The following is a 48,573-nucleotide window of genomic DNA, read 5'->3' on the forward strand; positions in this document are numbered from 1 at the left end:
ATAAAATAGATATATACTCAGGAAATGATGATCAAATTATTCCTATTTTATCCTTAGGTGGTATAGGTGTAATATCTGTATTAGCTAATATAATTCCAAAAGAAGTCCATGACATGACTTATGCTTATCTAAATGGAGATCTTAAAGCTTCTTTGAAACTCCAATTAAAAAATATAGATTTAATTAATAAATTATTTATAGAAACTAATCCTATCCCAGTAAAAACAGCTTTAAATCTAATGGGAAAAGAAGTTGGTAATTTTAGATTACCACTTTGTGAAATGGATAGTAATAATCTAAATTTATTAATAGAATCTTTAAGAAATTATAATTTATTATAAGGAGAATTATATGATAAAAGTTTTATTAAATGGTTGTTCAGGAAAAATGGGTGAGGTAGTAGTTAATGCTTCAAAGAATTTTCCAAACATTGAAATAGTTGCTGGAATAGATAAATTTCCTACAGAAAAATATAACTTTAAAGTTTTTAAAAATACTAGTGATGTAGATATATATTATGATGTGTTAATTGATTTTTCAAGGCCTGAAGCCTTAGTGGACTTATTAAACTTTTCTGTTAAAAATAATAAACCAATTATATTATGCTCTACAGGATATAGTGATGAGGATTTAAAATTAATAAAAGAAAAAAGTAATATTATTCCTATATTTAAATCTGCCAATATGTCTTTAGGAATTAATTTAATAAATTCATTATTAAAGAAGATTGTTCCAAATTTATATGAAAATTATGATATAGAAATAATAGAAAAGCACCATAATCAAAAAGTAGATTCGCCAAGTGGTACTGCTATTTTATTAGCTGATACTATTAAAAACTCATTACCTATTGAATCTAAGTATGTTTTTGGTAGAGATGGCTTTTCTAAAAGAGAAAAAAATGAAATTGGTATTCATGCAGTAAGAGGTGGCTCAATAGTTGGAGAGCATGATATAATTTTTGCAGGTTCTGGAGAAATCATAGAACTTTCACACACTGCATTATCCAGAGAAGTTTTTGCAGTTGGAGCTTTAAAAGCTGCTGAATATATGGCAGATATGTTCTATCCTCGAATTTATAATATGGAAGATTTACTAGGTATATAAATTTTATTACATTAAATTAAAAACAAAATAGCTTATATAATATTAGTATGGCTGTCTTTATGACAGCCATTTTTTAGTTTTCATTTAATGAAAGCTATTCACCATGTTTTTCTAGTTTATTTATAAATCTATGTGGAATAATAAAATATAACAATTATTAAGGAGGAATACTATGCCTAAAGATAGTCAACCTGATAACAAAAAAGCAAGAATGGAAAAATGTAATTATCAAACTCCAATAACTGAAGAAGGACATAATCATAATCCTAACGCAAAACATAAATCAATTAAAAGAGAAGGTTTTTCTAGCCAACACTTCAATAGAGCTGGAAATTAAAAGAAGGCTGTTAAAAACAGCCTTCTCTTTAATAATTTTATTATTCTTCTATATAAGCTCCATCAAAGAATACATGTCCTAAAGTAGAAACTCTAACCCCCTTAACTTCAGGTTTAGCTCCCTTAACTTTAGTGTAGTAATATAATGGGATTATTGGCATATCATTCATTACTATGTCTTCAGCTTGCTTCATGATTTCCCATCTCTTATCTGCATCTGCTTCTTGCTTAGCTTCAGCAACTAGCTTATCATATTCAGGATTTGAGTATCCAGCATCATTGTTTCCACCACCAGTTACCCATAAATCTAAGAATGTCATTGGATCAACATAGTCTCCTGACCAACCATGTCTAGCTATTTCATAACCACCTTCTTGTCTAGTATTTAAGAATACTTTCCATTCTTGGTTAGTTAATTCAACATTAACACCTATCTTAGCCCAGTCTTGTTGTATAGCTTGAGCTATTAACTTATGATCTCCTTCAGTGTTATACATAAACTCTAAAGTTGGAAGACCCTCTCCATTTGGATATCCAGCTTCTGCTAATAACTTCTTAGCTTCTTCTATATTAGCTTGATTTGCATCATAGTATTCTCTATCTGCAAAATCTTCTCCATCTTCATTTAATATTCCTTGTGGAACAAAGCTATATGCAGGAATTTGTCCTGATTTAGTAACATTATCAGTAATTGCTTTTCTATCTATAGCAATTGATAAAGCTCTTCTTACTTTTTCATTACTTAAAGCTTTTTTAACATCTTCAGGTAATGTTGATTGCTTACCAACATTTATTACTAGCATATATGTTGCAAGGTTTGGATAAATTGTAACTAAACCTTCTTCTTGTCCAGATGCAATTTCTGCTGGTGGAACAGTATCAACCATATCAAATTCACCTGATTTTAAAGATGCATATGCAGTATTTTGATCAGTAACTAATTTATAAACTACGCCTGGAAGTTTTATTGATTCAACATTCCAATATTCTTCATTTCTTTCAAATACTAATTGATCTTTCATATCCCATTGTACTAATTTGAAAGGTCCATTAGAAATATATGTTTCTGGTTCAGTTGCCCATCCTTCTGGATCAGCTGATACTATATCTTCTCTAAGCGGCATATAAGTTGTAAATGCTGTAAGTTCTAAGAAATAAGCTGTTGGAGCCTCTAAAGTTACCTTTAAAGTATAATCATCTACAACTTCAATTCCTAGTTCTTCTCTAGTTGCTTCTCCATTATAGAATTTTTCTCCATTCTTTATGTAGAATAATTGATAGCTATATTCAGCAGCAGTTTCTTTAGTTAAAGCTCTTACCCATGAATATTCAAAATCTTTTGCAGTAACAGGCTCTCCATCTGACCACTTAGCATTTTCTCTTAAATGGAAAGTATATACTAGTTGATCATCTGAAACTTCATAACTTTCAGCTACACCTGGTTTTGCTTTTTCATTTTCATCTAGTCTCATTAATCCTTCAAAAGCATTATCAATTATTGAACCTGCTCCTGATGAAGTATTTAATGTAGGATCAATTGTATCTGGATCTTCTCCTAGATTATAAATTAATTTTCTTCCACCTTCTCCTGAATCACTATTTCCACATCCTGCAAAAATAGACATTCCAAGAGCAAGTGTTAGTGCTACTGCACAAATTTTTCTAAGCTTATTGCTCTTCATTGTGTTTCCCCCTTAATATAATTAAATTTAAACTTTAGTTTTTTTATACTAATTGCTATTATGCAATTTGTATCTACTTGTTAAATAAGTGACATGCTACAAAATGTTCTGGTTCAACTTCCTTAAGTTCAGGATCTTTTTCCCCACATATAGGCATAGCATACTTACATCTTCCTTTAAATCTACATCCCGGTGGCGGATCTATTGGAGAAGGAATATCTCCTTCTAAAACTATTCTCTTATTAGATTTAGCTTCTCTTGGATCTGGAATAGGAACTGCTGAAAGTAAAGCTTGAGTATATGGATGCTTTGGTTTTAAATAAACATCATCAGCTGGACCTTTCTCTACCATTTTACCTAAGTACATAACTCCAATATGAGTTGATATATGTTTAACCATTGATAAATCATGTGCTATAAAAAGATATGTTAATCCAAATTCTTCTTGTAACTCTTCAAGCATATTAATAACTTGAGCTTGAATAGATACATCAAGAGCTGAAATAGGTTCATCACATACTATAAAGTCTGGTTGAACTGCAAGAGCTCTTGCAATCCCTATTCTTTGTCTTTGTCCACCTGAGAATTCATGAGCATATCTATTTATATGACTTCCATTAAGTCCTACTCTATCTAAAAGATATCTAATTCTCTTAGTTCTTTCTTCTCCCTTATATAATCCATGAATATCTATTGCTTCTCCTATGATATCGCCAACAGTCATTCTAGGATTTAAAGAAGCATATGGATCTTGGAATATCATTTGCATATTCTTTCTTAAAGAAACCATTTTCTTTTCACTAAAGTTAGTTATGTCTTCCCCATTAAATATAATTTGACCAGAAGTTGGTTCATATAATTTTAATATAGTTCTTCCGGTTGTAGTTTTACCACAACCTGATTCTCCTACTAGTCCTAATGTTTCCCCTCTTTTTATTGTAAAAGAAACATCATCTACAGCTTTAACAAAGCTTGGCTTAGCAAAAAGACCTTTATTTACAGGGAAGTATTTACAAAGATTCTTAACTTCTAATATTACATCATTTTTCTTATCCATTAGTCTTCCCTCCTAATTGGTGATTCTACTTTTGGCGCATTTTCATGGCATAACCAGCATGCCGCTTTATGACCTTCTGAAATTTCAAATAAAGGTGGCTGTTTCTCTAAACAAACCTTCATTGCATATTTACATCTTGCTGCAAAAGGGCATCCAACTGGTGGTTTTAATAAATCAGGTGGTTGTCCTTCAATTGGAACTAACTTTTCTTTTAGTTCACTTTTAGGATTTGGAACACTATTTAAAAGTCCCCATGTATATGGATGTCTAGCATTGTAGAATATATCTTCATCTGTTCCTTCTTCAACTATTAATCCACCATACATAACATTTATTCTTGTACAAAGATCTGCAACTACACCTAAATCATGTGTTATTAATATAATAGATGTATTTACCTTTTCTTTTAAATCCTTCATCAAGTCTAATATTTGAGCTTGAATTGTAACATCTAAAGCTGTAGTTGGTTCATCTGCTATAATAAGCTTAGGTTCACAAATTAAACTCATAGCAATCATAACTCTTTGTCTCATACCACCTGAAAATTCATGTGGATATTGAGAAAGTCTTTTTTCAGGACTTGGTATTCCAACCATATCAAGCATTTTTATTGCCATTTCTCTAGCTTCCTTTTTAGAAACTTTTTTATGCTTTATTAAATGCTCTGTTAATTGATCTCCAACAGTAAATAATGGATTTAATGATGTCATAGGATCTTGGAAGATCATAGCCATATCATTTCCTCTTATTTCTTGCATTTCTCTTTCTGTTGGATTTGTTATATCTTTTCCATCAAAAAGTATAGCATCTGCTTCAATAGATGCATTATCAGCTAATAATCTCATTAAAGACATCATAGTTACAGATTTTCCACAACCCGATTCTCCAACTATTCCTAAAGCTTCTCCTTTATCTAAATGTAAGGATACTCCCCTTACCGATTTTACATCACCTATATGAGTTCTAAAGGAGGTTTTTAAATTTTTCACTTCTAATAATTTACTCATTTGTCATCCTCCTACTTCTTATTTTTAGGATCTAAAGCTTCTGTTAATCCATCACCAAATAAGTTAAATGCTAATATAATTATACAAATTGCTCCTGCTGGGAATAATAATTGATAAGCAGCAGTACTTAATAATCCACTTGCATCATTTGCTAAAGTTCCAAGTGATGCTAATGGAGCATTTATACCTAATCCTATAAAGCTTAAGAAAGCTTCTGTAAATATTGCTTGCGGTACAAATAAAGTTAAAGTTACTAATATAGATCCCATACAGTTTGGAATTAAGTGTATAAATAATATTCTTGTCTTTGAAGCTCCAAGAGCTTTAGCTGCAAGAACAAATTCTCTTTGCTTTAATTCAAGAATTTCTCCTCTAACTATTCTAGCCATACCAACCCAATAAGAAATTGCCATTGCTAAAATAATAGTAGTTAAACCAGTAGACCCTTCTTTCTTAAAAGCAGCCATTAATATAATTACATATATTTGAGTCGGAATAGAATATAAAACATCAACTATTCTCATCATTATATTATCTACTTTACCACCAAAGAATCCAGCAACTCCACCATATAATACACCTATTACTAAGTTAATTGCTGCTGCAGAAACTGCAATAATAAGTGAATATCTAGCACCATACATAACTCTTACGAATAAATCTCTACCTAAATTATCTGTTCCAAACCAATGTTTTGCACTTGGTCTTAAATCTGTTGCTTGTAAATTTGTATCATAATATGTATAACCAAGCATCTTTTCCATTAATACTGGTCCAATAAATGCTAAAAGCACAACTAATATAATCATTATTAAAGAAAATAATGCTACTTTATTGCTTTTTAATCTTCTCCAAGCATCTGCCCAATATCCAACACTTGGTCTAACTATCTCTTCAAACTTTTTTTCCTCTTCACTTAAAGGAGTAAATAATTCTTTATCAATATCTAAGTCAACTTTTAAATTTTCCATTTTTACTCCCCCTATTAACCTTCTAATTTAATTCTTGGATCTATTAATACATATACAATATCAACTAAAAGATTGCATATTACTATTAGCGTACAATAAAATGCTGTTACCCCTAATAATGAAGTATAATCTCTGTTAGTTATTGATAAAGTAAATTCATTTCCAAGTCCAGGTATTGCAAATATTTTTTCTACTACAAAAGATCCTGTTAGTACTCCAGCAACTAAAGGTCCTAAATAAGTTACAACTGGTATCAATGAATTTCTTAATGCATGTTTAAAAATTATTGATTTTCCACTTAACCCCTTAGCTTTTGCTGTTCTTATGTAATCTGATTTAAGTACATCAATTAATTTACTTCTTGTTAATCTTGTTATAAATGCCATTGAGCTTCCTGATAATGCTATAACAGGCATTATATAATTTTTAGGTTTACTTAATCCTGTAGCAGGTAAAAAACCTTTCATCTGTACTGTAAATATATATATAAGGAAAGTCCCCATTACAAAACTTGGTATTGTTATACCTAAGGTTGCTAATATCATACACAATCTATCTGGCCACTTATCAGCCTTCAATGCAGCTATTATACCAAGTGCAACTCCAACAACTACAGAAAATATTATAGATACAGTTCCTACTTTAGCTGAGTTAGGAAAGCTTTTCTTTATAGTTGTTAAAACTTCTCTTCCTTTATATTTCATAGACTTACCAAAGTCACCTTTTAAAAGGTTTTTCATATAAAGTGTGTATTGTTCTCCAACCGGCTTGTCCAATCCATACTTTTCATTTAATTGAGCTTTCATTTCAGGCGTAATTTTTTCTCCATCAAATGGACCGCCCGGCATCATTCTTACTAGAAAGAAAACTATAGTAATTACTGCCCAAACTGTAATTATACTAGTTAAAAGTCTCTTTCCTATATACTTTACCATTTGTTTTCAACCCCCATTCATTATTCTACGATTATTCCAAAATGTAGATATTAATAATTATATTATATTATTCAAATTTGTCAATTAACATTTTAAATATACAAGGGGTATTTTGATAATGTATTAATAATATCCTCTTTTTTTTCATAATTACTAAAAGATATACCTCTCCTCTAGAAAACGCTTACAGGTGCATTTTTCCTATAGTTCTGCAAGTATATTTATTAATCCTTCATTTTTCTAATTTTTATTAATCTATCAATTTTTTATATTATTGAATTTATATAAAAATAGAAATATACGGACATTTCTTTATATTTGTACGTTTAATGTGTACAATATCTATGTTAATACACTCTTCTAATATATTTATTGCTATCATATCTAGCTTCTATTTTATAGTTTAAGTCACATTCCTATAATATTTCTAAGTTTAAACATAAATTTAAAAATTATAAAAAGCTTATCAAATAAATTAATCATTTGATAAGCTTTTTTGATTTTCACTTATTCTATTTACAAACTTTCCAATTCTATCGAAAGCCTCTCTAAGCTCTTCTATAGAATAGCAATAAGAAATCCTAATATAGCCTTCTCCACCTTTTCCAAAAGCACTGCCTGGTACACAAGCAACTTTTTCTTCATATAATAACCTTTCACAAAACTCTTCTGAAGTCATTTTATACTTTTTTATAGATGGAAATATATAAAATGCTCCTTTAGGCGATGTAAAATCTATATCTAATTCATTTAATCCTTGTTCTACATATATTTTTCTTTTTCTAAATTCATTTTTCATCTTATCTACATAATGAAGTCCATATTTTAATCCTTCTATAACTCCATATTGCCCTATAGAATTTGTACAAGATACATTGTATTGATGAACCTTAGCTATTTCATTAAAAACATCTCCTTTAGCAGCTATAAACCCAACTCTAATTCCGGTCATAGAGAACATTTTTGAAAAGCCGCCAATATAAATTATATTATTTATAATATTTTCATCCATAGAAACACTATAATAATCTTCATAGCAAAAAGATTCGTAAATTTCATCACTAATTACATATAAATCATTTTCTTTTATTAAATTTATAAGTAATTGAAATTCTTCTTTACTTAGTATAGCGCCTGTTGGATTCGATGGATATGATAAAATCATATATTTTATCTTTTCTTTTTTTATTATTTTTTCTAAATTTAATATATCAAGAGAAAAGTCATCCTTTAAATAATAATTTATGACTTTTCCTCCTAATATCTTAACTATATTTTCATATGCTGGATATGCTGGAGTCGGAATTAATACTTTATCTCCTTTATTAATCAAAGCAGCTAATGAAGAAAATAAAGCTTCACTTCCTCCAACTGTTACACATATATCCTCATAAGAGTAATTAACTCCTTTAACATTCAAATACTTAGATATTTCTTTTCTTAAATCTATAACACCAAAATTATCTGTATAAATAGTTTTATCTTCTTCAACAGCTTTTATAATTCCATATTTAATTTCTACTGGTGTTTTAAAATCTGGTTGCCCCAATGTTAATGAAATTGCTCCAGTTACATCTTTAACCTTATTAAAAAACCTTCTTATTCCTGACATTTCTATATCATTTAAATTTTTATTCACAAATTAGCCCCCTCAATGATATTATTTTAGTATTCTATTCCTTCTCTTGCAGGAACTCCTTCACTAAAATAATGTTTAATACATTTCATTTCCGTAACCAAATTGCTTTTTTCTAATATCTCTTTTGGAACATTTCTTCCTGTTAATATAAGTTCCATAGTTTCTGGCTTATTATCAATAATATATGTTACCTCTTCTACAGATAAAAATTTATTTGATAATACAGCCATTACCTCATCTATAATTAATACATCACACTTATTTTCTTTAATTACATCTAATATGAAATTATATCCTTCTCTAATTTCTAATCTTAATTCTTCCTTTTCTTCATCTGTTAAATTCCAAGTAAAATCTTTTGGTTTTTCAAATCTAAAAATTTTAAAATTATCTCCTAATTCATCTATTGTTTTTAACTCGCCTGTTTTTCCTCCTTTTAAAAATTGTAGCATATATACTTTAAGCCCATTACCATAAGCTCTTATACCTTGCCCTATAGCAGCAGTCGTTTTTCCTTTTCCTTCACCTGTATATATTTGAACTAATCCTTTTTCTAATTTCAAACTTATCATCTCCTTTTAATAAATTTTACATTAAGTACAACTTATTTGTAAATAATAACATTCTTTCTTGCAATAAACCTCCTTACTATTGATATACTTCCAATATATTGATATAATTTTTTCAACTTATTTATTATAGGAGGATTTTTAATGGATTATAACGACTTAACCGATCCTTATGAAATAGCAAAATTCATAAAAAACACAAAAAAAACTACACCAGTAAAAGCATACATAAATGGTGATTTGAGCTCTACCGATATTAAAGATTTGGAATTCTATGGAAACAACGATTTTTATATTATATTTGGAGAATACCATTTGATAAAAGAATTTATTAATAAGAATATTTCTCTTATTAATAACTACAGAATTGAAAATGACAGAAAAAACTCTGCTATTCCTATGTTAAATTTATTAAATATAAATGCTAGAATTGAACCAGGTGCTATAATAAGAGATAAAGTTAAAATAGATAAAAATGCTATTATTATGATGGGAGCAGTAATAAACATAGGTTCAGAAATTGGAGAAGATACAATGATAGATATGAATGCTGTGATAGGTGCTAGAGCAAAAATCGGGAAAAGATCTCATATAGGTGCTGGTGCTGTAGTTGCTGGAGTTCTAGAACCCCCTAGTAAAACACCTTGTGAAATTGGTGATGATGTATTAGTTGGTGCAAATGCTGTTATTTTAGAAGGTGTAAAAATCGGAAACAGAAGTGTAATAGCTGCAGGTTCTGTTGTAACTAAAGATGTTCCTTCTGATGTTGTTGTTGCTGGAAGCCCTGCTAAAATAATTAAATCCGTTGATGAAAAAACTAAAGATAAGACTAAACTTTTAGATGATTTAAGAAAGTAAATTAATAAAGGGTGAAAAGTATAACTTTTCACCCTAATTTATTTTCTACATTACTTCTTGTTCATCAATTTCAATTATTGGTTCAGATTCATCATTTTGAACTTTTTCCATTTTAGAAACAGATACTTCATAAGCAATTTTCTTTATTACCTCTGTATCATTTACTTTCTTTTGATATTCTCTACTTTGTAATCTTCCCCAAACTCTAATATTATCTCCTACTTCTAAGCTTTGACAAAATCTTGAATTTCTTCCCCAAGCTATTGTAGGAATATAATCTGATTTATTATAAGCTCTATTTACAGCTAATAACACATCAGCAATTTCTCTTCCAAACGGCGTTGTTCTATAAACAGGTTCCTTGCAAATATATCCATCTAAGAAAATCTCATTTGGATTTTTACTTCTTTCTATACAAGGTTCTATGTTTCTAGCAAAAACAGTTAATATAAGCTTGTTTGATCCATCTACAAACTTATTATATGATCTTAATTGACCATCTACTATAATATCTTTACCTATAGATAAATCCATATTAGCTATAAGTCTTTCAGAAACCGTTATATTTAAAATATCTACGGAATCGCTAAGTCTCATAACCTCCATTGAAAATGTATAAAACCCTTCCCCATACATTTCATGACTAAATTCTAATTCTGATAATACCTTACCCTCTAAATAAATTTTGTTGTTTAACATCAAGTTGTCCAATACTAACCCCTCTCTCCCTTAGTAATATTTTTTATTCCTTTGCTTTTTAACCCCATTGGATATATTTCCATTATAATACATTATATCATCATTTTTCAATATTTTTTAATTAATTTTTTATTTGCTCACCTTTTTCATCAATTATATAGTCATTATAGTAAATCATTTCACCAACTTTAACAAAACTATACCCTTCTTCTTGAAGTTCTTTAATTATTCTATCTAAATTTCCTGGAGTATATTTTGCATTGTTATGGAATAGAAGTATTGATCCTGGAGATAACTTTTCCATAACTCTATTATACTCCTTTTCTGCTCCTAATTCTTTCCAATCTACAGAGTCAACATCCCATTGAATACTCATTAATCCTTCACTAGCTATAAACTTGCAAGCTTTTTCATTATAATCCCCGCTAGGAAATCTAAATAATTTAACTTTTTCTCCTACAGTATCTTCAATAATTTTATTGGTTTTTTCTATTTCTTCTTTCATTCTACTTTCAGATATACTGCTAAACATAGGATGTATATAACTATGATTTCCTATTTCGTGTCCCCCCTCCTTTATTTTTATTAGTTTATCTTTATTCTCTTCACTATAATTTACCCAACCTCCCATTATAAAAAAGGTTGCCTTTACATTATATTTATCTAGCACTTCTAATATGTTATAAATTTCCTCTTTTTCTGCCCAATTAATATCAAATGTTAAAGCCAATTTCTTTTCATCAGTTTTAACTCTGTAAATTGGTTTATCATTATAGACTTCCGTAAAGCTATATTTGGTTTTTTCTGTAAAAACTATAGATATCATTAAAGTAAATAACAATAATAATAAACTTAATATAACTCTATATCTTCTCTTCATTTAAGCCTCCTAAAATTATTATAATTAATTTATATTCTTTACTTTTTATAATAATGACAATAATACTAGTTATTAAAATTTAAATATTATGTTATAATAAATTTATACTTTCTAAAACGGAGGTTTAATATGTACGAAAACTCAGCTGAATTAGCAGAAAATAAATTATTAGTTTTATATGTAATGGATTCTTTAAAACATCCTATTACAAATACACAACTTACTGAAATTATTTTAGAAAATAATTTTATAAACTACTTTACCTTACAGCAATATATAAGTGAATTAATTTCATCTGACTTTTTAAGATATGAGAAAGTAAATGATAAAAATTTAGTTCATATAACTGAAAAAGGAACTAATACACTTTCTTTATTTTCTGATAGAATTTCTACAATAAAAAAGAAGATAATCGATGATTATCTTCATTCAATGTTAGAATCTATAAAAAAAGAATTAACTATTCATAGTGATTATACAATAGGAAAAGATAACTCTTTCATTGTAGATTTACAAGCTTTAGAAAATGATAATTTACTAATATCTTTAAAAGTTTCAGTACCTACTAAAAAGCAAGCTACTTCTCTTTCTAATAGGTGGAAGGATAATCCTTCAGATATATATAATAAAATTATGAACTCTTTATTTAGTGATGATAATTAATATAAAGTCATAGCATTAGGTTCTCTTCCTACTGTTATGGCTTTCATGCTATTATTTATTAAATCTAAACACAGTAACCTTCCATTTAAATAGTCACATATATATACAATATTATTATGCTTAAGTAATGATCTAGGCATCCCAGTCAAATTTATTTCTCTTATCTTCTTCAAATTGAATTTATTTAATAAATCAATACTATTATCCATAAAATTACAAACATAAAGTATATCTTCATCTTCAAATATATCGATAGGAACCTTTCCTACTTCCACTTTTTTTATAGATTCTAAAGAAAATAAATCAAACACTTCAATGTATCCATTTCTTTCATCTCCCATATAACTTTCACAGACATATAGAGATTTACCATCATTTGATACTCTTACTTTAGTAGGATACTCAAGTGTAGTTAACTCTCCTATAACTTTATTAATTTTAATATCTATTACAGATATATTATGACTTTGAAAATTTGTTATAAACAAAAGTTTAAGTTCTCTACTAATTTCAATATTATAAGGCCAATTATTAGTTTTTATTTCTACTATTATCTTCTTTTCTTCTAAATCATATATAACAACATCATTTGATTCTGAACAAGCAATATATAAGTATTTGTCATACCCTGTTAAGTCATTTGGATGAGCCCCTACATATATTATATTTTCTTCTTTTAAAGTTTTCATATTTAATATAGATATGGAATTATCATAATTATTAGCTATATATGCTATATTATTATTAATGTATATTCCGTTAGGCCTAAGTGGATTTTCTCCCTTTGTTAAGAATATTTCTTCAGAAACTATATCACTATCAAGAGATGTAACTAAAGGTATTTTAGTTATAGAATCACTACCTGTATTACATAAAATTAAAGAGTCCATACTACACCACCTTTACTTAAGCTTATTATTATAGATACATTTATAATATATGTACATTTCTCTGGTTTTGGAACAAACTTTTATCTTTTGCTTCAAATTTCTACATATAGTCTTTATTTTTTATAAATATGCATATATAATATTCTTGCAGTAAATTTTGGAGGTATTATTTATGTTTGTTTATAAAACTAAGGGAGTTTGTACAAGCGAAATACATTTAGAGATTGATAATGAAACAATAAAAAAAGTAGATTTTGTTAGAGGTTGTCCTGGAAACTTAATAGGAATATCAGCTTTAGTTGTTGGAATGAAGGTTGATGATGCTATTTTAAAATTAAAAGGTATAACTTGTGGAACAAAAGATACATCTTGTCCAGATCAATTATCTAAAGCTTTAGAAGAATATAAAAAAAGTGAAAATTAGGGCTATAAAATAGTCCTAATTTTCACTTTTAAAACTTAGTATTTTTATAATTTTTTATATTTTTTATTACTTCATTTTTTATTTCATTCATAGGAAAATTTTCTCCCGGACATAATGTATCATAAACATCTCTATGACCAACTATTTTATAAATATCATATTTTAAAGTTATATAAGTAGATAAATTTATTAGACTTTCCCATTGTTCTTTAGATAAAGATTCCTCTTCAAAATTACCTTCTAAACAAATACCTATTGAATTACTATTTTCTCCTTTTGTATGAGCTCCTTCTGCATTTTCAGGTCTTCCTAAGTATATTTTACCATCCTTTCTAACATAAAAATTATATCCTATACCTTTCCAACCTCTTTCCTTATGATAATCATTTATACCTTCTGGACTCCAATAACTTCTTGCACAATGATGATAAATTATTTTATTAGGTTCATTATTAAATATTAAATCTTCATTCCAATTGTAATCTAAATCTATTAACTCTAAATTATTTTTTAAATACTCTATATCTATAAATGAAAATTCCGCATTATAATAACTTCTATAACTTATTTTAAAAATATATCTTATATTATCTTTAACCCCCACTAAAAGAATACTTATAAAAAAAATTATTAATAGAATTACAACTATTTTCTTTTTTATTTTAATGATTATAAACATTTTAGTTACTCCTAACAATTTGATATATAACTAAAATATTAAAATTGTAGTATAAATATTCTTATGGAAAACATATTTCTAAATATAATATATAATAGTATCTTTAGACTTTTTATAATCATCTACTAAATCTTCTAAAGTTATATTTATAAAATAATCATTTATAATTTTGTTTATGTCCTTCCATAAATTTTTATTCACAAAATCTTCCAGTTCATTTTCTTCCTTATCATTTATATCTATAAATATACTGTCACCTTCTAGAACCTTTAATATTTCTAATATAGTTAATTCACTTATATTTTTCCCTAAAGAATATCCACCTTGGGCTCCTTTTCTACCTACTATTATTCCAGCTTTTCTAAGCAATGAAAATATTTGCTCTAAATATCTTTCAGAAATATTTTGTCTTTCTGAAATAGCCTTAATACTAACATTTTCAGAATCCATATTAATAGCTAAGTCAATTAAAGCTCTTAATCCATATCTTCCTTTAGTTGAAATTTTCACTTAATCACCTTTTTCTCTTTATTATATATTAATAATAAAAGTCATTACTAGAAATAGCAATGACTTTTACAAATTATTTATACAAATCAGTTGATAAATATCTTTCTCCTGTATCAGGTAAAATTACAACTATATTTTTCCCTTTATTTTCTTCTCTATTTGCGAGTTCTGTTGCTGCTACAATTGCTGCTCCTGATGATATTCCAACTAGTAATCCTTCAGTTCGTGCTAAATCCTTTGATGCTTTAAAAGCATCCTCATTATCAACTTTTATTACTTCATCAATAAGTGCAACATTTAAATTTTTTGGTATAAATCCTGCTCCAATACCTTGAAGTTTATGTGGTCCTGGTTTTCCTCCAGATATAACTGGAGAGTTAGTAGGTTCAACAGCTATAATCTTAACATCAGATTTTCTCGATTTTAAAACTTCTCCTATCCCTGTTAAAGTTCCACCTGTCCCAACTCCAGATACTACTATATCAACTTGTCCATCTGTATCATTCCATATTTCTTCTGCTGTTGTTACTCTATGAATTTCAGGATTTGCTGGATTTTCAAATTGTTGAAGTATAATTGAATTTTCTATGGAATCCCTTAATTCATTAGCTTTTGAAATAGCTCCCTTCATCCCATCTGCTCCTGGAGTTAATACTAATTCTGCTCCTAAAGCCTTTAAAAGATTTCTTCTTTCTATACTCATAGTTTCTGGCATAGTTAAAATTAATTTATATCCCTTTGCAGCTGATATATAGGCTAATGCAATTCCAGTATTCCCACTAGTCGGTTCAATAATTACTGAATCTTTATTTAATAATCCATTTTTTTCTGCAGCCTCTATCATTCCAAATCCTATTCTATCCTTTACACTTCCACCTGGATTAAAGTATTCCAGTTTTGCAATTATTTTTCCTAAAGTATTTTTTTCTGCATTATAATTTGATAATTCTAATAATGGCGTATTTCCTATTAATTGTATTAAGCTATTTGCTATTTTCATATTAACCTCTCCTTTTATTCCTACTATTCCGATATGTTTATTTCTTAATAATATAATACTCCACTTTTTACCTTTTGTGAATACCTTTTTTAAAATAAATTAAAAAACTTGCATCCTTAGAGATACAAGTTTTTTTAATTTATTATTTATTTTTTACTGCATTTAAAAATAATTTGAAAAAGTTAAACATAACAAATGATATTATGGCTGTAGTTATATAAAGTTGTATTCCTGATATTTGCTTTATTACATTACCAAAACCCTCATAGCCAGAATTACTTACGAAAGTAGCCATTTTCATCGATGCTAAAATTCCTATAGCCATTGGGAATGTTAATCCCGCAAAAGCTGGAGTAAATTTAAATGAAAAGAATCCTGGAAGCTTGTACACTACAAATAAAAGAGTAATAAATACAACTAAATATAGAGGATATATTACAAATTTATTTGGATTTTCTACAATATTTAAATAACAAACTACACAAAGACTAGATGGTGCAAGCAATATAGCTTGAGTATGATATAAAGCATCTTTTAAAGGTAGTTTTATTAATCTAATTATCATAAATGGCATAATAAGAATTAAAACTAAAATTCCATAATACAATACTATTTTATTTATAAAAGGTTCTTTCATAGAAGCTCCCACTACAACAGAAACCATTATTCCATTATAGGTTACAAACCAGCTTGGTACAAAAGTATCTTTATTAATTCCTTTAATAACATTTCTATATGTAAATATTAATATATGAATTGCATGTAATCCTAATCCAATTCCCCATAAACTTTTACCTACAAAATTATTATATTCAAAATAATAGGATCCAAGTATCATAGTTATCATTGTAAAACCAGCATATAAACTCGATGGTACTGTATTAGAATACTCTTTTTTACAAGTATCTGTAAATGAGAAAATTTTAACTAAGTAAACTAATAAAACACCAGTTGCTATCCACATTGTTATATGTCTTATCCAACTATATCCTAAACTGGAATAAATATTAGATAATGTAGCCGCTCCAACCATAGTAGGTAATAATGGCACCGGAATATTCTCTGTTTTTTTCAGCAAATTTTTATTCATTTTTTCCTCCCGAATTAATTAAATAATTTTAAAATTAACTTTATCTTTTGTTTATTGTTAATTTTTTCACTTAAATTTATATAATAATTTCAAAAAAATATTTCTTCTTAATTATACTACTTTAAAATATTAATTCTGTGATATTAATCACATTTTTTATTTAATATTAAAAAAGTTATATAATTATATAAAAAAATTAAAGTATCATTTAAGATCCATCTAATGATGGATACCATTTTAATTTTCTACTAGTAACTAAATTGACTTTTTCCGCCAAGTTTTATCCATCCTTAGCACACATAAAAAATAAGATGCTATAAAAAATAGCATCTTATTCTCATTCTTTAATGAACATCTTTATAACTTTTAAATAATAAATATACAAATTTATATAAAACAAAGGCTATTATTGTAGTTGTTATATATATTTGTATTCCACTAACTTCTTTTGTAATATATGATAAGTATTTATATCCTATACTTTGAAAATAAGATGATACTTTTATTGAAGCAACTATCCCTATTGCCATAGGAAAAGTTAATCCTGCAAATCCAGGTGTAAAAGTATAAGAAAAAAACTTAGGTAACATATATATAATAAATGCTAATGTTGAAATTATTATTATATATAATATATAAATTATATATTTATTAGGATTATCAATAAAATTTAAATAAGTAACTAAACAAAGACTAGAAGGAGCTAACAATATAGCTTGAGTATGAAATAATGCTTCTTTTAATGGCTCTTTTCTCAATCTTCTAATCATAAAAGGTAAAATAATTATAAATATAATTATCCCATAATAAACAACTATTTTACATATAAAAGGTACATTCATAGGCTTTCCAACCACTGCTGAAACCATTATTCCATTATAGGTTACAAACCAACTTGGAACAAATGTTTCTCTATCGATTCCAGTTATTACATTTCTATAAGTAAAAACTATTATATGAATTGCATGTAATACTAATCCTATATACCATAATGATTTTCCAATAAAATTATTGTATGTAAAATAATAAGATCCTAGTATCATTAATATCATTGTAAATCCAGCATATAAACTTGAAGGAACAGTATTACTGTATTCGCTTTTACAAGTATCAAAATATAAAGTAATTTTGATTATATATGCTATTACTATAGCTGTAGCTGACCACATTGTTATATGCCTTATCCAATTATATCCTAAAGTTTGATAAACATTAGATAATGTTGCTGCTCCTACCATAGTAGGCAATATAGGAACTGGCATATTCTCAATCTTTTTTATAGTGGATTTTAATATCATAAATTCACCTACTTTATTTATTAATAAACAAATTGTAAATCTCTAGTTTCATTAAAGAAATCAGAATAATCTATATCAAATAGTGGCTTTTTAACTCTATTAACATTTATTTTTTCTTTAATTAACTGAGTTAATACTCCTACATAGGATAAGTCACCTTGAATTATAGCACCATAAATTTCTCCATCTTTATAAATTATCTTTTTATAATCTTTACCATCAATATCTATGACTTCTTCATATGTATCATCAGGCTTCACAACTACACCAAGAGACATAGTTGCTAATCCACAAAAATTCATTGTATTTTTACTTCCAAAAAAATCTTCCATGTATGTTTCTTTACCTACCATATTATTAGCTGCTATTATTCCTTCTTTTACTGCTGTAGGCCATATTGGATTTCTTCCTGTTATATCTCCTGCACCATACACATCTTTAACATTTGTTTCTCCCTTTTCATTTATTATTAGTCCGAATTTATCGCATTCTATACCACTATCCTTTAAAAAGCCAACATTAGCTCTTACTCCTGCACATGCAATAATAAATTCACAAGGAATTTCTTCACCAGTATTTAATTTTATTGCAGTAGGATTATTATCATTATCAACTATTACTTTTTCTGCTCTTACTCCAAATTTCAAATTTACTCCTTCTTTTATTAACCTTTCTTCATATGCACTAGCTGCATATTTATCTAGTTGCAAAGGAAGTAATCTATCTCCCATTTCTATTAAAGTTATATTGACATCATAATGTAATAATCCTGCTAAAGCATCTACTCCAACAAGTCCTGCGCCAAGTATAGCTATATTCTTAACCTTTTTTGCCATTTCCTTAATTTTTATTACATCATCTAAATTTCTAAGTCCAATAACATTATTAGCACTTCTTAAATTTTCTATTGGAGGTAAGAATGATGATGATCCTGTTGCAAGTAAAACTTTATCATAATTTATATTTTGACCATTATCTAAAGTTAAGCTTTTTTCTTTTATATCTATAGAAATTACTTCTCTACCTTTAATCCATTCTATTTTATACATTTCAAAGAAATTATCTGGTGTAAAATCTAAATCTTCTATATCTCTTCGACCATCTAAAAAATGATGTAATATACATCTTGAATAAACATATGTATCTTTTGATATCAATATTATTTCACATTCCTTATTAAATTGTCTAATAGCTCTTGCCGCATTAATTCCTGAAGCTGATGCTCCTACAATTACATATTTCATTATCCTTCTACCTCCTCTAATGTTAATGCTCCCATAGGACATTTATCTACACATTGAGGATATTTACTTTCCGTAGATAAACACATATCACATTTCATTACTTCTCTATTTGTTTGATAATCCATTTTTAAAACTCCATATGGACATGCCATTATACACATATAACAAGTTGCACACCTACTTTTATCATAAATAACATATCCTGTTTCATCATCCCTTCTCATTGCACCAGTTGGGCAAGCATATACACATTCAGGTCTTGTGCAATGTCTACAATATATTGGAGAATATCTCCCTTCACTATTAATTACAATTCTTCCTCTTGTATCCCTACATCCATGTGAAACTTTACAAGCTGTAGTACAAGTTAAACAACCAATACATTTTTTTCTATTAATTTTAATTCTCTTCATAATCGTCACCTTTTATCTTTTCTATTTTAACTGGAGCATACTTATAATTTGGTTCCTTAGAATATGTATCAAAAATAGAAGGTAATATTGAATTTGCCTCAATATAATGCATAGGTGCATAAATATGATTCTTCTTAACTGCTCTGCTTAGTTTAACTAAGAAACTATTACTAATTCCATTAGGAGAAGTCACCTTAACTAAATCATTTTCTTTTATATCAAGTTCTTCTGCTAAATCAGTATTTAAATTTATATAGCCTTCCTTAACAATTATAGCTTCAACATCTGGTATTTCCCTTGTTCTAGTTTGAGTATGCCATTGACCTACAGTAGCTCTACCAGTATTTAAAATATATGGATACTCCTCATCTACTTCATATGGTGGTTTCATAATATCTTCATATATAAATTTAGCCTTTTTATTCGGAGTATAGAATTTTCCATCTTCAAACAATCTTCTTTGCTCTCCTTCAATTTTTGTACCTTCTTTACATGGCCATTGTACTCCCTTAGATCCATTTAAAGCATCATAATCAACACCTGTAATATCACAAGGCATTCCTTTAGAACATTTTTTTAATATTTCAAAAGCGTCTTTAGGGGTCTTCCATTTATCTAACATTTTACCCATACCTAAAGCTTTTCCTATCCCAAGCATAATATCATAATCACTTAATTCATCTTTTTTCTTTTCCAATACAGGCTGAACCTTAGATAATCTTCTTTCAGTATTAATTATAAGTCCTTGCTTTTTTAAGCCACTTGTTGAAGGAAGTATTAAATGAGCATATCTTGCTGTTTCAGTATCACTATATATATCTTGAACAGCTAAAAATTCAAGCTTTTTAGCAGCTTCTTTAAATTCTAAATCATTAATCCAAGACACTAAAGGATTAGTTGCTAAAACCCATAAAGCTTTAATTTCACCTTTATTTATTCCATCAACTATTTCGTTATATGGTATAGTAGGCTTTTTAGGTAATAGACTTTCATCTATTTCTAAAATTTCAGCTACTGCTTTCCTTCTTTTTTCATCACTATACTCACCACCACCATATAAGCCAGTTGTATTACTAAATAATCTAGATCCCATTGCATTACATTGACCAGTTATAGAATTAGGTCCAGTTCCAGGTTTTCCTATATTACCTGTCATTAAAGCCAAATTAATTATGGCTTGTGCTGTTCTTACAGCTTGAAATCCTTGATTTACTCCCATAGTCCACCAAAAAGAAACTTTTTCACCTTTATGTATTATTTCTGCAAGTTCTAATACTTTTCCCTTTGATATTCCTGTATATTCTTCTACATCATTAACATCGTATTGTTTAACATGATTTTTAAATCCTTCAAAATCTTCTGTACTATTTTTAATGAACTCTTCATCAATCCATCCTTTTTGAATTAGTATATTTGATAAAGTATATAATAATCTTATATCAGACTTCGGATTAACATCTATCCACATATCAGCTTTTGTAGCAGATTCACTTTTTCTTGGATCTATTACTATTACTTTTTTATCCTTATTTTTATTTTTTGCAATTCTACTCCATAGTATTGGATGAGCAACTATAGGATTACATCCAATAAAAATCATTACATCTGAATGTTCTAAATCCTCTAAGGTATAAGGTGGCGCATCAAATCCAAAACTTTGTTTATAGGCTACTACTGCTGTAGCCATGCATAGTCTTGTATTACCATCTCCATTTCCGCCTAAAAAAGTTCTTCCTATATGACCTGCCAATGCCATTTCTTCACTTAAAAGCTGACCAGTACTTAAAAAAGCAAAACTTTCTTTTCCATGCTCATCTTGAATACTTTTTACTCTTTCTGCAAAAATATTAAAAGCCTCATCCCAAGATATATGTTCTAAATTTCCTTGCTCATTTCTAAGCAATGGTAATACCGGATTTTCATATATTGTATTTTGTTTATCTAAATTTAGTCCTTTTACACAACAAAATCCTTTATTAATCGGATAATCTTCTGCTGGTTTAACCCTTTCAATAAATCCATTTTCATTAACGTGAAAATCAAAGTTACACGCTATAGAACAGTAATTACAAGTAGACCTTACAACCTTCATAATTTTTCTCCTTTAATTTCTTATGGTTTTTATAATTAGTATTACTAGTATTTGCTTACTATATTCATTTATTTTGATAAATACTTATAATATGTATAGTTAATCCTAATTAATTATTTTATACTTTGTAATAAATAAAAAATGCTAGAAATACTTTTTAGTATCTCTAGCATTCTTTTTATATTCTATAATGTAAATACTTTTTTCTCACTGTCTAGTAAAGTACATTTATCTCCAACTTTTACTTTTCCGCCTCTTAAAACTCTAGTAAATATACCATTTTTAGGCATTATACATTCTCCAACTTGATAATAAATTGCACATTTATCATGACATTCCTTACCTATTTGAGTAACTTCTAATAAAGTTTCTCCAACTTCTAATCTTTGACCTACTGGTAACTTATTTAATTCAATTCCTTCTATAACTAAATTTTCACCAAAGGCTCCAAAATCAACGTCTCCACCTTTTTTTCTAAATTCATCTATTTTTTCAAAGGCTAATAAACTAACTTGTCTATGCCATTTTCCTGCATGAGCATCGCCTTCAATTCCAAACTCTTCAATAAAATTCGCCTCATCAACTTCTACTTTTAAAGTCCCCTTATGTTTACTTGTACATACTGCTAATACCTTACACATATATTTATCCTCCAATTTGATTCATAAACTTTAATTCTTTGTCATTACTCTTCTTCATAAACAAATGTTTTTCTGGTTTATTATAAATATTGTCTTTAATAACATTTAAAATATCATTTTCTGATGCTCCACCTCTAAGTAGCTTTCTTAAATCAATACCATAATTAAAATGCAAACATTGCTTTAAGAAACCTTCTGAAGTAAGTCTAATTCTATTACAATCTTCACAAAAACAATTACTGATTGCACTTATAAAACCTATTTTTCCTTTTGCATTTTCAAGCTTTACATAAGATGCTGGTCCACCATCCTTGCTTCTATTTACTTCTTCTATATTTTTATAATTATTTCTTATTAGATTTAATATATCTTCATTGCTTACTCCTTCAAACTTACCTCCAACACCTATTGGCATAAGTTCAATAAACCTAACATCTAAATTCTTTTTAATAGTAAGATTTACAAAATCTAATATTTCATCATCATTTTTGCTTTTTATCATAACTGTATTCAATTTAACTTTTATTCCAAGTTCTAAACACTTTTCTATAGCTGATAAAACCTTTTTTAAATCTCCTAATCTAGTTAAATCATGAAACATTTTTTCTTTTAAGGAATCTAAACTAATATTTACACCCTTTAAACCTGCTTTTTTTAAAGCTTCTACTTTTTCTGATAATAATATTCCATTTGTAGTTAAATAAATTCCTTCTATTCCCTCTATATTATTTATTTCATCCATTAATTCTATAATATCTTTTCTAACTAAAGGTTCTCCTCCAGTTAATCTTATTTTTTTCACTCCAAGCTTTGCAGATACAGAAACTATTTTTAAGATTTCATCCTTTGTTAGTTTATCTTCCTCTTCAAAGAACTCATTATTATCTTCTTCCATACAATATATACATCTTAAGTTACATCTATCCGTTAGGGAAATTCTTAAATAATCTATTTCTCTTCCATATTTATCCTTCATATTATTTATAGAGTTTTTTCATGAAAGTTAAACTCTCCACTCTTACCTCCTGTTTTTTTAAGTAAATGTGTACCCTCAATTACCATTCTCTTATCTACAGCTTTACACATATCATAAATTGTTAAAGCTGCTATAGTGGCTGCTGTTAAAGCTTCCATTTCAACTCCGGTTTTATCTACTATTTTAACAGTGGCTTTAATACCTATAGAATTTTCTTCATCATTTATATCAAAGTCTATATTACAACTAGAAATCATTAGAGGATGGCACATAGGAATAAGATTAGAGGTTTGTTTGCTTGCCATTATTCCAGCAACCCTTGCTACTCCTAAAACATCTCCCTTACCTATCTTACCAAGCTTTATAAGTTCTAATGTTTCTTTACTTACTTTAATTTTAGAAACTGCAATAGCAACTCTCTCTGTTTTATTTTTTTCAGAAACATCTACCATTCTTGCATTTCCACTATTATCAAAATGAGTTAATTTATTATCCATAATACCTCCTACTTTCCAAAAGAACAATGAGGGAATGTACAAACCTTACAATCTAAACATAAGCCTCCATGTCCATAAGCTGCTATATCATTTAAACTTAATCTTTCATCTGCTAAAACTCTAGGTAAGACTAAGTCTAATACTGTTCTTTTAGAATACATAGCGCAACTTGGAACTCCAAGTATTGGAATATCATTATAATATGCTAGTAAAAACATAGCTCCTGGTAAAATTGGAGATCCATAAGTAACTAATTCTCCACCACACTCTTTAATTGCAGTTGGTGTTACATCATCTGGATCAACAGACATTCCCCCTGTACAAATTATCATATCTACATTTTCAGCAAATCCTTTTTGTATTTCTTCAATTATTCTTTCTTTTGAATCTGGTAAAATTACTTGTCTAATAACTTCACTACCATAGTAAGCAAGCTTAGATTTAATTACAGGTAAGAATGCATCTTTAATTCTTCCGCTATATACTTCATTTCCTGTAGTAATCAATAAGCATTTTTTAGGTTTAATTTCTTCAACATATATAATCTTATTCTTTATAAGTTCTTCTGCTTTAATAATTTTTTCTTCTTCTATTATTAATGGAATAACTCTTGTAGCTCCTATTTTTTCCCCTTTTCTTATAGGTGTATTATTATGTAATGTAGAAACTATAATCTCACCTAAAGTATTTAATTTTAATAATTCTTCTTTATCTATTTTTAAAACTCCATCTCTATCTGCAAAGAAATCTACTTTTCCTTCTTTAATTTCTTCCGATTTAGCTACTCCTTCTCCAAGAACTAAATTAGCTAATCTAATAGCTGCATCATTTTCATGTAATTGCCCTTCCTCTGGCTCCCATACATAAATATGTTCTTTTCCTATTGATAACAACTTCTCTATATCTTCCTCTTTAATTATATGCCCTTTTTTAAATAATCTACCTTTAAATTCTCCAGGAATTATTTGAGTAACATCATGAGATAAAATACTTCCTACTGAATCATAAACACTTATCATTTTCATATATAACATCTCCTAAACCTTATTATTTTCTTGCACATTCCTTTTGTTCACCTAATAAAATACCTATACCATGATTTAATTCACCTAATACAAAATCTAAAGCTTCTTCACAAGCCTTAGGACTTCCTGGCAAGTTAACTATTAAAGTATTTCCTCTTATTCCAGATACAGCTCTAGATAACATTGCTCTTTTTGTAATTTGCATACTAAGCATTCTTATAGCTTCACATATTCCCGGTGTTTCTCTTTCAATTACTTCCTTAGTAGCTTCTGGAGTTATATCTCTCTTTGAAAATCCTGTTCCACCAGTACTTAATACTAAGTTTAAATTTAACTCATCGCTCATATAAATAAATTCTTTTTTTAGCATTTCTTTTTCATCTGGTAATATTACTTGTCTTTTAACTTCAAAACCTGCTTCTTCTAATATTCTTTTTACAACAGCTCCACTTTTATCTTCTCTTTCTCCTGCATAACCCTTATCACTACTCGTAATTATTCCCACAGTATACATTAGATTTCCTCCAACATTTCATATTCTTTTCTAGTGTTTATATTTGAAAAATAATCTTCTTTTAGATTACTATAATAATTATTATCTATAATTTTATAATTAGTAGTTAATATAAATTTTTGTAGCTTATACTCCCCATTAATCAATGCTTTTTCAATTTTTGGTATTAAGCTTTTAGAATAAATAGCACACATCGGTTGTAATCTACCATTAATTCTAGGTATTAATACCTCATAATCATCTTTGATACTTCCAATAATATTTAAAGTTTCACTAGATATTAATGGCATATCACATGCTATACAAAGGACTTTATCACTTATTGCATTCTTAAGCGCCGAATGTATCCCACCAAGGGGGCCTTTATCTAAAAAAATATCTTTATATATTTTAAAATTAAATTTATTATATTCATCTATATTATTAGCAATTATTATCTTCTCAATAAAGCTATTTCCTGCATTTATTATATTTTCAATAAAAGTTTTTTCTTTATATAATAATAAAGCTTTATTATTATAATTCATTCTACTACTTTTACCACCTGCTAAAATAGCTAATGTTTTATCTATCATACTACTCTCCTAAAGTTTTATAATGTTAACTATATCTCCTGCAAGTTTTTCTTCATCATTTGCATTAACCTCAATTATACAATTAGAATTTATTGCTGAACTAAGTATTCCATTTCCAGATTTTTTTTGTGTTACATAGACATATTGTTTTAAATTTTCTATTTTATAATGTCCTCTTAAAAATCTATGTTTAAAACCTTTTTTTATAGTACCTTCTGCTAATATTGCTTCTTCTCTATTTATTTTTATTTCGCCTAAACCAGAAAGTTTTTCAAGAGAAGTCTTAGCTAGTAATTCAAAGGTAGTAAGTGCTGCTGTAGGATTTCCTGATAGACTTATTATTATACAATTATTCACCTTACTAAATAAAACTGCTGATCCAGGTTTAATTGTAATTTTCCAAAAAAACTTTTCTCCATTCGTTACATTAATTGCTTCTTTTAATAAATCTTTTTCTCCAACTGATACTCCTCCAGTTGTAATTATTAAATCTAAATCCTTTGAAATATCTTCTATGAATTTACCAATTTCATTATAATCATCATTTATATGATGAATTTCACTTACTTCATAACCTAGTTCTAAAAGTCTTGAAATTATTGAATATTTATTACTGTTATATATTTTCCCATCTCTTAACTCAATTCCTACGTCCATAACTTCATCGCCAGTGCTTATAAAGCCTATTTTAGGTTTCTTAAATACTTTTACCCTGTTAATGCCAGAGCTAGCTAAAATACCTATATCAGCATAATCTAATTTTTTATTAGCACTTATAAGTAAATCCCCTACAGAAATATCTTCTCCCATAATACAAACATTTTCATTTTTTTTAACTTCTTTTCTTATAATTATATTATTATCATCTTTAATTACATCTTCTTGTTTTATAACTGCATTTGCACCTTCTGGTATTGGTGCACCTGTCATAATTTTTATTGCAGTATTTTCACTAACAACCTTATTACTAATTCCACCTGCAAAGACTTTATCTATTACCTTTATTTTATTGTCAATAAATCCATCTTCTGCTCTTATTGCATATCCATCCATAGCAGATTTATTAAAAGGAGGGTTATTAATTTTAGAATATACAATTTCACTTGTAACCCTATTAAGTCCCTTTAATAAGTCTACTTCCTCAACACCTAAAGATATTACTTTTTCATTTAAAATACTAATAGCTTCATCTAAAGAAATAAAGGATCTCATAATTTCCTCCTAAGAAAAAAAGCTTATTATTAACACATTGGTAATAATAAGCTTAAATTTAAATATATTAATTGCTATACATAGCATTAAATAAGTCTAAGAACTTTATAACTTAAACTATATTTAAATCAACTTATTTTCCTTCCCAGAACGTGGAGATATTATCTTTTCAGATATATACCCTGTGAATTTAAAATTCAGGTATAAGTGCCATAGCTTAACCTTAGGACACTTATACTCCAGAAAATTTTATTGATCATTATTAAATTTTATATTCATCTTCTTTTAAAATTAAATCTACAATTTCTTTAAAATTGTTCTTTTTTATAACTGTAACATCTTCAAAAAATAAATCTTCATCACTAACTATAGCAATTAAATTTTCTTTAGAAGAAATTATTTTTTCACTAAAATTTTTTCTGTATATTTCAAGTTTTCTTAAGTTACTATTTTTATAACCCTCAACTAAAATTACATCTTTATCTTTAGCTAAATTAATAAGTTCTATCAAAGGTATTTCTTCTTTTACTTCTTTAATCAAAGCCATTCTTTCATTTGAAGATATTATAACAGTTTCAGAACCAGCTTTTCTATGTCTATAAGTATCTTTTCCCTCTTTATCAATATCAAATCCATGTACGTCATGTTTAATTGTTGCAATACTAAGACCTCTTTTTTTAAGTTCTTTAATTACACCTTCCATAACAATAGTTTTACCTACATTTGATTTTTCTCCAATTATATTTACTACTATCGACATACTATCTATCCTTTAGCTTAATAATACATACTGTATTAAATATTTCCTACACTTATATTATAATACTTTTTTATATTTTAACAATTATAATTATTTATTTCAGAAAATTTATTTATAGCTAAATTCAAAATTCTTTTCTAAATTAAAGAAATCCGCATAGTCTATATCAAAAATATTTTTAGTAACCTTTGATATATCTATCTTTTCCTTTATTAACTGAGTTAATACACCTGTATAAGATAAATCACCTTGAATTATAGCTCCATATATCTTACCATCCTTGTGTATTATCTTTTTATAATTTTCTTCTTCTATACATGTTTCAACCTTATAAGTTTCATCCTTTGGTTCAACATCTCCTAATGACATAGTTGCAACTCCAACAAAGTTCATTGTGTTTTTACTTCCAAAGAAATCTGTCATTATCATTTCTTTTCCTAACATATTATGTGCTGCTATTACACCTTCCTTTACAGCTGTTGGCCATATTGGATTTCTACCAGTAACATCACCAGCTCCATATATATCTTCTATATTAGTTTTTCCCTTTTCATCAATTATTAAACCAAATCTATCACATTCAACATTACTGTCTGCTAAGAATCCTATATTAGATCTTACACCTGTTGCTACTATTACAAGCTCGCAAGGTATTTCTTCCCCAGTATTAATTAATAAAGCTTTTGGATTATTTTCTTCATCTAGAATTAATTTTTCAGCTTTAACTCCTAATTTTAAATTTACTCCATTTGATTCAAATTTCTTTTCATATACTGAAGATGCATACTTATCTAATTGAATAGGAAGAACCTTTTCTCCCATTTCTACTAAAGAAATATTTACTCCAGTATCTATAAGTCCACTTACTGCGTCTATACCAACAAGACCTGCACCTAATACAACTACATTTTTTACTTTTGCAGCTTGTTCTTTTATTAAAATTGCGTCTTCTAAATTTCTAAGACCAACTACATTTTTACCTTCTCTTAATCCTTCAACTGGAGGTATAAAAGCAGATGCTCCACTACAAATCATTAACTTATCATAACTTAAGCTTTCACCATTTGAAAGTTCTAAGGATTTTTCTTCATCTTTTAACCCTACAACTTCTACACCTTTAATCCAATTTATATTATATTCCTCAAAGAAATTTTTCGGTGTAAAATCTAATCTTTCAACATTTCTATGTCCAGATATATAATGATGTAAAATACATCTTGAATATACTTCAGTATCTTTTGAAATTAATATTATTTCAGCATCCTTATCTAACTCTCTTAAAGTCTTTACACCACTAATACCTGCTGCTGATGCTCCTATAACTACATATTTCATTAATTAGGTACCTCCTCTAAAGTTATAGCTGCCATTGGACATTTTTCTACACATTGCGGAGAGCCTGCCTCTTTACATCCATCACATTTCATTATTTCAGTTTGTGTTCTACTATCTGCCTTTAATACTCCGTAAGGACATGCCATTATGCACATATAACAACTAGCACAACGCTCTTTATCATATGTAACTAATCCAGTATTTTTATCCTTACTCATTGCTCCACTCATACAAGTGTACACACATTCTGGTCTATCGCAATGTCTACAAAAGATAGGTGCATATTTTCCATTGCTATCTATAGTTATTCTACTTCTTGTATCCTCTGAGTTATGAGAAACTATACATGCTGTAGTACATGTTAAACAGCCAACACATTTAGATCTATCTATCTTAATTCTTTTCATATATCAACTCTCCTACATTTTAGATATATTTACTGCAACAGTCTTAAATGATGGTTCCTTTGAATATGGGTCATAAACTGATGGAGTAAGTGAATTTGTTTCAATATAATGCATAGGTGCATATATTTGATCTTTCTTTACATTTTCTGAATATACAACATTAAATTCATTACTATTTCCATTTTGAGATGTTATCTTTACTCTTTCGTTCTCTTCAATATTTAATTCTTTTGCTAACTCTGGATTCATTAAAACATAAGATACTTTGCTATAAATCTTATTATGCTCTATTTCTCTTGATCTAACTTGAGTATGCCATTGTCCTACTGTTCCTCTTCCACTATTAAGTATATAAGGGAATTCAGCAGAAGTCTTATTTGGATTTTCTCTTACATCTTCAAATATAATCTTAGCTTTCTTAGAAGGTGTATAATAGTTTCCATCTTCATATAGTCTTCTTTCATCTTCTTCTAAAACTTGTCCTTCTTTAAATGGCCATTGAACACCCTTTGAACCACTCATATTTTCCCCTTCTAACATTTCATAAGTAACCCCAGTAATGTCACAAGGCATTCCCTTTGAACATTTCTTTAATAATTCAAAAGCATCTCTTGGAGTTTTCCAATTATCTAATAAACTTCCCATACCTAACTCTTCACCAATTTTGAAGAATATTTCGTAATCTGAAAGTTCTCCTTCTTCCTTAGGTATAACAGGATTAACCTTTGATAACCTACGCTCTGTATTTATAAGTACACCTTCTTTTTTAATTGCTGGAACAGATGGTAAGTATAAATCACAAAGTTTAGCTGTATCAGTGTCTTCATATATATCTTGAACAACTAAGAAATCTAAGTTTTTAGCTGCTTTAACAAATTCCTCATTATTAGCAAATGAATGTCTTGGATTTGTGCAAACTACCCATAATCCTTTAATCTCTCCTGAAATAGCTCTTTCTATTATTTCGTTATAAGGTATTGTTGGTTTATCTATAAGATCTTCCTCTTTAACACCTAATGCTTCTGAAACTGCTTTTCTTCTTACAGGGTTATCAAAATCTCCACCGCCATAAAGTCCAGCAGTATTACTAAATGCTCTTGATCCCATTGCGTTACATTGTCCTGTTAATGAGTTAGCTCCTGTCCCTGGTCTACCAATATTTCCAGTAATTAAAGCTAAATTAATTATAGATTGAGCTGTTCTAACTGCTTCATATCCTTGGTTTACACCCATTGTCCACCAGAAAGATACTCTCTTACCATTATGTATTATTTCTGCTAACTCAAGAACTCTTTCTTTAGAAATTCCAGTAACTTCTTCAACATTCTCTAAAGTAAATTTAGAAACGTGATTTTTAAAGTCTTCAAAACCTTCAGTATGTTCTTCTATATACTTCTTATCAATCCAATTATTTCCGATTAATATATTTGCTAATGTATACATTAAAGTTAAATCAGATTTCGGTTTAATATCTATCCATAAATTTGAATTTAATGCTGTTTCTGATTTTCTTGGATCTATTGTAATTATCTTTGCATCCTTATTTTTTCTTACTCTTCCCCAGAAAACTGGATGAGCAATTACAGGGTTTGCTCCAATGAAGATTATTGTATCTGAAAGTTCAGCATCATTTAATGTATATGGAGGTGCATCAAATCCAAAGCTTTGCTTGTGAGCTACTACAGATGTTGCCATACATAATCTTGTATTACCATCTCCATGCATTCCCATATAGTTTCTACCAACATGACCTAGTAAAGCCATTTCTTCAGTAGTCATTTGACCTGTACTGATATATGCAACACTTTCTTTTCCATATTTATTTTGGATAGCTGTCATTTTTTCAGCGAATATCTTAATTCCTTCTTCCCAAGATATTTCCTTCATTTCTCCATTTTCAGATCTTAATAACGGACTCTTTCTTGCTTTAATCTTAGTTTGTTGCTTATCTAAATTTAAACCTTTTATACAACAAAAACCCTTATTAATAGGATAATCCTTAGTAGGAGTAACTTTTTTTATTTCTCCACCTTCAACATGAAAGTCTAAATTACATGCTAATGCACATAAATTACAAGTTGATTGAATCTTTTTCATATGTCTTACATCTCCACTTCTAATCTTAGAAATTTCTTTATACTGAATGTATTTTAACATTTATAAAAAATATAAACTGTGATAATTATCACACTAAAAACATTTTTGTTATTTTATTAACAAAAGTACTAAAATAAAATATAACGTATTTAATATTATTTCATTGATTCTTTATATTCTTATTTTAACTATAACATAAAAATAAAAGGATCAATTCGCTTGACCCTTTTATTTTGAATAAACACATTTTCCATCTACATAGGTTTTCAATACTTGAATATCTTTAATCTTATAAATATCTTGTTTCATAGGATTATGATCTAATAATACAAAATCAGCTACTTTCCCTACTTCAATAGAACCTTTTTCATTTTCTTCAAATGATGCATAGGCTCCGTTTATTGTATAAGATTCAAGTGCTTCTTCCACACTTAAAGCTTCCTTTATGACGTATGGACCTTCCCCATTTAATGTTTTTCTAGTTACTGCGCATTGGATTCCATTTAATACATTTGGTAATTCTACAGGGCAATCTGACCCATTTGAAGCATGATTATAATCAAATAACGTTTTAAAAGCATAACTGCTCTCACTTTTCTTTTTCCCAATACGCTCTTCTACGATTTTGATATCATAATCTAAGAAAATTGATTGAATATAAGCTTGAAGTTTCATTTGTTTAAAACGTTCTAATTGATCAGGACGTGTAATTTGACAGTGTACAATACCATGACGATGATTTTGACGAGGATGTTTTTCTAATGTATATTTATAAGAATCCAAAACCATTTCACAGGCCTGATCTCCAATCGCATGGATAGCCACTTGCATTTTATTACTTGATGCATAATCCACCATTTCATTTAAAGTATCTTGATCAAATGTTTTAATTCCTTTAACCATTGGATCATCATTATAGGGTTCACTCATCAAGGCTGTACGGGCTCCTAATGAACCATCTATTAATAATTTTAATGGTCCAATTTTAAAATAAGAAGAACCTACACCAGTACTATACCCCGCATCTATAAATTCTTTTAAATCCTCTAAATTGGTAACTTGTGATTGCTCATAGATTTTAACCGTCATTTTCCCTTCTTTTTCTAGTTGCTTATAAGCTTCTAAGACATGATCTTTATCTCCAAAAACTAGAAAATCATCAGTTTGAGCAGATGTAATTCCATAAGCATTTAAAGAACTAAATGCATGCTGAAGCATTATTTTAATTTCTTGAACACTAGGCTTAGGTATACCATTAGTAATAAGTTCTATTGCATTTTCTTTAAATATACCATTTAACTTACTATTTTCAATCTCAAATTCGCCACCTTCAACAGATGTTAATGTTTCATCTAATCCTAACATTTCTAAAGCTTTTGAATTACATACACAAATATGTCCACAAGCACGTGTAATCACAATCGGATGTTTAGTTGATACTTGATCTAAATCATAACGCTTAGGAAAACGATGCACATCTTCAAAATAATCATTATTCCATCCCCAACCTTTTACCCAACTATTTTCTGGAATATTATAAATTTCAATATGTTCTTTTAAACATTCCAATATCTCTTTTAAAGATTTTGTTGCATTAGCTAAATTGGCTGAAGTGAGAGTATTTCCATAATGTAATACGTGCATATGACTATCATTAAATCCCGCTGTAACAAAACACTTATCTAAATCAATCATCTCACTTCCTTCTTCTTGATAAGACAAAGCCCCTTCTTGATCTCCCACATAAATAAAGCGACCATCTTCTTCTACAAAACTATTTACATACCCTTGAGTAATGGTATAAATATCTCCATTAATATAAATTTTCTTCATATTCCCTCCAACGTTATATGTTATATATTATATTTAATTAGTTCAATTTTAAAAATTAAAAGCTATAACAATCAAACTCTAAAAAGTTATCCTGTTATAGCTTCTAATTTATATATACTACCTCTTTTATAACAGGATTATCCTTAATCAAAATATACTTATCAGCAAATTCTCTTACTTCATTTATATCATGACTAATTATTATTACTGTTTTTTGTTTTTTCTTAAAATAATCTTTTAAGAAATATATAATTTTTTCTTTATTATACTTATCTAAACCTTTAAAAGGCTCATCCATAATAAATATATCACCATCAAATAATATTGCTCTTGCAATATTAATTCTTTGCTTCATTCCTCCACTAAGTTCATGAGGAAAAAGGCTTTCTATTCCATTTAAATTCATATTCCTTAATACTTCTTCTATATATTTATTCCTATCTTCTTTTTTATATTTATTCTTTATAACTAACTCTAAATTTCTATACACATTTTTCCATGGTATGAGTCTACTTTCTTGATATACTACACTTACTTTTTCACCTTTTAATAATAATTGATCTTTTATATATTTTATTAACGTAGTTTTTCCTACACCTGACTCCCCCATTATAAAATTAATAGAGTTTTTTTCAAAAGATATAGAAAAGTCTTTATATAATTCTTTTTCTTCAAAGAATATGTTTATATTACTAAAATCAATCAATTAAGTATCTCCCGCCTTTTAAAGATTTATTGATAAAGAGCAAAATTATTTTATCTATTATAAAGCATAAAACTGCAACAATAATTATCCAAGCAAATATTCCTGAAGTACTAAAATTAATTTTCTCCTTCTGTATTGCAGTACCAATTCCATAGTTTGGCTGTCCAAATACTTCTCCTGCTATTACAACCTTAAAAACTAATGAAAATACTGATGTTGCAATTTGAGAAATACTTATTATAATAAATTGAATATGTAGATTAAATAATTTCGTAAGAAAACCCAAATTAAAAGAATTCATCATTTCTTCTAAATTTTTATTAGAATTTAAAATAGAATTTATGACACTTTCATATAAAATAGGAAAAGCAATTACTATTCCTATTAAATATGGTGCATAATTTTTATTTACCCAAATTAAAGCAATTAATATAAAAGCAATAGTAGGTATAGACTTTAAAATAGAATTTATAGGATAAAAGAAGTTATACGCTATTTTATTAAAACCTGAGACAATTCCTAAAAAAATTGCTAGCACTAGAGCAATAAAAAAACTAGCTCCCCCTCTTAATAATGAATAACCTATATTTTTAATAAAATCATTCTTTATTACTATTACTACAATTTCTTTTAAGACTTTATTTATTCTCGGCAAATAAATATCATTATTTATTACATTTGCTAAAACTCCCCATAATAAAATAATTAAAATTATTGATATAAAAATAAGTTTATTATCCTTCATAGAAGAAGTTTTCATCTGGTAATTTTTCTCCTATCGATTTTGCATTTTCACTTTCTAAAACTTTATAATAATTTATATAATCTTCTTTATTATCTTTTGCTTTTACAAATGCTATACTACTATTTTTTATTGATTTTTCCAATATTGCTTCCTCAACTTGAGATCCATTATCTATAGAATATTTTGCAGCATCATTGTTATTCTCATTTACCCAATTAGTTGAACTTAAAATTTCTTCTGTTAATTTTTTCATAAAATCTTTGTTTTCATTTATCAATTCTTCTTTTACTATTAAACTTGATTGTGGAAATCCAGTTTCACTATTAAATTTTTCCTTCCATAAATCATTTAAACTTGCAATTACTTTTATATTAGAATTCTTACTCAATATTGTTGTTAATGCAGGTTCTGGAACTACTGCATATTTTGCTTTTCCTCCTAAAATAGCTGGTGCTAATTCTGTAGGTCCTCCAACATAACTTAAGGTAACATTTTCTATATTACTTTCCTTTAAAAGAGCTTTAAACACTATATCAGGAGTTAGTCCACTTCCAATATTATATACTTCCTTTCCATTTAAATCTTCAAAGGATATATCACCTTCAGCTGATACTAAATATAAAGCTCCTAGCCCTGTTGTTCCTACAAGTTTATATCCTAATCCCTTATTATACGCTTGAAGAGCTAAATTAGATGGAACTATTGCTATATCTGGTTCTCCTTTCATTACAGCTGTAGCTAAAGTATCAGCTGTATTTTCAATGGAATAATTAATATTATAATTATCATCTACTTGAATATTTTCTTTTATCATTTTAGATATTGCTGTAGCTGGAACTCCATTTGGAGCAATAAAAGATACTTCCTTTTTTAAAACATTAACATCTTCTTTCTTATCGCATCCTACAATAGCTATCATCATAAAAACTGATAAGAATAAACTTAATATAATTTTACTATTCTTTTTCATAATATCCCCTCCTATTTATTCCATTATATCATTTTTTTAGTGTTTATAAAATATTATAAAAAATACATTCGTTATCAAAGGTTATTTTATACTTCTTAATAAGTTAGTGTTATTGGCTTTAGTATGTATTATATCTATACTATATTTTTAGTGGATAAAGATTTAGCCTTAAAGTTTAATTTGTAAACTTTAAGGCTTTTGTAATTCCATCTTCTCCAATTATAGTATTTTTAAATATAGATTTTGCATTATCTATAAAATCCTTTGGTTCATTTATTGAAGGACTAAAATGAGTAAGTAGTAATTCATTTACTCTTCCTTTATAAGCTAGGCTAGCTGCTTCTCTAAATGTCATATGTTTGTTTTTAATAGCTTTATTTATATCTTCATCGCTACCATAGGTTCCTTCACATATAAAAAGATCACTCTCTCTTACTAAATCTATTATTTCATCTATTGGTCTTGTATCTGTAACATAACTTAATTTTATCCCTCTTCTTTCATCTCCTAAAACCATAGAACTTTTATAAGTTACTCCATTAAATTCAACACTCTCTTCCCTTTGAAGTTTACTCCATAATTCTTTTGGAACCTTCATTTGCAAAGCTTTTTCTAAATTGAATTTTCTTCTTCTTTTAAAGTATAAGCTATATCCTAAACAAGGAGATGAATGATCAAGCTCTTTAGTATTTAAAACAAATTCACATCTATCATTACTACTTAATTCTATTAAATCTTTATTAAATACAAACTCTAGCTTTTTAGGATTTTCTATTACTTTTAATTCATAGGGTAAATATTTAAATAAAACACTAAGCCCATTTATAACTTCATTTATTCCACTTGGTCCAATAAGAATTAAAGGTTCTGTTCTACCACTATTACCTATAGTTGAAAGAAGTCCTGGAAGTCCAACAATATGATCTCCATGCGCATGAGTTATTAGAATTATATCTATTGATTTAAATCCTAATTTATTTTTTCTTATTGCAACTTGTGTTCCTTCTCCAGAATCTATTAATATTTTTCTTCCATTTATATTAATAAAAAGAGATGATAAATGTCTATTAGGCATAGGCATTCCACCACCACATCCAAGTAAAGTTAAATCTATCATAATACACCCCTTAGTGTGCTGAAGCACAATGTAAAATTAAAAATTAAGAATTAAAAATTAAGGAAAAAACTCCTTTCGGAGTTTTAGAAGTAAATTATATAGTGAGCTGCAAAAGCAGCTCACTATTAAAATATATAATATAAATTCAAATATCATCAAAGTAATTTTAACCAAATTACTTAAAGTTTATTTATTTTAGAAACTCCTGAGGAGTTTCATCATTCATTTTACATTCTACATTTTAAATTTTTCATTATTTAGCTAATTCTAATGCTATTTCCATCATATCTGTAAAGCTTTCTTGTCTTTCTTCTGGAGTAGTTTCTATTCCTTTAAAAACATGATCTGAAATAGTTAATATTGCTAATGCTTCAACATTATATTTAGCTGCAAGAGTATATAACTCTGCACTTTCCATTTCTATTGCTAAACAACCATATTCAGCCCAAAGTTTTGCTCCTCCAACATTTGTATCATCGTAAAACAAATCTGATGATAGTACATTACCAACTTTTATATTTAAACCTTTTTCTTTTCCTTTATTATATGCATCTAATAAAAGATCAAAGTTTGCTGTTGGTGCATAATCCATTCCCATAAATCTTCTTTTATTTATTCCTGAATTAGTAGATGCACTTTGAGCTAAAACTATATCTCTTACATTAACATTATCATTAATTGAACCAGCAGATCCAATTCTTATAAGTCTTTTTACTCCATAAAATCTTATTAGTTCATTTACATAAATTGAGTGAGATGGTAACCCCATTCCTGTTCCTTGTACAGATATTCTTTTTCCCTTATAAGTACCTGTATAACCATACATTCCTCTTACATTATTATAGCAAACTGGATTTTCCAAGTAAGTTTCAGCTATAAATTTAGCTCTTAGTGGATCTCCAGGTAATAGGACTGTTTCTGCTATATCTCCTTCATTGGCCATTATGTGTAAATGCTTTGACATATTAAATGCCTCCTAACTTATATTTATATAATGCTTTTTAAGCATTAATTTTATTATATACTTATATTAAAATTTAAAAAAGAGGATAAATAAAAGTACTTATTTTGCACTTTTAAATTATTATTTGTCTATTTTATTAAAGACTTCTCGTATTTTTCCTACCATATATAATGATCCACATGCCAAAATCAAATCTTCATTATTAGCTTTGCTTAATGAATATTTAACAGCCTCATCATAATCATCAAAGCCTAATGAATTTTCATTATATTTTTCTGCTAATACTCTTAAATCATTAGAGCTTTTTGCTCTATTTGAGTTAGGGGTAACTGTACAAACTTCCTTTGCGAGTGGAGTTATTATTTCTAGTATTTTATCAACTTCTTTATCAGCTAATACTCCAAGAATTAAATATAAATTTTTATATTTAAAATAATCTTTAAGATTTTTCTTCAAATACTTAATTCCATCTACATTATGGGCTCCATCAATTACTATATAAGGATTTTCTTTTAAAATTTCAAGTCTACCTTTCCATTTAACTTTTTTTGTAGCAGCTTTAATCTTATCAATGTCTACTTTTATATAATTTAAATTTTCTAATTCTTTTAAAGCTTCTAAAGCTAATGATAAATTTATAATTTGATGACTTCCTAATAAAGATAAATTTAAAGTTTCTTCTTTTCCTCTAAAGTTTATTAATATCCTTTGAGTTATTATACTCTCATTGTCTATATTTAAAAACCTATAGCTATTAGAATTAATAATAGACAACTCACATCCCTTTTTAATAGATGTTTCAGTAATTACTTTTATTGCTTCATCCTTTTGCATACAAGTTATTATAGGTATATTCTTTTTAATAATACCTGCCTTTTCTTTAGTTATTTCTTCAATTGTACTCCCTAAAATATTCATATGATCAAAGCTTATTGATGTAATTATAGATAATATTGGTGTTAAAACATTAGTTGAATCAAGTCTTCCACCTAGCCCAACTTCAATAATTCCAAAATCAACATCCTGTCTATATAAATATAAGAACATAATACAAGTTAAAACTTCAAATTCAGTAGGATGATTAAAACCTTCTTCAACAACTTTATTTACAAAAGGTTTTATTTCATTTATTAAACTCACAAAATCTTCTTCTTTTATATTTTTGCTATTTATCCTTATAGTTTCTTCTATTTCCTCTAAATGTGGAGAGTTAAAAAAACCCACTTTATATCCATGCTCCATTAATATAGTTCCTAAAATTGCAGAAGTTGAGCCTTTTCCATTCGTTCCTGCTATATGTATTAGCTTTAACTTCTTATGTGGATTACCCATAAGTTCTAATAATCTTTCTGTTCGTTCAAGACCGTAATTTGATCCTAAGGTCCTTAGACTTTCTAAATATTCTAAAGTGCTTTTATCTTTCATCTTCCTTTCCCCCTTTTATTTCATTAACTATGTGATCTAAAAATTTTTCCATAGTATCATTTATACCTAAATGACTTAACATCCTACTTCCAACAGCATCTTCAAATTCATTAAATAAAATTTCTCCATTCTTTAATAATAAAAAATCTATACCACCAAAATCTATTTTTATATCCTTTAAAATCTTATTTATTATTTCTTTTTCTTTATTAGAATAATTATAGATTTCTACACTTCCACCCTTTGTAAAATTAGAAATTAAAGAATCTTTCTTAGGTATTCTTATAACTGCATGTTCAACTTTATTATTTATTATATAAAATCTTATATCTCCTATATAAGCCTCAATATAATCTTGATATACATTTTTATTAAAATCTAAATTATTAAAATCCTCTACTATTCTTATATTATTCCCACCATGACCATTTTTAGGCTTTTCTATTATCTTTTTTTCTCTATTAATTTTATTTAAAGTTTTATATATTTTAGGATAATTAATATTTACTGATTCTATATAATCATAAGCCTTTAATTTATCATTACCTAAAACTGCAAATTTATATTTATTAAAAACTCTAATTCCCTTTTCTTCTAATCTATAAGTTAAATCAAAATTTCTAGATCTATTTATAGCAAATTTATAATCATAATTTAATTCATCTATATCTTTATCTAATTCAAGCTTAATATTAAGGTTTCTAGCCTTTCCCTCAACTATAAGCCAATCTATATAAGCTTTATTTTTAGATACATCTTCTTCATTATAAATAACTATCCCATTTATCATTTTATTTCACCTAATATATACTGTAATATTTCTTTACCAAAGCTTTTTCCCCATATTTTTTCAAAGCTTAAAAAGTTTAAGTTAGAATTAACCTCACAAAGCAATGGTTCATTATTTTCTCCAAATAATAAGTCTACTCCTGAAAAATCTAATCCTAGTACTTTATGTGCCTTTATTGCCAGTTCTTCTTGTTCCTTAGTAAGTTCTATTAATTTGCCTTTTCCCCCTTGTGAAATATTTGCCCTAAAATCTACTTCAGATTCCCTAAGCATTGCCCCTATTACCCTATCGCCAATTATATTAACCCTTATATCTCTTCCAAAGCTACTTTTAATATTTTCTTGAATTATAAAATCTACATTCCTCTTATTTAAATCATTAACCTTATTAATAAATTCTTCTTTATTATTTATTAAATAAACTTGCATACCAAAAGAACCCATAGCTTCCTTTACTATTACACTTTCACCTAAGTACTCATAACACTTTATTAAATAATCCTTATTGTTTAATGATGAATCAAATATCATTGGAGAAAGAATAGTTCTTGGCATATTTATATTATTATTAGAAAGAGTTAAATGCATTAACCCTTTATGATCACAATATTTTATTGCCCTGCTAGAGTTAAAAACCCTATATCCCATTTTTTCTAAATGCCTTGCTAAAAGTACATCCTTATCCCAAAAGATTATAAATTCAGGCTTTTCTAATTTTCTTAAATAAAACAGCTCTGCTTCTCCCACTCTAGAGAACATGGGGATTATCTCTGTATTTTTTACATCAATTAAATTTATATTTAACTCTTTAGCATCATTAACTAAAGAATTTACTAATTCTCTAATTTTAGGAACATTTAATGTGCCATTATAAATTATCCAACCTGTCATATTCATCCTACTTTCTTATATGTAGTATTAATTAACCTATTTTTATCACTTTTAATTTTCTTTGTCAACCTTTATACTATTATTATCTTATGTTTATTAAAGGAGTAACTTATGAAGGATTTAAATGAAATTCTAAAATTAAATTTAGATAAAATATCTATTTATGAAATAAATGAAGAAAACTTAATAGAATTAAAAAATTGTGATTACTATGTAAAAAATAATTTCTACTTTTGGCTTATAAATAAAATATATGAACTTGAAGAAAAAAACAAACTTAAAGAACTAGGCTATGCTCATTATCTAATGTCATATTATATATTTATAGTACTAACACCTTTATCCTATGAATCAATATCCTTTAGCCACATAAAAAAGGCTATACAATATGAAAATAATATTAAATACAAAGAATGGCTACTTATATTCTCAACCCTACCTATTACTTATTTAAAACAATACGATGCAATAAAAATAGCAGAAGAAGTAATAAAAGAAGATCCAAGTAGTACTATAGCAAACACTATTTTACAAATCTTTTAACCTAGAAACAAAGATATAAACATTATATTCCTTGCTCCGTCGCATGCACTCCAAGTCACCGTCATACAATGTTTATCTCTTTGTAAACAGAAAGTTTAAAATATAAATACTAATAATATGTCCTATAGCTTTATAACTAATTTAAATAATAAATTAAGGGATATTGCTAATAAACTATATATTAACAATATCCCTATAAAGTATTTTCAAGGCAATTTTTCCGGAGCTATGCACTTAATTACTAAAAATTCTATTTCAGTAATTTGGAACAAATTACTTCCTCAATTCTTAATTTTTCATTTTTAATTCTTCATTCTACTTAAGTGCTTCTATTCTTACTAAAACTGCATTTAGCATTTCTTGATATTTTTCTCTCTTTTCTTTTTCTCCATCAATTACAGCTTGTGGAGCCTTAGAAACGAAGCCTTGGTTAGAAAGCTTTTTATCAATTCTTTCTACTTCACCTTCTAATTTTTTCTTTTCTTTATTTAATCTTTCAAGTTCCTTTTCCTTATCTACTAAGTCAAGTAAAGGCATAAATAATTCTCCACCCTTAACAACTAAAGATACTGCATTTTCTGGAACTTCATTTTTATCAACAATAAATGCTACTTCTGACGCAGATGCTAATTTTTCTATATAATTAAATCCTGATTCAAAGGCTTCCTTTGCTTCACTTGTAGTGTAAGCTATAACCTTAGCTTTTCTTGATGGTGGAACATTCATTTCTGCTCTAACATTTCTTAAGCCCTTAATTGCTTCAATTATAAAGTCCATATCTTTTTCAGCTTTATCATCTCTTAAAGCTTCATTGTATTCTGGCCAATTTGAAACAACTATTGATTCACCATCTGTTAATGTAGTAAATATTTCTTCTGTTATAAATGGCATTACAGGGTGTAATAATTTAAGTCCTGTTTGTAAAACTGTATTTAGAACATTATAAACTATTCCCTTTGCTTTTTCATCTTCACTGTATAATACACCTTTAACTAATTCTATATACCAATCACAGAATTCAGTCCACATAAAGTCATATACCTTTTGAAGAGCAATTCCTAGTTCATATTTTTCCATGTTTTCAGTTACTTCATTAACTAAAGAATTCATTCTTGAAAGAATCCATTTATCTGCTAAGCTATATTCTCTGCAATCTTCATACTTTTTCATTATTTCAGTATCTAAGTTCATCATAACGAATCTAGATGCATTCCACATTTTATTTGCAAAGTTTCTAGCTGCTTCAACTCTTTCTGGAATATATCTTATATCATTTCCTGGAGAGTTACCTGTAACTAACATAAATCTTAGAGCATCTGCACCATATTCATCTATTACTTCAAGTGGGTCTACTCCATTACCTAGAGATTTACTCATTTTTCTTCCTTCTGAATCTCTTATAATTCCGTGAATTAATACAGTATCAAAAGGAGTTTTATCCATATTGTGTATTCCTGAGAATATCATTCTTGCAACCCAGAAGAATATAATATCATATCCAGTAACTAAAACATTAGTTGGATAGAAGTATTCTAAATCCTCTGTTTTGTTTGGCCAACCTAAAGTTGAGAAAGGCCATAATGCTGATGAGAACCAAGTATCTAATACATCTTCATCTTGATGCATATGCTTTGATCCACACTTAGGACAAACTTCTGGTGCATCTACCTCAACTATAATTTCTCTACAATCATCGCAGTACCAAACTGGAATTCTGTGTCCCCACCATAATTGTCTTGATATACACCAATCTTGAATATTTTCCATCCAGTTAAAGTATATCTTATCAAATCTTTCAGGAACAAATTTAGTTTCCTTACTCTTTACTGCTTCTATTGCAGGTTTTGCTAAAGATTCCATTTTAACATACCATTGTTTAGATATTATTGGTTCTATAACTGTGTTACATCTATCATGAGTTCCAACGTTATGAGTATGAGGTTTAACTTTTACTAATAAACCTAAGTCCTCTAAATCCTTAACCATTTGCTTTCTTGCTTCATATCTATCTAAGCCTTGATATTTTCCACCTAATTCATTTATTACTCCATGGTCATCCATAACTCTAATTTGTGGTAAGTTATGTCTAAGACCTACTTGGAAGTCATTAGGATCATGTGCTGGAGTTATTTTAACAGCTCCAGTTCCAAATTCAATATCTACGTAGTCATCAGCAACTATTGGAATTTCTCTATCAGTTAAAGGTAATTTAATCATTTTACCTACTAAAGATTTAAATCTTTCATCATTTGGATTTACAGCAACTGCAGTATCACCAAGTAATGTTTCAGGTCTTGTAGTTGCTATTTCTAAATAGCCACTTCCATCAGCTAATGGATAGTTTATATGCCAGAAGAAGCCATCTTGTTCTTCATATTCTATTTCTGCATCTGAAAGTGCTGTTGAACACTTTGGACACCAGTTAGTTATTCTATTACCTTGATAAATTAAACCTTCATTATATAATTTAACAAAAACAGTTCTAACTGCTTTATTTAAATTTTCATCCATAGTAAAGGCTTCTCTTGAAAAGTCACAAGAAACTCCCATTTTCTTAAGCTGATTTCTTATAGTTCCTCTATATTCATCTGCCCATTCCCAAACTTTTTCAAGGAATGCTTCTCTACCCATTTCTTTTTTAACTAAACCTTGTTTTAAAAGTTCATTTTCAACTTTAACTTCTGTTGCAATTGAAGCATGGTCCTGTCCTGGTAACCATAAAGTTGAATATCCTTGCATCCTCTTAAATCTTATAAGCATATCTTGAAGAGTATTATCAAGTGCATGACCTAAGTGAAGCTTTCCAGTTATATTTGGTGGTGGCATAACAATTGAAAATGGTTTTTTATTTTTATCAACTACAGGTGTGAAATATTTTTTATCTTCCCAATTTTTATAAATTCTTTCTTCAAAGTCTTTTGGGCTATAAGTTGTGGCTAAGTTTTTCTTTTCAGACATTTGTATCCTCCTTTATTTTCCTAATATTTAAAATCTAATGATTTTTAATTTCTTATACTTAAAATTAAAAATAACATTAAGACTATTTTTTTAAATAAGAAAGTGCACCTATATAATTTTGCTTATTCCGTCGCATGCGCTCCAAGTCATCGCAAAATTAATAGGAGCACTTCGTAACCAAATGAAGAAAATTATAAAAAATTATTCGCAGGGTAATATTTTTATAATTTTCTACAAAATAAAAAGAGCCTTCATCACAAAAGGACGAAGTCTCGCGGTACCACCTTTTTTCTTAACATAAAAATATATTAAGCTCTTTATTTATTAACGACTAAGACAGCCGCCTTTACTTACTTTAGTTCAGTAAAGATGCTCAAAAGCTACCTTCAGGATACTTTAATATAGAAGGCTTTCAGCCAGTGACCTTCATTCTCTTTAATATGCAGTATTCCCTACTCCTCTTTCTCATTGCTTTTAATATATGATTTTGTAAGGTTATCTTATAATATATTATTCTCTTTGTCAATATTGTAATATCTATTTAAGTTAATAAAAAATAGATAAAAATTATATTCCTTGCTCCGTCGCATGCGCTCCAAGTCAACCTCATACAATGTTTATTTCTTTGCAAACTGAAGGAAGGAAATTATAAAAGCTACCTTATAAGGTAGCTAATAAAAAATATTTTTATTCTAAATTTTAAAATCCTTTGGATCGTGTTCCTTTGCCTTAGGCTCTCCAAAAGCTGCTTTTACACTTTCTACTTGTGGATTATGATTAATATGTTTTTTATTACTATTTTTTGATTTCTTACTCATTTCTTTCACCTCCAAGCTTGTATCATTAGCTTATGTAAAAGAAATAAAATTTATGTAACTATCCTTCTATCCATTCCATATCTTTTATAAATTCCTTTATAAAATCTTCACTCATACTTGGATTTATAGTTTCTTCATGTATTATAGTTACTGTAGACATAGCTATAGCATATTTAACTGTATCCTTTATTGAAAGATTATTCATATAGCCATAACCAACTCCAGCTACAAAAGAATCTCCAGCTCCAGTAACATTTTTTACATCAACGCAAGTTGTTTTGATTTTACCTTCTTCATTAGAATTTTTATAATATATTCCATCTGCATCTAAGCTTATAAATACATTTTCAACTCCTAATGATAAGAAATAATCTGCTGCCTTAACTAAATCTTTATCATTTTCAATTTTAAATCCACATAAAACTTCTGTTTCTAATCTATTTGGTTTTATTGTATGAAAATATTTAATTAAGTGAGTAACTTTTTGGGCCTTACTTGCAGATACAGGATCTAAAATAAATTTAGTCTTCCCATGAAATTTAGTTAAAATATATTCTAGTAACTCTGGATTATCTGAATCTAAAATTACATATTCAGCATTTTCAATAACTTCAGCCTTTGAGTCTATAAATTCAGTATCCATTTTATTTAAGCATTCCATATCTACAATAGCTGATTCCATTTCACCGTCTTCATTTAAAATAGCCATATAAGTTGGTGTGTACTCATCCTCCAGTATCATAGAATGTTTCATATTATATCCAATTCTCTTGGAATTTTCCATAATATTTCTACCTTGATCGTCTCCGCCTAAAACTGATATAAATTCTGTTTTCACATTAACTCTTGCTAAGTTTTCAGCAATATTTCTGCAAACGCCACCTAAAGATATTTTTATATTTCCAGGTATAGAATCCCTATGACTATATTTTTTTCTGCTAAAACCTATAATATCTACTATTGATGCTCCTATTACTAAAATATAAGAATTATTATTATACATACCATCTCTCCCGATCTATAAAGTCCATTCTAAAAAAACATAAATACATTATATTAGAGAAAAGAAAAAAAATAAAGTGATTTTTTAAAACTTTGTCGAATTATATTGTTTAAATCACTATGTTTTATTCTCAAATTTTCTATTTAATTCATATATTGAATATTAACTTATAAATTTGGAAATAATTCTAATAACATATTAATTAAATCTAGGAGGATTTTATGAACTTCTTCAACGATGGAAATAAATACTATAATATTAAAGAATATGAAAAAGCGATAGAATTCTATAAAAAAGCTATTGATAACAATGAAAATACAGCATGTTCTTATTATAATTCAGGGGTATGCTATATTAAAATCAAAAACTTTGATAAAGCAATTGAAATGATAAAAGCAGCTTTATCTATACAACAAGAAAGTAAATATTACTTTAATTTAGCTTATTGCTATGCAATGAAAGAAAATGTTCGGAAAGCATTAATTTATTTCAATATTTCTTGGTCTTTAGATTCAACCGATAGCGATTGTGAAAAAGCCATTAATTTACTTATAGCAAAAAATAAAAAATGGGATATTTCCAATTAAAAAATCCAATAATATAAGTTTTCTATTTTAATAAAAAATAGCTTAACTCATATTATTGGATTATTTTCTTTTTTAATTTAAGATATAGTAGTTATTATATCTTAAATTTACAGTAATTCTGAAAGAATTACATCCTTAATTATCCATTATGCATTATCAATTATTAATTTGGAGCTTTGCTCCCCATCCACTCTCCTGCAACTTCTGCACTTAAATGGTCCTCATTAAAATCTACATTATCAAAATAATCTCCTGATAAATAAAATGTAGGATCAACATTAATCCATATTCCTTCATCTTCTAAATAAACTTGATTCCAAGCATGAGGCCCATAATTTTGACCATCATAAGCTTCACCTGTTATTATTCTAGTTCCAAGTCCAACACTTTTCCCCATAGCTACATAAAGACAAGCATAATCAAAACATATTCCACGTCTAGTATTAAAGGCTTCTATTGCCCCACTATTAGTTACACCCTCTTCTCCAAGTGCCTTTTCTGCTTTATCAAAATCATATACTATATTAGAACCAATCCAAGAATACAATCGTTTAGCCTTTTCTCTATCATTTTTTGCACCACTTACTATTTCTTTTGCTTTTTCATCTATCTCTGGTAGTGATTTTACTCCATCCTCTAATGTAACTCCATTATAATATACAATAACATTAGAATTAGAAGGTAAATATTCTTTAAAATCATTATAAGATAAAATAGGTTTATTTATATTAACTATTCTTTCTAAACTGTTATATCCCTTTATATTATTAAAAAGACTTATTTTCATTTGTCTACCAAAAGTAGTGTTGTATGTAATTATCCCCATGAACATTATTAATATAACTACTAACCCTTTTATAAATCCAAATATACTAGAAAATATGACTACTCGTATTTTACCATTATTAAAAAGCATATTATAGGCTTTTGATAAAGGTTCGTTTAACAATTTTAATAATAAATAAATTATATATTGAATAATAAGGAATATACTACCTAGAATTATAGCTTTAAAAATATTATTATTTAATATTTTTAAATTTGGATTATTACTTATAAATTTTAAAATTGATAAATATATTTTTTCTAAATTTAATAACATAATTAAAAAGGTTGTAAATATTGAAAAATAATATATTAAT

50 protein-coding genes, 1 riboswitch and 1 other annotated feature (1 of these 52 cut by a window edge) are annotated in these 48,573 nt (G+C 27.7%); of the genes, 8 read left to right on the forward strand and 42 right to left on the reverse strand.

The annotated features are described in order from the left end of the window. The 3 genes from dapA to H9660_RS00835 all read left to right on the forward strand — a co-directional run. A protein-coding gene (gene dapA / locus H9660_RS00825; protein ID WP_191747554.1) for a 4-hydroxy-tetrahydrodipicolinate synthase crosses the window boundary here: on the forward strand, nucleotides 1-341 show its 3' end. The gene continues 541 nt to the left of window position 1, outside the view; the window shows 341 of its 882 coding nt (coding positions 542-882); the start codon falls outside the window, past its left edge; it ends in the stop codon at nucleotides 339-341. A gap of 10 nt (nucleotides 342-351) precedes the next feature. Then, a complete protein-coding gene (gene dapB / locus H9660_RS00830; protein ID WP_191747557.1) occupies nucleotides 352-1,107 on the forward strand; it encodes a 4-hydroxy-tetrahydrodipicolinate reductase in 756 nt (251 codons plus the stop codon). A gap of 172 nt (nucleotides 1,108-1,279) precedes the next feature. Further along, nucleotides 1,280-1,444, forward strand: a complete 165-nt coding sequence (locus H9660_RS00835) for a hypothetical protein (RefSeq protein WP_191747559.1) — start codon at nucleotides 1,280-1,282, stop codon at nucleotides 1,442-1,444. Nucleotides 1,445-1,484: 40 nt separating this feature from the next. On the opposite strand, the gene H9660_RS00840 is transcribed toward H9660_RS00835, so the two are convergent. From H9660_RS00840 to H9660_RS00870, 7 genes are all read right to left on the reverse strand, one after another. Continuing rightward, complete coding sequence (locus H9660_RS00840; RefSeq protein ID WP_191747561.1) at nucleotides 1,485-3,125, reverse strand: peptide ABC transporter substrate-binding protein; 1,641 nt, start codon at nucleotides 3,123-3,125, stop codon at nucleotides 1,485-1,487. 73 nt (nucleotides 3,126-3,198) lie between these two features. Further along, nucleotides 3,199-4,182: an ABC transporter ATP-binding protein gene (locus tag H9660_RS00845; RefSeq protein ID WP_191747562.1), complete on the reverse strand. Its 984-nt coding sequence runs from the start codon at nucleotides 4,180-4,182 to the stop codon at nucleotides 3,199-3,201. Beyond that, nucleotides 4,182-5,189, reverse strand: a complete 1,008-nt coding sequence (locus H9660_RS00850) for an ABC transporter ATP-binding protein (RefSeq protein ID WP_191747564.1) — start codon at nucleotides 5,187-5,189, stop codon at nucleotides 4,182-4,184. The genes H9660_RS00845 and H9660_RS00850 overlap by 1 nt, the downstream gene beginning before the upstream one ends. An 11-nt stretch (nucleotides 5,190-5,200) precedes the next feature. After that, nucleotides 5,201-6,160 (reverse strand): ABC transporter permease, encoded by a 960-nt coding sequence (locus H9660_RS00855; protein WP_207729382.1) that lies wholly within the window; start codon nucleotides 6,158-6,160, stop codon nucleotides 5,201-5,203. A 14-nt stretch (nucleotides 6,161-6,174) separates the two neighbouring features. Next, entirely contained in the window at nucleotides 6,175-7,095 is a 921-nt protein-coding gene (locus H9660_RS00860) for an ABC transporter permease (RefSeq protein WP_191747566.1), read from the reverse strand. Between the two features lie 475 nt (nucleotides 7,096-7,570). Continuing rightward, on the reverse strand, nucleotides 7,571-8,734 hold the full coding sequence (locus tag H9660_RS00865) for a pyridoxal phosphate-dependent aminotransferase (RefSeq protein ID WP_423738996.1): 1,164 nt from the start codon (nucleotides 8,732-8,734) through the stop codon (nucleotides 7,571-7,573). 26 nt (nucleotides 8,735-8,760) lie between these two features. Continuing rightward, entirely contained in the window at nucleotides 8,761-9,297 is a 537-nt protein-coding gene (locus H9660_RS00870) for a cob(I)yrinic acid a,c-diamide adenosyltransferase (RefSeq protein WP_243190568.1), read from the reverse strand. 150 nt (nucleotides 9,298-9,447) lie between these two features. Here H9660_RS00870 and dapD point away from each other — a divergent pair, with 150 nt between their 5' ends. Beyond that, entirely contained in the window at nucleotides 9,448-10,161 is a 714-nt protein-coding gene (gene dapD / locus H9660_RS00875; protein ID WP_191747569.1) for a 2,3,4,5-tetrahydropyridine-2,6-dicarboxylate N-acetyltransferase, read from the forward strand. Between the two features lie 45 nt (nucleotides 10,162-10,206). Here dapD and H9660_RS00880 read toward each other — a convergent pair whose 3' ends face one another. Beyond that, the gene (locus H9660_RS00880; protein WP_191747571.1) at nucleotides 10,207-10,872 is read right to left on the reverse strand and encodes a single-stranded DNA-binding protein; all 666 of its coding nucleotides are present in this window, start codon (nucleotides 10,870-10,872) and stop codon (nucleotides 10,207-10,209) included. A 109-nt stretch (nucleotides 10,873-10,981) separates the two neighbouring features. After that, a complete protein-coding gene (locus H9660_RS00885) occupies nucleotides 10,982-11,740 on the reverse strand; it encodes a polysaccharide deacetylase family protein (protein WP_191747573.1) in 759 nt (252 codons plus the stop codon). A gap of 129 nt (nucleotides 11,741-11,869) precedes the next feature. Between H9660_RS00885 and H9660_RS00890 the strand changes: the two genes are divergently transcribed. Beyond that, nucleotides 11,870-12,403 (forward strand): DUF4364 family protein, encoded by a 534-nt coding sequence (locus tag H9660_RS00890; protein ID WP_191747575.1) that lies wholly within the window; start codon nucleotides 11,870-11,872, stop codon nucleotides 12,401-12,403. Here the strand turns inward: H9660_RS00890 and H9660_RS00895 are convergent. After that, nucleotides 12,400-13,293: a YncE family protein gene (locus tag H9660_RS00895; protein ID WP_191747577.1), complete on the reverse strand. Its 894-nt coding sequence runs from the start codon at nucleotides 13,291-13,293 to the stop codon at nucleotides 12,400-12,402. The genes H9660_RS00890 and H9660_RS00895 overlap by 4 nt on opposite strands. 172 nt (nucleotides 13,294-13,465) lie before the next feature. Between H9660_RS00895 and H9660_RS00900 the strand changes: the two genes are divergently transcribed. After that, the gene (locus tag H9660_RS00900) at nucleotides 13,466-13,717 is read left to right on the forward strand and encodes a TIGR03905 family TSCPD domain-containing protein (protein ID WP_191747579.1); all 252 of its coding nucleotides are present in this window, start codon (nucleotides 13,466-13,468) and stop codon (nucleotides 13,715-13,717) included. A 28-nt stretch (nucleotides 13,718-13,745) separates the two neighbouring features. On the opposite strand, the gene H9660_RS00905 is transcribed toward H9660_RS00900, so the two are convergent. The 28 genes from H9660_RS00905 to H9660_RS01040 all read right to left on the reverse strand — a co-directional run bounded on the left by H9660_RS00905 (nucleotide 13,746) and on the right by H9660_RS01040 (nucleotide 41,522). Continuing rightward, the gene (locus H9660_RS00905; protein WP_191747580.1) at nucleotides 13,746-14,396 is read right to left on the reverse strand and encodes a peptidoglycan recognition protein family protein; all 651 of its coding nucleotides are present in this window, start codon (nucleotides 14,394-14,396) and stop codon (nucleotides 13,746-13,748) included. A 78-nt stretch (nucleotides 14,397-14,474) separates the two neighbouring features. Beyond that, complete coding sequence (locus tag H9660_RS00910) at nucleotides 14,475-14,906, reverse strand: Rrf2 family transcriptional regulator (protein WP_191747582.1); 432 nt, start codon at nucleotides 14,904-14,906, stop codon at nucleotides 14,475-14,477. A gap of 73 nt (nucleotides 14,907-14,979) precedes the next feature. Further along, nucleotides 14,980-15,906: a cysteine synthase A gene (gene cysK / locus H9660_RS00915; protein ID WP_191747584.1), complete on the reverse strand. Its 927-nt coding sequence runs from the start codon at nucleotides 15,904-15,906 to the stop codon at nucleotides 14,980-14,982. Between the two features lie 142 nt (nucleotides 15,907-16,048). Then, nucleotides 16,049-16,996, reverse strand: coding sequence for a TDT family transporter (locus H9660_RS00920; RefSeq protein ID WP_191747586.1), 948 nt, complete (start codon nucleotides 16,994-16,996; stop codon nucleotides 16,049-16,051). Nucleotides 16,997-17,340: 344 nt separating this feature from the next. After that, a complete protein-coding gene (locus H9660_RS00925; protein WP_191747588.1) occupies nucleotides 17,341-18,294 on the reverse strand; it encodes a TDT family transporter in 954 nt (317 codons plus the stop codon). 20 nt (nucleotides 18,295-18,314) lie between these two features. Further along, nucleotides 18,315-19,538 (reverse strand): NAD(P)/FAD-dependent oxidoreductase, encoded by a 1,224-nt coding sequence (locus tag H9660_RS00930; protein ID WP_191747590.1) that lies wholly within the window; start codon nucleotides 19,536-19,538, stop codon nucleotides 18,315-18,317. Further along, a complete protein-coding gene (locus tag H9660_RS00935; protein WP_191747592.1) occupies nucleotides 19,538-19,951 on the reverse strand; it encodes a 4Fe-4S dicluster domain-containing protein in 414 nt (137 codons plus the stop codon). The genes H9660_RS00930 and H9660_RS00935 overlap by 1 nt, the downstream gene beginning before the upstream one ends. Then, complete coding sequence (locus tag H9660_RS00940) at nucleotides 19,938-22,043, reverse strand: molybdopterin oxidoreductase family protein (protein WP_191747594.1); 2,106 nt, start codon at nucleotides 22,041-22,043, stop codon at nucleotides 19,938-19,940. The genes H9660_RS00935 and H9660_RS00940 overlap by 14 nt, the downstream gene beginning before the upstream one ends. Nucleotides 22,044-22,228: 185 nt before the next feature. Continuing rightward, nucleotides 22,229-22,684 carry an MOSC domain-containing protein gene (locus H9660_RS00945; protein WP_191747601.1) on the reverse strand — a complete coding sequence of 152 codons (456 nt, stop codon included), beginning with the start codon at nucleotides 22,682-22,684 and terminating at the stop codon, nucleotides 22,229-22,231. A 4-nt stretch (nucleotides 22,685-22,688) separates the two neighbouring features. After that, the gene (moaA, locus tag H9660_RS00950; RefSeq protein ID WP_191747603.1) at nucleotides 22,689-23,660 is read right to left on the reverse strand and encodes a GTP 3',8-cyclase MoaA; all 972 of its coding nucleotides are present in this window, start codon (nucleotides 23,658-23,660) and stop codon (nucleotides 22,689-22,691) included. A 5-nt stretch (nucleotides 23,661-23,665) separates the two neighbouring features. Continuing rightward, nucleotides 23,666-24,157, reverse strand: a complete 492-nt coding sequence (moaC, locus tag H9660_RS00955) for a cyclic pyranopterin monophosphate synthase MoaC (protein WP_191747605.1) — start codon at nucleotides 24,155-24,157, stop codon at nucleotides 23,666-23,668. An 8-nt stretch (nucleotides 24,158-24,165) separates the two neighbouring features. After that, the gene (locus H9660_RS00960; RefSeq protein WP_191747607.1) at nucleotides 24,166-25,182 is read right to left on the reverse strand and encodes a molybdopterin-binding protein; all 1,017 of its coding nucleotides are present in this window, start codon (nucleotides 25,180-25,182) and stop codon (nucleotides 24,166-24,168) included. Between the two features lie 22 nt (nucleotides 25,183-25,204). Next, the gene (locus H9660_RS00965; protein WP_191747609.1) at nucleotides 25,205-25,696 is read right to left on the reverse strand and encodes a MogA/MoaB family molybdenum cofactor biosynthesis protein; all 492 of its coding nucleotides are present in this window, start codon (nucleotides 25,694-25,696) and stop codon (nucleotides 25,205-25,207) included. Continuing rightward, nucleotides 25,696-26,271 carry a molybdenum cofactor guanylyltransferase gene (locus tag H9660_RS00970; protein ID WP_191747612.1) on the reverse strand — a complete coding sequence of 192 codons (576 nt, stop codon included), beginning with the start codon at nucleotides 26,269-26,271 and terminating at the stop codon, nucleotides 25,696-25,698. Before H9660_RS00970 ends, H9660_RS00965 begins: the two co-directional genes overlap by 1 nt. Nucleotides 26,272-26,280: 9 nt before the next feature. Further along, nucleotides 26,281-27,483 (reverse strand): molybdopterin molybdotransferase MoeA, encoded by a 1,203-nt coding sequence (locus H9660_RS00975; protein WP_191747614.1) that lies wholly within the window; start codon nucleotides 27,481-27,483, stop codon nucleotides 26,281-26,283. Between the two features lie 122 nt (nucleotides 27,484-27,605). Then, nucleotides 27,606-27,741: riboswitch (molybdenum cofactor riboswitch) on the reverse strand. 4 nt (nucleotides 27,742-27,745) lie between these two features. After that, the gene (gene mobB, locus H9660_RS00980; protein WP_191747616.1) at nucleotides 27,746-28,243 is read right to left on the reverse strand and encodes a molybdopterin-guanine dinucleotide biosynthesis protein B; all 498 of its coding nucleotides are present in this window, start codon (nucleotides 28,241-28,243) and stop codon (nucleotides 27,746-27,748) included. A gap of 108 nt (nucleotides 28,244-28,351) precedes the next feature. Next, nucleotides 28,352-29,578, reverse strand: a complete 1,227-nt coding sequence (locus H9660_RS00985) for an NAD(P)/FAD-dependent oxidoreductase (RefSeq protein WP_191747618.1) — start codon at nucleotides 29,576-29,578, stop codon at nucleotides 28,352-28,354. Beyond that, on the reverse strand, nucleotides 29,578-29,985 hold the full coding sequence (locus H9660_RS00990; protein WP_191747620.1) for a 4Fe-4S dicluster domain-containing protein: 408 nt from the start codon (nucleotides 29,983-29,985) through the stop codon (nucleotides 29,578-29,580). Before H9660_RS00990 ends, H9660_RS00985 begins: the two co-directional genes overlap by 1 nt. Nucleotides 29,986-29,997: 12 nt before the next feature. After that, complete coding sequence (locus H9660_RS00995) at nucleotides 29,998-32,082, reverse strand: molybdopterin oxidoreductase family protein (RefSeq protein WP_191747667.1); 2,085 nt, start codon at nucleotides 32,080-32,082, stop codon at nucleotides 29,998-30,000. Between the two features lie 228 nt (nucleotides 32,083-32,310). Then, complete coding sequence (locus H9660_RS01000; protein WP_191747622.1) at nucleotides 32,311-33,915, reverse strand: amidohydrolase; 1,605 nt, start codon at nucleotides 33,913-33,915, stop codon at nucleotides 32,311-32,313. 103 nt (nucleotides 33,916-34,018) lie between these two features. Continuing rightward, entirely contained in the window at nucleotides 34,019-34,621 is a 603-nt protein-coding gene (locus H9660_RS01005; protein ID WP_191747624.1) for an ATP-binding cassette domain-containing protein, read from the reverse strand. Continuing rightward, nucleotides 34,614-35,381, reverse strand: a complete 768-nt coding sequence (locus tag H9660_RS01010; RefSeq protein ID WP_191747626.1) for an ABC transporter permease — start codon at nucleotides 35,379-35,381, stop codon at nucleotides 34,614-34,616. Before H9660_RS01010 ends, H9660_RS01005 begins: the two co-directional genes overlap by 8 nt. Beyond that, nucleotides 35,356-36,336: an MqnA/MqnD/SBP family protein gene (locus H9660_RS01015; protein ID WP_191747628.1), complete on the reverse strand. Its 981-nt coding sequence runs from the start codon at nucleotides 36,334-36,336 to the stop codon at nucleotides 35,356-35,358. Before H9660_RS01015 ends, H9660_RS01010 begins: the two co-directional genes overlap by 26 nt. 175 nt (nucleotides 36,337-36,511) lie before the next feature. After that, entirely contained in the window at nucleotides 36,512-37,453 is a 942-nt protein-coding gene (locus H9660_RS01020; RefSeq protein ID WP_191747630.1) for a ribonuclease Z, read from the reverse strand. A gap of 253 nt (nucleotides 37,454-37,706) precedes the next feature. Continuing rightward, nucleotides 37,707-38,417, reverse strand: a complete 711-nt coding sequence (deoD, locus tag H9660_RS01025) for a purine-nucleoside phosphorylase (RefSeq protein ID WP_191747632.1) — start codon at nucleotides 38,415-38,417, stop codon at nucleotides 37,707-37,709. 120 nt (nucleotides 38,418-38,537) lie between these two features. Beyond that, nucleotides 38,538-39,842, reverse strand: a complete 1,305-nt coding sequence (locus H9660_RS01030; protein ID WP_191747634.1) for a bifunctional folylpolyglutamate synthase/dihydrofolate synthase — start codon at nucleotides 39,840-39,842, stop codon at nucleotides 38,538-38,540. Continuing rightward, a complete protein-coding gene (locus tag H9660_RS01035) occupies nucleotides 39,832-40,632 on the reverse strand; it encodes an ATP-grasp domain-containing protein (RefSeq protein ID WP_191747636.1) in 801 nt (266 codons plus the stop codon). The genes H9660_RS01030 and H9660_RS01035 overlap by 11 nt, the downstream gene beginning before the upstream one ends. Continuing rightward, nucleotides 40,629-41,522, reverse strand: coding sequence for a RimK family alpha-L-glutamate ligase (locus tag H9660_RS01040; RefSeq protein WP_191747638.1), 894 nt, complete (start codon nucleotides 41,520-41,522; stop codon nucleotides 40,629-40,631). The genes H9660_RS01035 and H9660_RS01040 overlap by 4 nt, the downstream gene beginning before the upstream one ends. A 111-nt stretch (nucleotides 41,523-41,633) precedes the next feature. On the opposite strand from H9660_RS01040, the gene H9660_RS01045 reads away from it, so the two are divergent. After that, nucleotides 41,634-42,065 (forward strand): hypothetical protein, encoded by a 432-nt coding sequence (locus H9660_RS01045; protein ID WP_191747640.1) that lies wholly within the window; start codon nucleotides 41,634-41,636, stop codon nucleotides 42,063-42,065. Between the two features lie 315 nt (nucleotides 42,066-42,380). On the opposite strand, the gene H9660_RS01050 is transcribed toward H9660_RS01045, so the two are convergent. From H9660_RS01050 to H9660_RS01055, 3 genes are all read right to left on the reverse strand, one after another. Beyond that, nucleotides 42,381-45,023 (reverse strand): valine--tRNA ligase, encoded by a 2,643-nt coding sequence (locus H9660_RS01050; protein WP_191747649.1) that lies wholly within the window; start codon nucleotides 45,021-45,023, stop codon nucleotides 42,381-42,383. A 257-nt stretch (nucleotides 45,024-45,280) separates the two neighbouring features. Further along, nucleotides 45,281-45,501 (reverse strand) — a binding site (T-box leader). A 214-nt stretch (nucleotides 45,502-45,715) separates the two neighbouring features. Further along, nucleotides 45,716-45,841 carry a CPC_1213 family protein gene (locus H9660_RS16420; protein ID WP_279289560.1) on the reverse strand — a complete coding sequence of 42 codons (126 nt, stop codon included), beginning with the start codon at nucleotides 45,839-45,841 and terminating at the stop codon, nucleotides 45,716-45,718. A 58-nt stretch (nucleotides 45,842-45,899) separates the two neighbouring features. Further along, nucleotides 45,900-46,844: a carbohydrate kinase family protein gene (locus H9660_RS01055; RefSeq protein ID WP_191747651.1), complete on the reverse strand. Its 945-nt coding sequence runs from the start codon at nucleotides 46,842-46,844 to the stop codon at nucleotides 45,900-45,902. A gap of 221 nt (nucleotides 46,845-47,065) precedes the next feature. On the opposite strand from H9660_RS01055, the gene H9660_RS01060 reads away from it, so the two are divergent. Then, nucleotides 47,066-47,431: a tetratricopeptide repeat protein gene (locus H9660_RS01060; RefSeq protein ID WP_191747653.1), complete on the forward strand. Its 366-nt coding sequence runs from the start codon at nucleotides 47,066-47,068 to the stop codon at nucleotides 47,429-47,431. Nucleotides 47,432-47,594: 163 nt separating this feature from the next. Here the strand turns inward: H9660_RS01060 and H9660_RS01065 are convergent. Continuing rightward, on the reverse strand, nucleotides 47,595-48,573 hold a 979-nt coding region (locus H9660_RS01065; protein WP_191747655.1), incomplete at its 5' end, for a transglutaminase-like domain-containing protein.

The organism is Clostridium gallinarum (genome assembly GCF_014836325.1).
In the GTDB taxonomy this organism is placed as follows: domain Bacteria; phylum Bacillota; class Clostridia; order Clostridiales; family Clostridiaceae; genus Clostridium; species Clostridium gallinarum.

Bases quoted from the DNA above. Each gene is read 5' to 3' on its own strand.
- dapB (WP_191747557.1), top strand. From the start codon at position 352: ATGATAAAAGTTTTATTAAATGGTTGTTCAGGAAAAATGGGTGAGGTA.
- H9660_RS00835 (WP_191747559.1), top strand. From the start codon at position 1,280: ATGCCTAAAGATAGTCAACCTGATAACAAAAAAGCAAGAATGGAAAAA.
- H9660_RS00840 (WP_191747561.1), bottom strand. From the start codon at position 3,125: ATGAAGAGCAATAAGCTTAGAAAAATTTGTGCAGTAGCACTAACACTT.
- H9660_RS00845 (WP_191747562.1), bottom strand. From the start codon at position 4,182: ATGGATAAGAAAAATGATGTAATATTAGAAGTTAAGAATCTTTGTAAA.
- H9660_RS00850 (WP_191747564.1), bottom strand. From the start codon at position 5,189: ATGAGTAAATTATTAGAAGTGAAAAATTTAAAAACCTCCTTTAGAACT.
- H9660_RS00855 (WP_207729382.1), bottom strand. From the start codon at position 6,160: ATGGAAAATTTAAAAGTTGACTTAGATATTGATAAAGAATTATTTACT.
- H9660_RS00860 (WP_191747566.1), bottom strand. From the start codon at position 7,095: ATGGTAAAGTATATAGGAAAGAGACTTTTAACTAGTATAATTACAGTT.
- dapD (WP_191747569.1), top strand. From the start codon at position 9,448: ATGGATTATAACGACTTAACCGATCCTTATGAAATAGCAAAATTCATA.
- H9660_RS00885 (WP_191747573.1), bottom strand. From the start codon at position 11,740: ATGAAGAGAAGATATAGAGTTATATTAAGTTTATTATTATTGTTATTT.
- H9660_RS00890 (WP_191747575.1), top strand. From the start codon at position 11,870: ATGTACGAAAACTCAGCTGAATTAGCAGAAAATAAATTATTAGTTTTA.
- H9660_RS00895 (WP_191747577.1), bottom strand. From the start codon at position 13,293: ATGGACTCTTTAATTTTATGTAATACAGGTAGTGATTCTATAACTAAA.
- H9660_RS00900 (WP_191747579.1), top strand. From the start codon at position 13,466: ATGTTTGTTTATAAAACTAAGGGAGTTTGTACAAGCGAAATACATTTA.
- H9660_RS00905 (WP_191747580.1), bottom strand. From the start codon at position 14,396: ATGTTTATAATCATTAAAATAAAAAAGAAAATAGTTGTAATTCTATTA.
- cysK (WP_191747584.1), bottom strand. From the start codon at position 15,906: ATGAAAATAGCAAATAGCTTAATACAATTAATAGGAAATACGCCATTA.
- H9660_RS00920 (WP_191747586.1), bottom strand. From the start codon at position 16,996: ATGAATAAAAATTTGCTGAAAAAAACAGAGAATATTCCGGTGCCATTA.
- H9660_RS00925 (WP_191747588.1), bottom strand. From the start codon at position 18,294: ATGATATTAAAATCCACTATAAAAAAGATTGAGAATATGCCAGTTCCT.
- H9660_RS00930 (WP_191747590.1), bottom strand. From the start codon at position 19,538: ATGAAATATGTAATTGTAGGAGCATCAGCTTCAGGAATTAATGCGGCA.
- H9660_RS00935 (WP_191747592.1), bottom strand. From the start codon at position 19,951: ATGAAGAGAATTAAAATTAATAGAAAAAAATGTATTGGTTGTTTAACT.
- H9660_RS00940 (WP_191747594.1), bottom strand. From the start codon at position 22,043: ATGAAGGTTGTAAGGTCTACTTGTAATTACTGTTCTATAGCGTGTAAC.
- H9660_RS00945 (WP_191747601.1), bottom strand. From the start codon at position 22,684: ATGTGTAAGGTATTAGCAGTATGTACAAGTAAACATAAGGGGACTTTA.
- moaA (WP_191747603.1), bottom strand. From the start codon at position 23,660: ATGAAGGATAAATATGGAAGAGAAATAGATTATTTAAGAATTTCCCTA.
- moaC (WP_191747605.1), bottom strand. From the start codon at position 24,157: ATGGATAATAAATTAACTCATTTTGATAATAGTGGAAATGCAAGAATG.
- H9660_RS00960 (WP_191747607.1), bottom strand. From the start codon at position 25,182: ATGAAAATGATAAGTGTTTATGATTCAGTAGGAAGTATTTTATCTCAT.
- H9660_RS00965 (WP_191747609.1), bottom strand. From the start codon at position 25,696: ATGTATACTGTGGGAATAATTACGAGTAGTGATAAGGGTTATGCAGGA.
- H9660_RS00970 (WP_191747612.1), bottom strand. From the start codon at position 26,271: ATGATAGATAAAACATTAGCTATTTTAGCAGGTGGTAAAAGTAGTAGA.
- H9660_RS00975 (WP_191747614.1), bottom strand. From the start codon at position 27,483: ATGAGATCCTTTATTTCTTTAGATGAAGCTATTAGTATTTTAAATGAA.
- mobB (WP_191747616.1), bottom strand. From the start codon at position 28,243: ATGTCGATAGTAGTAAATATAATTGGAGAAAAATCAAATGTAGGTAAA.
- H9660_RS00985 (WP_191747618.1), bottom strand. From the start codon at position 29,578: ATGAAATATGTAGTTATAGGAGCATCAGCAGCAGGTATTAGTGGTGTA.
- H9660_RS00990 (WP_191747620.1), bottom strand. From the start codon at position 29,985: ATGAAAAGAATTAAGATAGATAGATCTAAATGTGTTGGCTGTTTAACA.
- H9660_RS00995 (WP_191747667.1), bottom strand. From the start codon at position 32,082: ATGAAAAAGATTCAATCAACTTGTAATTTATGTGCATTAGCATGTAAT.
- H9660_RS01000 (WP_191747622.1), bottom strand. From the start codon at position 33,915: ATGAAGAAAATTTATATTAATGGAGATATTTATACCATTACTCAAGGG.
- H9660_RS01010 (WP_191747626.1), bottom strand. From the start codon at position 35,381: ATGAAAACTTCTTCTATGAAGGATAATAAACTTATTTTTATATCAATA.
- H9660_RS01015 (WP_191747628.1), bottom strand. From the start codon at position 36,336: ATGAAAAAGAATAGTAAAATTATATTAAGTTTATTCTTATCAGTTTTT.
- H9660_RS01020 (WP_191747630.1), bottom strand. From the start codon at position 37,453: ATGATAGATTTAACTTTACTTGGATGTGGTGGTGGAATGCCTATGCCT.
- deoD (WP_191747632.1), bottom strand. From the start codon at position 38,417: ATGTCAAAGCATTTACACATAATGGCCAATGAAGGAGATATAGCAGAA.
- H9660_RS01030 (WP_191747634.1), bottom strand. From the start codon at position 39,842: ATGAAAGATAAAAGCACTTTAGAATATTTAGAAAGTCTAAGGACCTTA.
- H9660_RS01035 (WP_191747636.1), bottom strand. From the start codon at position 40,632: ATGATAAATGGGATAGTTATTTATAATGAAGAAGATGTATCTAAAAAT.
- H9660_RS01040 (WP_191747638.1), bottom strand. From the start codon at position 41,522: ATGACAGGTTGGATAATTTATAATGGCACATTAAATGTTCCTAAAATT.
- H9660_RS01045 (WP_191747640.1), top strand. From the start codon at position 41,634: ATGAAGGATTTAAATGAAATTCTAAAATTAAATTTAGATAAAATATCT.
- H9660_RS01050 (WP_191747649.1), bottom strand. From the start codon at position 45,023: ATGTCTGAAAAGAAAAACTTAGCCACAACTTATAGCCCAAAAGACTTT.
- H9660_RS16420 (WP_279289560.1), bottom strand. From the start codon at position 45,841: ATGAGTAAGAAATCAAAAAATAGTAATAAAAAACATATTAATCATAAT.
- H9660_RS01055 (WP_191747651.1), bottom strand. From the start codon at position 46,844: ATGTATAATAATAATTCTTATATTTTAGTAATAGGAGCATCAATAGTA.
- H9660_RS01060 (WP_191747653.1), top strand. From the start codon at position 47,066: ATGAACTTCTTCAACGATGGAAATAAATACTATAATATTAAAGAATAT.